Consider the following 57,671-nt stretch of genomic DNA (forward strand, 5'->3'; position numbering starts at 1 on the left):
CGTAGAGGAACTGCGAACCGGAAAGCTCGATATTGTTCTGGGTCGTGGTCATGCGAGTGGTCCTTCGCTTGGGGTGTCTTCAGGGATGTTGAGGTTGAGAAATCCGCCTTGATCGTGGGTGCGATCAGAAGCTGATGGTGGCGCGGGCCTGGACGCGGGCATTGCCCGACCTGGTGCGCTGGCCATCGGTCAGGGCCAGCCCGGCATTCACTCCGGCCGAGAAGTGGCTGCCGATCCGATAATCGGTGCCGGCACCAGCCGAGACGACCGTCTCGTCGCTGTGCAGCGCGCGGTCGCGGCCATAGCCGGCGTCGACGAACAGATAGGGGGACAGCTGGTCGCGGTTGTGGCCGAGCAGTTGGAGCGGCGGCATTCGCACTTCGTTGCGGATCACCGCGCCCGCGTCGAAGCTGCCGTCGTCGGACGTATAGCCGCGCACCAGCCCGTCGCCGCCCAGGCCGATCTGCGCCGACAGCGGCACGGCCTTGGCCGCATATTGCACCGACAGGCTGCTGGTCAGCGCGAAATTGTGCGGCAGCCGCGTCTGACCGGTCAGGTCCAGCGTGGCATAGGCATATTTGGCGGACGCGCTGCGACCGTTGGTGATGTCGGACAGGCGCGCGCTGCTGCTGCGGTCGGTCAGGCCGCCCGGGCTGACGTGGAGGTTGAGCGCCGCCGATGCCTGCCGGCCATTGCCCAGCCAGCCCTTGGACCAGCCGATCAGGCCCTGCCAGATGTCCGCCGACACATCGAGCGCGGTCTGGCTGCCGAAGAATACCGTGCGGTGCTGGCGCTTGCCCTCCACGCCGATCAGCAGGTCGCCATAGCCGGTCGGCAGGCCCAGGTTGGACAGGGCCGTGCGATAGGCGGCGGTCGCTTCCGTGGTGCGCTGGCGCACGGTGAAGTCGGCATTGACGACCTGGTTGGTCAGTGCGTCGCTGATCGTGATCTCGATATTCTGCCGCGGCGCAGTCGGAATGTAGATGCGACCGCCTTGCGCGACATAGCGCGGATCGCGCGGAAAGATGTCGCCGCCACGCACCCAGAAGTCGCGGCTGCCCGTCAGCTGGTAGGAAGCATAGGCCCCGGTCAGCACCGGCAGCTTGACCAGGCCGCCGACAAAGAAGCGGTCGATCCCGGTCGATTGCGACCCGGTGTTGGACCAGCCGCCATAAAGGCGAAACGGCCGGGTCCGCTCCGCCGCCAGCGTCAGGTCGGTATTGCCGGCCTGGGTGGCGGGGGCGAATTGCGCGCCCACGGTCTGGAACGGGTTGCGGTTGATCCAGTCGAGATCCTCTGCCAGCACGCGGCTGTCCACCGGCTGGCCGGGCACAACCCGCACCTGCCGCTTCAGCGCGGCGGCATCGCGGCCGTCCGTGCCTTGTACGCTGACGCTACCAACACGAAACTCGGTCACCCGCAGCTGGAGCACGCCGCTGGTAATCTCCTGCTCCGGGGTGGAGAGGGAGACGAACGGGCGGCCGGCGGTACGGGCGGCGCGCGCCACCTCCGCCTGGATCTGAGCGATCAGCCTGCGGCTGAGCGGCTGCCCCAGAAAGCGGCCGAGGCGACGGCGCAGGCGGCCGCCATCCAGCTGGCCGAGTCGCGCGGCATGCACGCCCGGCGCGATCGCAGCCGCGTCCACCGCTGCCTCCTGCGCGTCCAGCAGCACGATCGCCTTCAGGTTGGCACCCAGCGGAGTCGCATCCTCCGACGCCGGCGTGGCATCGCGCACCTCGACCGGGGCCACGCCGGTCTGCGGCGCCGGCGGCAGGTTACGCTCGACGGCGGTCTGCGCCAAGGCCGAGGAATCGGCCAGCGCCAGCAAACCGGTCGACAGAAGAAAAACGATCTTGCGCGGCATTGTCTCAATTACCCTGATCTGCGAAGAACATCTGACCGGACCTGCCGATCAAGTTGCTGTTCATTTCGTGCAATCCGGTAAATGACCGCTTAATTTTTGTATTTTCTAAGTATTGGTTGCCCTTTGTTGCAGATGGTAACAATGCGACACTGCTGTTGTCGGCCCACATACTTTGCACGGCGGCACCGTCCTGGCGACATATGCAGCGATCCGGCAAGGGCAAGCAGCCGGCTGACGACTTCCCGTCCCGTCAGGCGCGATGACGCAGGTTCGGATCTGCGCTTCGGACCGGCACGGCGGCAATAAGGCGCGCTTGCCCGCGCGCGGGTCTCAGTTGGTCGAGCCCACCCGATCGGCCAAGCGCAGCAACCGCCGGGCGGAGGTGCGGCCGACTAGCGCATAGGCCATGTCGCCGTCTTCCCAATAGGCGATGCGGTCGTCCTGCCGGTGCGCCAGCAGCGGCTTGCGTCCCGCCGGGGTTTCGATTCGCATGCCGACAAGCGCGACGCGCTCCCCCTCCGGCGTCAGGATCAGCGTCTGCACGCTGGTGCCCAGGTGTGACGGGAACAGCTGCATATCCAGCACGCGCCACCCGGCCGGCAGCTTCGGTAGGCGGATGGCGGTGGTGCGCAGCACCTCGTCGATATCGTAGTCGGTCGCCTCAGCCTGAGACCGCATCTCGCCCCGGATCAGCAGCACGTCCAGCGACCGGGCGGCCTCGTCCACGAAGGTGAGCGGCGCGGCGATGGTCGGCGTGGGCTCCGTCGCCTCGTGCATCAGCCACCCTGTCAGCACGGCCGGCAGGATCACCGCCGCGCGCCGGGCAGCCCGCGCCACATGCCGGCGCGGGGCGGCGATCCAGTCGGCGGGACGGCGGTGCGGCCGTGGCCGCACCCGCTGCCGCGCGGACAGATGCATCGCGATCGCTTCCGCCGCGCGCTCCGATCCGGACGAATCGCGCGCATCGAACGTGGCGGCAAACCCCGCCTCCTGCGGCGCGGCAAAGGTCGCATGGTTCGCCCCCGCGGCATCGATCGCCGCGATCAGCCCGGCGCAGTCGCGCAACACCGGCCCGAAGTGCCAGTGGCCGTAATTCTCGTCCGCGCGCCAATCGACCCCGTTGGCATCCAGGAACAGGCAGGGGCGCGGCCGCCGCAGGAACTCGTAGACCTGGCTGCTGACGTCCCCCAGATAGATGTCCGCCAGATCGGTGTAGGTCATGTCGATTGACCGGTCGCTGCCGGGATCGATGAAGATGCGCGGATGGTCGGCATAGGGCGCCAAAGTCGCCTGCCACCGCGCCTTGGCCCGGTCGCTGTCCAGCAGGCGGACGTGCGGCGCCAAGACCAGATTGTAGCGATCCTGCCCGGCAAAGGCGCGCAGCACCGCCGCGCCGCACCGTTCCCACGATCCCAATGTCGAGAAATGCGGATTGTACAGCACGATCGGCCGACGGTCGCCGGGAAAGGGGGTCCAGCCCGGCTCGCGCGCGGCATCGGCTGCCTCGAACTTGGGATAGCCGACCACGGCATAGCGCCCCTCCCGGATCAGCCCTTCCCGCTGCAGGCGGCGGCGGTGCTTCTCGCCCGCCATCAGCACGAAATCGAACTTGCGGATGCGCGGGTCGAACCCGATCGCGCGATCGCCCGCGCCATGGTCCAGGTGGATGAAGCACGGGCCGCGCAGCCCCGCCGTACGCAGGATGATCGACGTCCGCTCCGGCAAAGCGATCGCATCGAAGCGGCTGAGCTCGGGCGCCAGCACCGCCAGCGTCAGCAGCTTGGGCGGCACGCAGCTGCCCGTCACCCGCCGCGCGACGTTCAGCATCGCGGCTTCGGCGGACACGAACGCGATCGGCGCACCGCCCAACCGCGCGACCAGCATCCGGGCGTAGTCGATATGCCCGCAAGACGGCGACATCACCGTGACCGCAAACCCCTCCCGCCGGGCCAGCGCCACCGCCGTCGAGATGCCGTGCAGCAATTGGTGGCGTTGCGCGTTGAAGAAGAAGCAGACCCGCAGCGCGCGCGCCGCCCCCTGCCCGACCTCCAGCCCCGTCATCGACCCCTATCCCAGCTCATCCGGCCAGCCCTTCCAGACCCTGCCCGACCGATGCGCACGGCCGGGCTGAACCCAGGCTGCACGCCGGGACGAGCATCCCGTTCTGCCCGATGACACACATATAAGATAATGAACCAAAAGGTAAGAAGCCGCTCACCACCGGCTCGTCAGCCGATTGGCGGCACCACAGACATGCGGAACGGCCTCAAAGAGAATCGTCGTCCCGCCGCACCAAGGTCCAGCAGCCTTGCCGGTGAAAGGTATAGCGGACCTGCATGTCCGTATCCTCCCTGCTGACGGTCACCTCGCGGCTGTGGGATGACAAACGCCGTGTCAGGACGACATACCCGTTCGGCACGACCGCGACGGGAAAGGCAAGCCGTTCCCTGCGCACCATCGTTCGCGCCAGGGTGGGCTCGCCGCCCCCCGCGTCGACCACGCGCGTGTCGACAAGCACCGGGGCGGTGTGCGCGGCCTGATATCGCGCGGAGCGGATGAACATGGTCCAGAACTGCGGAAAGGACAAAGGGCAGGTGCTCGTAGCGCCCGGCGACACGGCCGCACTTGCACCGATGATCAAGGCAAGGATGGGACCGGCCATGCCGCAACATCGCTACCTTCTGTGAAAAGCCGGTTAAATCCTGACAAGGCGGCTAAGCTGCAAAGATGCGGTGGTCGGAGAGGAACTAGGCGATAGGCGGGGCGGCCGGATTCGTGCACCACCAGATCGTCGAACCCCGCATCGCGCAACCCTTCGGAGATGATCGCCCCCCGCGTCTTGCTGGCGTCGAGGATCGTGATCCTCACGCAAGGCGGATCGCCTGGGACGGAGGTTTTGCATCATCTCGGCGTCGGCGTCCGACAGGTTCAGGCGCTGTTTGGAAAGCGGCAGATAGGCCCTGTGTGCGGAGGTCGGTGCCGTCAGCACCTGATTGGCGAACACATCCTTCCAGCGCTTTGCGAAGCGACCTGATCCGCGCAGGGACTGGCGGCTCCAGCCGTACCAACATGATGAACCGATGCGCTAGCCAGGAACAGATGCGGGTATGTCCGGTCGCTTGCCACCCGATCGAAGCGATGGCTGGCTGTCGGCTGCGGCTGCGGTATCGCGCTTTCCGACACTTCCGTTCTCGCGGCCTCGCTCTGCGGCAGTCACCGCCGAGGAGCGATCCAGATGGGATTGGTGTTGGCGCGTTTGCCGGCGGTGTCCTCAACAGTCAGGGCGTACCAGCCGGCGGACGGCGTGATCACAGGAATGGAGAGCAAGGCGGTGGCCTGGCCGGCATAGTCGACGACCCGCTCGACCTTGCCGTCATGGACGATGCTGGCGCGCTTCAGCCCGGTGGTGGACTGCAGCTTGAACCCGATGGTGACGCTTTCACGCGGCGCGACGGCCACCGTGGTGCCGAAGTCATGATCAGGCGTGATCAACGGCCCGCGCGTGACATAGGACTGGCCGCGCCGGACGGCGTCCACGAACCGCCCGGCGGTCAGCGGCCCGTCAACATGCGCATAGACCCTGACGCTGCCCGATACGCTGTTCCAGACGTCGTGCACGTCCGACCCGGCGCTGAGGAAGTAAGGCCGGTTCGTGCTCCATGACGCCCAGGCGCGGTCGACCACCTTCCCGTCGCCCTCTCCGCTCGATCCGTTGATCTCCAGCAGGTCGAACGCCGGATCGAACCCGCCATGCGCCACGCCGCGATCCACGCTCGACAGATAGCCCTCGCCGTCGACATAGGGGTGGTTGACCTGGATGGCGGTGGCGCCGAGCCGGTGGGCTTCGGCAAAGACGTCGGCGGCGCTGGCAGTCGCCATTTCCAGCCGGACGGGTTCGTCCAGCTTCACCGGATAGACGTTGAAATGCCCCCAGGAGGGCGACAGCTCGGCAGACGGGATAAAGGGCACCCCGCGCCGCGCGGCGATGGCGGCAAGCGCACGATGGCTGGTGGTAAGGTCGTGGTCGCTGACGAAGAGGAGGTCGAGCCCCGCCGCAAGTTCGGAGCGCGCCACGTCAGCCGGGGGCGTCGACCCGTCGGCCTGATCCGAATGGTGGTGCATGTCGGCCGCATACCAGCCGTCCGCCTCGGGCCGGAACAGGCGGGGGATGCGCACCTCGCTGGTCCAGGTCTGGCCGGGCGCGACCATGGCGGTGACGGTTGCCGGCTTGGTGGTGAAGCCTGCACCGGAACCGACCGACAATCGATATTCGCCTGGCGCCAGCGCGAACTCCGCGTCGCCGACATGGTCCAGGGCAGTGAAAAAGGTGCTGCGGCCGAGATACTCGACCAAAGGCTGCTGCCCCTGGACGATGCCGATGCGGGCGTCGAGCGGCGCGGCGCTTCCTTCCTCCCGCACGGTCAGCCGCACGCGGCCGGGCGGCTGGAGGCCGCTGAAGTCCTGGGACCTGGTCGCGCGGGCGGCCAGGGTCGCCTCTACCCGCTTACTCTCATTGTAACCCTGCCCGGTCGCGTAGAAACGGTAACGGCCGGGCGGCAGGGACAAAGCGTAGCGGCCATCCTGGCCCAAGGTCCATGCGAACGGAGTGCCATCCTTCTCCGCGACCACCACCGGCGCGGCGACGCGGGTGCCGTCGGCCTGCGTCACCTGACCCGAAATGTGCGCCGCCCCTTGGCTGGACCCGGCAAGTTCGGCCGCGACGATCGGGGCAAGGTCGCCACGCGGCACTACCTGCAACGTCCCCTGAAAGGTACGGCTCTCGCCCGGTTGCAGCGTCGTCCGGCGATAAAGGTCGCGCCCGCCGAACCCGAACCGGTCGAAATCGGCCATGTGCATGGCGATCGCCCAGTCGCGATCATAGCCGACGATCCTGTCGGCCATTGCGCCCGTGGTAGGCCCGTCCGACCCTCGGGCGATGCCGGGCACGCCGAAGAAGTGCCCGCCCAGCGTCCACAGGACGAAGCCTGACAGCGCCTGCTCGACCGGCTTGGTGCCGCGATTGGTCATCTCCACGCTGAGATGGACCGCATCCTCGCCCTCGCGCAGGGTGTAGCAGGTGCGGATCTCGACATCCGCCCAGTTGCGCACGGCCTCCACGATCGCTTCGCCGGCGTGCTGCTTGACGATGCGGACATCTTGCCGACTGCTCGGCCAGGCAATCCAACTGTTGGGCAGAAAGTCGCCAAAGGTCAGCCGGTCCTTGCCGATCACCCCGCCAACTACCGGCGCCGCATCGATCAGCGCACCGCGCGGGATCGCCCAGGGCGGCGCGGTTTCGACCGCCAGGCCCACCGCCAGTCGATCGTTCATCAGGGTGATGTCGCCAGGCGCGCTGGCCTGTCCGCTGACGATCGGCGTCGGTCCCCGGATGATCCGGACCGCGGCGGGTGCCGGCAGGGCGACGGCCATGGCGAGAGCGACGCCGAACGTGCGGAGGGACATGACGGGCTTTCCGAAAGGGCAAGAAGAGGGCTGTCGCGCGCCCGCGGCCCGGATGCGCGACACCAGAGATCAGAAACGCTTGCGAACGGTGACGAACACCTGCCGCGGCGCGCCGATCATCAGCCCCTGATAGGTACCGGCCGCGTCGCTGTTGGTGCTGCCGCCGGTGGCGATATACTTCTTGTCGAACAGGTTGGTGACGTTACCCTGAATCTCCAGCCCGCCCAGCGGACCCGATGACGGCGTACGGAAGCCGAGCGTCAGGTCGGTCAGGAAACGCCCCTTCAGCGACCCGTCGTTGAGGTAGGTGTAGTAACGCTTGCTCTGATAGCTGCCGTTGATGCGGCCGAAGATCAGGCCATTGTCATAGGCGATCTCGCTATTGGCGATGTGCTTGGGCACGCCGGTGACGTAATTGTCGTCGGTCGCCAACACGACCTCGCCTGCACCGTTCAGCGTGTCGTCCGCATATTTGGCGTGGGTGAAGGAATATGACCCGAACAGCGACACGTAGCGCAGCGGACGATAGGTGCCCGCGACCTCCACGCCATTGGTGTGCACGCTGCCGACGTTGGAGGTGATGCTGGTGCAGGTCTCGATCAGCGAACAGGGGCTGAAGCCGGCGAGGCGGTTCTTGAACGTCACGTGATAGGCCGACAGCAGGCCTTCGAAGCGCGGCAGGTGAACGCGCACGCCGCCTTCCACCGTCCGCGAGCTTTCCGGCTTGAGGTCGTCCTTGTTGGCGTCGAACGCGGCCTGGGTGGTGCCGAACGGACCCGACCCGAAGGCGGACATGTTCTCGGCATAGCCGGCGAACAGTTCGAACTTGGGATCGATCATGTAGTTGGCGCCGATCTGCGGCAGGAACAGGTCCTTGGCCGTGATCTTGCCGGCCGCCTGCGAGATGGTGGTGTAGCGGATGTCGTTGGTGACGCCCACGTCCTGCGCCTTGAAGCCGCCGGTCACCTTCAGCGCGTCCGTCACCTGCCAGGTATCCTGCAGGAAGCCCTGATAGGTGTTCACCGTGTAGCGATAGTCATAATAACGGTCGAACCTGTCGGACTGCTTGGGCCACTGGCGATGGTCCCAATTGCCACCGTCCGCATCGATGCCGTACTTGAAGCGGCGGTACATGAAGCGGTTATGTTCGTACCAGCCGCCGAACTCGATATCGTGGTTGGCGATGTTCAGCGTCATCGACGCCGTGGTGCCTTCACGCTGGATGCGGTAGCCCGAACTGCGGACGAACAAGGGCGCGCCGCCGGGCGTGCCGGAATAGGGATACCACCACGTGCCCTCGCCCCGGTTGCGGTGAATATAGGGCTGGATCCGGATCTTGACGTTGTCGGCCAGTTGGCTGTCCAGGCGGACATAGCCGAGATAGTCACGCCGCAGCGTGGTGCCGTCGAAATAGGCATCGTCGACGCAGCGTATGCCGTTGGGATAGACGTTGGTGGTGCAATCGCCGGCCGGATTGGCCTGATACGCCTTGGCCAGGTCGACCGCGGTCTGCCAATCGTAGCGGAGGTAATCCCACTTCCAGCCGTAACGCTCGATCAGCGCCTTGGACATGTCCATATAATCGTCGGTCGCCAGATCCGAATAGGCGCCGTAGGCGGTGACGGTGGTGTCGGGGCCGAGCGGCAGGATCAGCTTGGCATTGGCCTGCCACGACGTGGTCTTGCCCTTGCCCTTCCAGTGCGGCTGGTCGAGCCGCGCACCGCTCAAGTAACCGCGCGCGGCATTACCGAGGTCGCCGCTGTCGAGCCTCGCGAACAGGCGATAGGTATTCTCGCTGCCATAGCCCGCCTCGGCCAGCACGCCGGGTTCCAGCGTCGGATCGACGGTCGAGAATTTGATGGTGCCGCCCAGGTTCGACGACGACGCGGTGTCGAGCGCGCCCGCGCCCTGCGCCAGTTCCACCGCGCCGATATTCTCGGAAATGGTGGCGCGGCTGATGTGCAGGCCGTTGAAATTGGCGTAGGACATGTCGCCCAGCGGTAGGCCGTCGAGCGTGTAGCCGAGCTGCGTCTGCCCGAAGCTGCGGACCGAGATGCTGGTGGAATATTCATTGATGCCGAGCGGGTCGCCGCTCTGGAAATTGACGCTCGGCAGCTTGGCCAGGACCTTGATCGGGCTGGTCGCGGGGGGCGCCACGTCGATGTCCGCCTTGGTCAGCGTCTGCACCTGGCGCGTCTCGCCGCGGCCCAGGATGACGATCTCCTCCGGCCCTTCCGCCGTCGCCTGTTCGGCATCCGTGTTCGCTTGCGCCATGGCCTGGCCGCTCCAGGCGGTTTGCAGCGCGAGCGCGGTGCAGGACAGAAGGATCGTGCGCAGCAACATGAATGCCCCTTGTTTTGGTTCCACGTCCCGGTGGACGCGAGGGGGAGCTAGAGCCGGTGGTGGACACTTTTATTACGGACGTGAGTGAAACCCGTTCGCTGTGGCTGGCTTGCGTCAGTCAAAGACCGTGAACGGGCGTGGCGCGGGTCCAGTTGAACGAAAAAGGCCGCCCGGGGGACGATCCCGTGCGGCCTTTCCATCATCAATATGGCGTGGCGAACTCTCAGGCCGCTTCGGCGACCTCAGCCTCGGTCGGGAGCCGGATGAGATAGTCGAAGGCGGACAGCGACGCCTTGGAGCCTTCGCCCATGGCGATCACGATCTGCTTGTAGGGTACCGTGGTGCAATCCCCGGCGGCGAAGATGCCGGGCTGCGAGGTTTCGGCGCGATGATCGATCTCGATCTCGCCACGGTTGGACAAGGCCACCGCATCCTTCAGCCATTCGGTGTTCGGAACCAGGCCGATCTGGACGAAGATACCCTCCAGCTCGATCTCGTGCAGCGTGTCGTGGTTGCGATCCTTGTAGGTCAGCGCCGTGACCTTCTCGCCATCGCCCTTGACCTCGGTGGAAAGGGCGGAGGTGATGATTTTCACGTTGGGCAGGCTGGCGAGCTTGCGCTGGAGCACCGCATCGGCGCGCAGGTCAGCCGCGAACTCGACCAGGGTAACGTGCGCGACAATGCCAGCTAGGTCGATCGCCGCCTCGACACCGGAATTGCCGCCGCCGATCACCGCCACGCGCTTGCCCTTGAACAAGGGGCCGTCGCAGTGCGGGCAATAGGTCACGCCCTTGTTGCGATAAGCATCCTCGCCCGGCACGTTCATCTGCCGCCAGCGCGCGCCGGTGGACAGGATCACGGTACGCGCCTTCAGCGTGGCGCCGCTTTCCAGGGTAACTTCGTGCAAACCGCCCTGCGCCTGCGCCGGCACCAGCTTTGCCGCTTTCTGCAGGTTCATCACGTCGACCTCATAATCGGCGACATGCTGTTCCAGCGCGGTGGCGAGTTGCGGACCTTCGGTATGCCTGATCGAAATGAAGTTCTCAATCGCCATCGTGTCGAGCACCTGGCCGCCGAACCGTTCGGCCGCGATGCCGGTGCGGATGCCCTTGCGCGCGGCATAGATCGCCGCCGCCGCGCCAGCCGGTCCGCCGCCGACCACCAGCACCTCGAACGGCTCCTTGGCGGAAATCTTCTCGGCGGCGCGGGCGGACGCGCCCGTATCCAGCTTGGCGAGGATCTGCTCGACGTTCATGCGGCCCTGGCCGAACGGCTCGCCGTTCAGGAAGATGGCTGGCACCGACATGATCTGCCGTGCCTCGACCTCGTCCTGGAAGGCGCCGCCCTCGATCGCGACGTGGCGGATGCGGGGGTTGAGCACGCTCATCAGGTTCAGCGCCTGCACCACGTCCGGGCAGTTCTGACAGGTGAGCGAGAAATAGCTTTCAAAGGCAAAGTCACCGTCCAGCGCCTGGACCTGCTCGATCACCTCCTGCGTCAGCTTGGAGGGGTGGCCGCCGACCTGCAGCAGCGCCAGCACCAGCGACGTGAATTCGTGGCCCATCGGAATGCCGGCAAAGCGCACGCCGATGTCGGTGCCCTTGCGGCGGATCATGAAGGACGGACGACGCGCATCGTCATCCCTGCGGACGACATCGACGTCGGGGGAAAGCGCGGCGATTTCGTCCAGCAAGGTCAGCATCTCGCGCGACTTCGCGCCCTCGTCCGCCGAGGCGACGAGTTCGATCGGCTGCTTGATGTTGGCCAGATAGGCCTTCAGCTGAGTCTTCAGATTGGCGTCGAGCACCGCGCTCTCCTGTTACGCTTACACAAACGGGGCGGGAGCCGGCCGGTGCCCGCCCCCGATAGTGAGTCAGATCTTGCCGACGAGGTCGAGCGACGGCGCCAGCGTGGTTTCGCCCTCTTCCCACTTGGCCGGGCAGACTTCGCCCGGGTGCGCGGCGATGTACTGCGCCGCCTTGATCTTGCGGAGCAGCTCGACCGCGTTGCGGCCGACGCCCTCGCTGGTGATTTCCATCAGCTGGATCACGCCGTCGGGATCGACCACGAACGTGCCGCGGTCGGCCAGGCCCTGGCCAGCGCGCAGGATGTCGAAATTGTTGCTGATGACGTGGTTCTGGTCACCCAGCATGGTGTACTTGATCTTGCCGATCGCCGGCGAGGTGTCGTGCCATGCCTTGTGGCTGAAATGCGTGTCGGTCGAAACCGAGTAGATTTCCACGCCAAGCTGCTGGAACGTATCGTAATTATCGGCAAGATCCTCCAGCTCCGTCGGGCAGACGAAGGTGAAGTCGGCCGGATAGAAGAAGAAGACCGCCCACTTGCCGCGGGTGTCGGCGTCCGTGACCGTGATGAACTTGCCGTCCTTGTAGGCCTGGGTTGCGAACGGCTTGATCGTGGTGCCGATGAGCGACATGGAACATCTCCTTGGGGGCTGATTGCAACGACGACATAGTGCGCCGCAGCAAGGGTCCAAAATGGCGATTTTGACATTATCTGATCGGTTGCGTCGATCAGTCGAGCAGCTTCACCTGCCCACGACAACGAATATGTCCCGATTGTGCTGCGCCTGTGACAATGAATCCCGTCAAAGCAGTCCAGCGGGTCACGCCGAAGCGGACGATGACGCACCTTGTCGCCTATTGCTTGATCCTTGCGGCCGATCCCGCATGAAGGGCGCCATGCAACCCCGCACCCGCCTGGATCGCCTGTGGCAGAGCGCCGCCTCCTTGGCCCTGCTGCTCGCCCCGGCAACGCTTTCGCCGTCGCACGCGGCGGACACTGCCCCGTTCGACCTGCCCGGCCCCGGCATGCGGATAACGGTGACGCGCGGTGCCAGGACCCTGCCGATCGGGGAGGTGCCGGGCCTCGCCACCGGCGACCTGCTGCACATGGGTGCCGACCTGCCCGACGATCAGCGCGCGCGCTTCCTGTTGGTATCCGCTTTCCTGCAGGGTGCGACCAACCCGCCGGCCAAGTCGTGGATCAGGGTGGCGGAAACCTGGAAACGGAAGGACAAGGACCGGCTGCTCGCCGTAACCGTGCCCAAGGGGGCGCGGCAGCTGGTGCTGTTTCTGGTGCCCGATACGGGCGGCGCGTCCGATACCATCATCGACAATGTGCGCGGCCGGCCCGGCGAGTTCGTGCGGGCTACGCAGGACCTGAACCAGGCATCGCTCGACCGATCGCGGCTGGACGCCTTCATGGCGGCGATCCAGGCGCAGGAGAATAGCTATCCGGAATATCTGAAGACGGTCGCCCCCGTACTGGCGCGCAGCCTGTCCATGAAGCTGAACGAAGACTGCCTGGCAAAGGTAATCGAGTTGCAGGCGGCCTGCCTGCTCGAAAACCGGGAATCCCTGGTGCTGGGCGACGTGCACGGCAGTTCGCTGGCCGAAACGCTGACCGGGGCGACCACGGATCTAGCGCTGCAACTCAGCGCCACGCCGGAGGCGGGCTTCGGTTATTATACGCCCTATATCGGGGTGGTGCGCGACATTGCGCGCGTGTTCGGCGCGTTCAGCAATCCGCAGTTCAACTACCTCCCCACGCTCAGCCTGCGGCAGGGCGCGGGCGTTTCGCTGCTGCTGAATGCGGCGCCATCGTTCAAGACGCCCAAATCGGTGCTGGTGGCGGCCATGCCGGCGATCGATGCCAGCAGCCCGCCGCGCCTGCGCAACACGGCCGAGCAGCCGATCTGCGCGATGCGGCCCGGCATTGTGCTGCCCGTCGATGGCGCACCGCTGATCTACTCGACCGCCTATGCCCACACCATGGCGGTGCGCCTGACCACCGCCGATGGACGGACCATGGAGTTGCCGGTGCAGGCGCGCGCCGATCGTGGCGGCTATGTGCCGAAGCAGGCACTGCCCACCTGGCTCAGCGGCACCATCAAGGCGCACCTGCATGGCGCGTGGGGCTTTGATCCGTTCGACGGGCCGGACTTCACGCTCCAGGCTCCGGACAACAAGGGATGGAGCAGCCAGGCAGCAACCACTCTGGTGACGGGACGGGACAATGTGGTCACGTTGACCGGCGCGGCCCCGGCCTGCGTTCACGGCGTGACGATGCGCCGCGGCGCCTCGGCCGAGCCTGTCGCCTGGACGATGCGGGGCGACGGCGCGATCGACGTCACCCTGCCGCTCAAGGCCGCCAAGCCGGGCGAGTTGACGCTGGAGGTGCGCCAGTTTGGCGCGACCGGACCATCGACGCTGACGCTGCGCGCCTATGAACAGGCAAGCCGGCTCGACCGGCTCGACATCCATGCCGGCGATCGCTGGGGCATCCTGTCCGGCCAAAGGCTGGACCAGGTGGCCGCCGTGGAGTTTGGCGACATGCGCCTCAAGCCGGATGGCCTGTCGCGCGATGGCGAGGTGGACCGGTTGCGGATCGCCGCCGAGGGCATGGGTAGCGGCGCGGCGGCGAGCAGCGGGACCGCGCGTATCCTGCTGACCCAGGGCCGCACCGCATCCCTGCCGGTAACGATCGCCCCACCCCGTCCCAACGCATCCCTGCTCAACATGAGCGTGACGCCGAAGCAGGCGCCAGCGGCCATCCTGCTGGAGGTGCAGGGCAAGGATGTGCTGCCGGACACAGCGCGACTGGTCTTTTCAATGAAGGCAGCGCCCGGCACCCAGCTGTTGCCCAGCGACGGGATCGAGATTGCGACCGGCGATGGCCTTGCCACCACCAGGCTGGCTGCTGGGCCTGACCTGCGGCTGCAAGGTCCGGAGATCATGGTCGGCAGCTTCGATCCCGCCAGCCTCGGCCCCTCCGCCTTCGGCCCGTTGCGGTTCCGCATCGTGCGGGGCGCGGAGACGGGCGACTGGCAGCCGCTGGTCACGCTGGCGCGGTTGCCCCGGCTGGAGGCTTTGGACTGCCCGGCCGATGCCGCCGATGCCGGCTGCAACCTACGCGGCCAGGGGCTGTTCCTGATCGCGGCGGTGGCGCCCACCCCCGCTTTGGAGCGCAGCATCGCCGTACCGGCGGGCTTCACCGGTGCGACGCTGGGCGTTCCCAAGCCCGAGGACGGCAGGCTCTATCTGCGCCTGCGGGATGCGCCGGACGCGGTGGCGGTCGCGTCCGTGGCGCGCCCCCGATCGTGAGCACGGGCGGATGTAAACCGAACCTTCACCGCGCTGGCGCAAGGCTGCGCGGCACCGCCGGCTTGTTCAATGCCGACGGCCAGGTCGATGGGCGATGTTTGGCGCATATCTGAACCGGTTGGACTTGGCCGGCCATTATCCCGGCGTGTTCGGCATCGGCTATGCAGAGGCGTTTGCCGCGCCGGATCACCGGGCCGTCGTCGCCGGCGTGGACGCCAGGAACCTGATCGCGATTTCTACTTCTGGCCTGACTCGCGCACGCCGGCCGGGTCAGCCATCCTGTTCCTGGAGCCGCTCGGCCGGCGCAACCGGGCTGCGACCGGCTATGACATGCTGTCCGAACCGGTCCGGCGGGCCGCGATGCTGCGGGCGCGCCGGCTCGGCCGCACGTCGGGTCGTCCCGAGGACATCGGTCTGGTGGTCGAAGATGACCATCATGTGCGCACCATGACGGTCCAGCTGCTGCACAATTTGGGTTACACCGCGCTGGCCCGGGAAGTGCGGCGGCGTTGGCCCGACACGCGGATCATGTTCACCACCGGCTATGCTCCGGAGCATCTGTTCGACCGGGAAGGGCCGGACGAAACGGCCTTGCTGCGCAAGCCCGTCACCCAGGCGCAACTCGGCCGCGCGATGGCGGACGCTTTGAAGGGCTAGCCGGCAGTGCGGGGTGCGGCGGCGGAAACCCGGCCGGTCCGCTCCAGCTTGCCCCAGCCCACGACGATCCCGCCGATCGCCGACGCCAAGGCCCGGATCACCACCCAATACATGATCTGCCGATAGAGAAGCCGCTGCGCCACCAGCAGGTGAGCGGGATAGCGCGCACGGCCGCCGTCCAGGCGGTAGGCGAGCCAGCCGCACGCCACGTCGATGGCGGTGAAGGCCAGCCAGTACAGGCCCATGGTATCGACATCGCCGCTGGTCTGCGCCCAGCCATGCTGGCCGACCCGCACCCATGTGGACGCCAGCGACACGACCAGCGCCAGGTCGATCAGGGGGGAGATCGCGGCAAAGGCGATCTGGAACAGCCACGCCTGTGGCAATCCCACCCATGCCAGGCCGGACGGACGGCGCGTCCGCAACACGTCGCGATGCTTCCACAGGCATTGCAGCGTACCGAACGCCCAGCGATACCGTTGCCTGGCGAGAGCGCGGAAGCTTTCGGGTGCCTCCGTCCAGGCCACCGCGCGCGGATCGTAGGTCACCCGCCAACCCGCCCGCTGGAGCGCGATGGTAAGATCCTGGTCCTCGGCCAGCGTATCCTCCGGATAGCCGCCGACCGATGCCAAGGCGGTGCGCCGCCACGCGCCGACCGCGCCGGGCACCACCGTCATCGCGTCGAAGCCGGCGAGCGCGCGCCGTTCCAGATTCTGGGCTGTGATATATTCCACCGCCTGCCAGCGCGTGACCAGGTTGACGCGGTTGCCGACCCGCGCGTCGCCGGCCACCGCGCCGATGCGGGGGTCGACGAACCAGCGCGCCAGGCGACGGATCGTCTCCGGCTCGAACTGCGTGTCCGCGTCCAGCGCGATCACCACGTCGCCCGTGACATCGCGCAGCGCCCGGTTGAGCGCGGCCGCCTTGCCGCCATTCTGAAGCGTCAGCAACGTCACGCGGGGATCGCCAGCAAACGCCCCCGCCACGATCGCGCTGGTCTGGTCTAGCGACCCGTCGTCGGCGACGATCACCTGCAAGCCGGGATAGTCGCTTGCCAGCACGCGTGCGATCGAACCGGCAATCACCCGTTCCTCGTTATAGGCAGGGATGATGACCGACACGGACGGCTCGAACTGCGGCGGTTCGGGCCGGCGGCGGCGGCTCTGCGCCCAGGCCAGCCCCGCCATCAGCAGCGCACGCGCGATGCCGAGCGAAATGGCAAGGTAGAACAGCCAGCCGAGCGTCGCCGCCGCCGCCGCGATCACCAGAAACACCGCCACATCCGTCCGCACCGCCAGCAGGTCGCTGCCGCGCACCCGTGGCATGGCCTGCGCCTGCGACAGGCCGACCAGTTGCGACACGGTGACGAAGCGATAACCCTGCGCCTGCAAGGTGGCGATGATTCGGGGCAAGGCCGCCACCGTCTGCGCCCGATCGCCGCCGCCATCGTGCAGCAGGATGACATTGCGGGCGTTGGCGGGCGTTGCCGCGTGCACCCCGGCGGTCACCTGATCGATGATGGCCTGCGTGCCGGGGCGCTGCCAGTCATTGGGATCGACGTGCAGCCCGACCACCGTATAGCCGGCCTGCTGCGCGGCCAAAGCCGGCTCCAGTTCGTCCGTCGTGGTCGGCTCCGCATCGCCGAAATAGGGCGCACGGAACAGGGTCATGCTGCGCCGTGTATAGGCCTGCACCAGCCGCTGGGTGGCGTTGAGTTCGATCCGGGTCTGCCGGGCTGATGCCGTCGCCAGATTGGGGTGGGTGTAGGTGTGGTTGCCGATCTCGCCCCCGTCGGCAATGATCCTGTTGAGCAAGGCGGGATGCTGCAATGCATTCTCCCCCACCACGAAGAAGGTGGCGGGCACATGCGCCGCCTCCAGTTCGGCCAGGATCTGCGGCGTCCATGTGCCGTCGGGTCCGTCGTCGAAGGTCAGCGCCAGCAGCTTGGGACTCTGACCGCCGGTGCGCTGCACCACATAGGGCGTCGGCAGCGCGTCGTAACGCTCGCCCACGATCATGCCCTGCGCATTGCGGGTGATGATGCGGCGGCCGGCGGTCGGCGTGGCGGTGATCCGCAGGATCTCGCCCGATCCTTCCACGTCCGTGTTGAGCAGCGATCGCGGCGTCGACAGATCGGGAAAGCGGCCGGTGCGGAAGCCCGGGAGGTCCGCCCAGAAGCCGGGATCCTCGCTGCCCAGGCGCCACAAGGCCACCGCGCCGACACCCAGCTGCTTGAGCGCGTTCAGCTCGTTCCAGCTGGCGGCGGCATCCAGCATCCAGATCGTGTGACGCACCCCGTTTTCGTCATAGGCGAAGCCGGCATTGCCGCGCGAGGTGAAGGCGATCGCCGCATCGCTGTCATGTGCGGCAAGCCACGCATCCTCGATCGACAGGGCGCTGGTCTCGTCGCCATGCCAGTCATAGGCATAGTTGCCGAGCGCCACGACCAGCTTGTCGCGCCCCACGACCCGCACCGCCTGCTGCACCTGATCCACGAACCAGGACTGCTCCGCGATCGGCCCGGCGTTGCCGCCCTCCCAATGCTGGTCATAGGCCATGAAGATCAGGCGGTCCGCGCGCGCCGCAATGGCGGCGAGCGGCCAGGTCTCGTCCGCTGCCGGGGCAGTCACGGCGATCAGTGCGCCCTTGGGCAAGGCGCGGCGCAGGTCGGTGAGGAAGCGGATGTAATCGCGCATTGCATTGGCGGGCAGCGATTCGAAATCCATCACCAATCCGGCCTGATGCCGTTCGGCCACCATCGCGCCGAGCCGCCCGGCCAGGCGCCGCCGCGCGGCGGGATCGTGCAGCAGCCCCGCCGCGCCCGCGCCGTCCCACGTCTCGCCGGCAAAGTTCTGCACCATCGGCAGCACCTTGGGCGCATGCGGCAGGGCCGCCATCATGTGATCGAACACGGGAGCCTGCGCGATCTGGAGCCGGTGCTGCGGCCCCTGCACGGACACCAGCGCGGGCACCACCCAATCGAGCGCACCGGCATGCTGACGCAGCGAGGTCAGGCTGGCATCGTCGTCGGGCACGAAGAAGCCGATGCTGAGCGGCTTGTGCGGATCGGGCGCGCTGTGACGCGGCAACCAACCCGCCAGCCCCTTCCCCCCACCGATCCCGCCCAGCACGGAGGCGCGACGATGCGGGAACGGCAAGGCCAAATCACGCCCGCGCGGCACCGCCAGCAAGGTGCTGGCAAAGGCAAGCGCGGCAAGCAGGATCGCCACCAGCAACAGGCCGACGATCCGCTTGGACCAGCGGCTGCGTCGTCCGGTCGGGTCGAAAAAGACCGGAATGGTGTGAAGGCTCATGGCAGACGGGCTCCCCGCCGGGCAGCCCGGCACGGATGGCCGTTTATGCCGGGTGACATGAGACAAGGCTGAGCGGCACCTTAAATCCCTGTCATGTTCACCGCGCCGCACCCTTACCCATCCGTAAGGTGCCGGTCAGCGCGCGGAGATGTGCCGCCCGGCAGATGCGCAACGATGGCGCCGGGCGTTCCGGCGGCCAGGCAGAACGGGAACGGACGTCACCATGTGCGGAATTGTCGGCATCGTCGGGCAGGAACCCGTATCCGAACGGCTGTTGCAGGCGCTGAAGCGACTGGAATATCGCGGCTATGACTCGGCCGGCATCGCTACCCTGAGCGGCGGGGCCGTGTGCCGCCGGCGGGCTGAGGGCAAGCTGGCCCATCTGGAAGCCGTGCTGCGCGACGATCCGCTGCCGGGTGCGGTCGGTATCGCCCACACCCGCTGGGCCACCCATGGCGCGCCCACCACGTCCAACGCGCACCCCCATGCGACCGCGCATGTCGCCGTCGTCCACAACGGCATCATCGAGAACTTCAAGCCGCTGCGCGACATGCTGGAAGCGCGCGGTCGCGTCTTCGAAAGCGAGACCGATACGGAGGTGGTGGCGCACCTGCTGAGCGAGCGGGTCGAGGCCGGCGACGATCCGGTCACGGCGGTGCGCGCCGTGCTGCCGCAGCTGACCGGAGCCTTTGCCCTTGCGATCCTGTTCCGCGACGCGCCCGATCTGCTGATCGGCGCCCGGCGCGGATCGCCCCTGGTGATCGGTTATGGCGAGGAGGAATCCTATCTCGGCTCCGACGCGCTGGCGCTGGCGCCGCTGACCCGGCGCATCGCCTATCTGGAGGAAGGCGACTGGGTCGTGCTCGGCCGCGACGGGACGCAGGTCTATGACGAAAGCGGCACGGCCGTGGAGCGCGCGATCGTGGATTCGGGCGTGGCCGAACAGACGATCGACAAAGGCAGCTTCGCCCATTTCATGCTGAAGGAGATCCACGAGCAGCCGGTGGCGGTCGCCCAGACGCTGAAAAGCTATCTGCGCCGCCTTGAAGAGCAGGTGTCCCTGCCCGTACCGGACTTCGACCTCGGCAGCATCCGCCGCGTCACCATCGTGGCATGCGGCACCAGCTTCTACGCGGGCATGGTCGCGCGTTACTGGTTTGAGCAATTCGCCCATGTGCCCGTCGACCTGGATGTCGCCAGCGAGTTTCGCTACCGCGCACCCATCATGGAGCCGGGCGGGCTGGCGCTGTTCATCAGCCAGTCGGGCGAAACCGCCGACACGCTCGCCGCGCTCCGCCATGCGCAGGGCGAAGGGCAGCGTATCGCGGCGGTGGTGAACGTGCCCACCAGCACCATGGCACGCGAGGCGGATCTGCTGCTGCCGACCAATGCCGGACCGGAAATCGGGGTGGCATCGACCAAGGCCTTCACCTGCCAGCTGGCCGTGCTGGCGGCGTTCGCCGTTAACCTCGCCCGTGCATGCGGCCGTTTGAGCGCGGTCGCCGAACGCGACATCGTCCGTCACCTGAGCGAGGCGCCGGCCGCAATCAACGCCGCTCTGGCCTATGAAGGCAGCGTGCGGGCGGTGGCGGAGACCATCGCGGACGCCCGCGACGTGCTGTATCTCGGCCGCGGCACCGACTATCCCCTGGCGCTGGAAGGCGCGCTGAAGCTGAAGGAGATCAGCTACATCCATGCCGAGGGCTATGCCGCCGGCGAGATGAAGCATGGTCCGATCGCGCTGATCGACCCGGCCGTGCCGGTGATCGTGATCGCGCCGTCCGGCCCCCTGTTCGACAAGACCATCAGCAACATGCAGGAGGTGCGCGCACGCGGCGGGCGGGTGGTACTGATCAGCGACTATGACGGCATCGCCCAGGCCGGCGAAGGCTGCGCGGCGACCATCACCATGCCCAAGGTGCACCCGCTGATCGCGCCGTTGGTCTATGCGGTGCCGATCCAGTTGCTGGCATACCATGTCGCGCTGGCCAAGGGCACGGACGTCGATCAGCCGCGCAACCTAGCCAAGTCGGTCACGGTGGAATGAGCGAAGGCGGATGGGCTGGCGGTGCGCCGCGTCAGCCCATCAGGCCCGATCGGTACCAGCGACGCAGCGTCGGCAGGCGGCGCAGTTCGCATCCGCAGCGGCGGCAACGGGATTGCTGCACGCCCGCATTGTCCACGGTGATCCGGTGTGAGGGAAGGTGACGATCGGCCGCGCACGGGGGCTGTTCCTCCGGGCGTGGGGCGGTGGTGGCGGATGGTGCAAGCATGTTGGTCTCCCGGTGATCGGGACCATGCCCGCCGCCACGCTGCCGCACGCTGGCCAATTCATGAACAAGCCGACACACTTCGCCCAAGCCGAAACATGAGCAAACCTTCATCTTGCGCTCACCCTGCCAACAGGCGGCGATGGGTAACTTGGGCCTCCATGATCGAGCGCAAACGGAGCCGGTGACGTCGTGAGCCAGATGCGGGTCATCCGCCACATTGCAGTGGTCATCATCCTTCTTGCCGGGATCTGCACCATCCTGTCGCTGCGTCTCGTACGGAGCGGCCGGGACGGGTCGCCCCACCCGGCCGAAAGCATGGGCGCGGTACTGGCGCCTTCGGTTCAGCCGCCGATGCTGGTGGTGGACAGTTTGCGCGTCGGGGGCGCCGCCGAGCAGGCAGGCCTGCGCGTGGGCGACCTGATCGAAACGGTGGATGGCGACAGCGTGCCCTCGCTTGCCGCGGCCGATCAGGCGCTGGCCGGTCGCGGCCCGCTCGACATTCACGTCCGGCGCGGCAAGGATGAGGTGGACATCAGCATCGTCACGGACAAGGACAGGCCACGTGAGTAACCGCATCCTGCTGATCGAGGACGACGCCGCCACCGCCGACTTCATCGCCAAGGGGCTGGGCGAGGAAGGCTTCACCGTCGATCGTGTCGACAATGGCCGCGACGGCCTGTTCCACGCGACGGACGGCGGCTATGACTGCATCATTCTCGACCGCATGTTGCCCGGCATCGACGGCATGGGCGTGTTGGGCGGAATGCGCGCGGCGGGCGTCGCGACGCCGGTGATCGTGCTGTCGGCGCTCGGCTCGGTCGAGGACCGGATCAAGGGGCTGACCAGCGGCTCCGACGATTACCTGACCAAGCCTTTCGCCTTTGCCGAACTGCTCGCCCGCATACGGCTGCTGATCAAGCGCGGGTCCGCCGCCACGGCCGCGCCGGAAACGGTGCTGCGCTGCCAGGATTTGGAAATAGACCTGCTTGCCCGCCGGGTGAAGCGGGCCGGGCGCGCCATCGAGTTGCAGCCGCGCGAGTTCCGGCTGCTGGAATATCTGCTGCGCCATGCCGAACAGGTGGTGACGCGAACCATGCTGCTGGAAGGCGTATGGGATTACCATTTCGATCCTGGCACCAACGTAATCGACGTGCATATCAGCCGGCTGCGCAAGAAGGTGGACGAAGGGTTCGGATCCCCCCTGCTGCATACGGTGCGCGGGGTCGGCTATCGGCTGGGCAAGGCGGGCTGATGTGGCGGTCGACGACGTTCCGGTTCGCGGCACTCGTCTTTCTGCTGCAGGTGGCGGCGGCGGCGGTCCTGCTGATCGCGCTCGGCGCCATTCTGCGCGGGCAGGTCACGGCCGATGCGTCAAGGACGGCGCAGGTCCTGCGCGACGACCTTGTCGCCGCATACCGGCAGGCGGGCGCCCCGGCGCTGCGCCAGGCGGTGGAGGAACGGTCGTCGCGGCTGATCACGCCCGACACCATCCTGCTGCTGGTGGATGCACAAGGCCGCCGGATTGCCGGCAACCTCGCCACATGGCCGCCCAGCCTTCGCCCCGGCGGACGGGCGGTCAATGTCGAACTCTATCGCAAGGGCCATGTCTCGGCGGAGGCGATGCGGGTGCTTGCCACGCAACTGCCGAACGGGCAATGGCTGCTGACCGGCGTTGCCGTCGAGGGTGAGCGCCACATGCTGCGGCTGTTTGAAAACGCCGCCTTGCTGGCCTTGTCGCTCGGCCTGATCTTCGCGGCCTTTGCCGCATGGGCGGCGACCCGCCTGATCGTGACGCGGCTGGACGCCACCCTCGCCACCCTGCGCGGGGCGGCGGCCGGCGATCTCGCCCGGCGGGTCGCGGACGACCGATCGGGCGATGCGTTCGCGGCGCTGGCGCTGGCGGTCAACCACACGCTGGAACGGGTGGAGACTCTGGTCACCGAACTGAAGATCGCGACCGACGGGCTGGCGCATGATCTGAAATCGCCGCTGACCCGGTTGCGCGCGGCGCTGGAGCGGAGCGTCACCGTCGCGACCGAGCCTGTGTCGCAGGACGCGCTCGACCGCGCGCTGGCGGAAAGCGACCGGCTGCTGGCGGTGGTGCAGACCGCCCTGAGCATCAGCCGCGCCGAGGGCGGCATCGGCCGCGACAGTTTCAGGGCCGTAATCCTGGCGGATGAGTTGCGGGAGATTGCGGAGATATATGGCCCGCTGGTGGAGGATCAGGGACGCGGCATCCGGCTTCGGGTCGACACTCCGGTCAAGGCGGCGGTGCATCGCGAATTGCTGGCGCAGGCGTTGGGCAACCTGATCGACAATTCGCTGAAATATGGCGGCGGCACGATCACCCTGTCCCTGAAGGCCGACGACCGCTGCATCAGCATCGCGGTGGCCGACCAGGGCCCGGGTATCCCGGCCGAACGGCGGGACGAGGCGCTGCGCCGGTTCGGACGGCTGGACCAGGCGCGTCGCGGATCGGGCGCGGGCCTGGGCCTGGCGCTGGTCGCCGCCGTGGCGCGGCTGCACGACGGAGCCCTGGAGCTTGGCGATGCGCGGCCGGGGCTGATCGCCACCCTCAGGTTCCAGCGCCGCGAGGTGACGGCCGAGCCGGCGGCCTGATCGGTCACTCCCCGCCGAACAGGTCGCGAAAGCGGCGCGGCTGCGAGCGGAGATATTGCGGCGGCGCCTTCACCTGTGCGCCGAAATGCGCGGCCGCGTGCCACGGCCAACGCGGATCGTAGAGGATGGTGCGGGCCAGCGCGATCATGTCCGCATCGCCCGTGCCGACGATCGCCTCCGCCTGGTCGAAGTCGGTGATCAACCCTACCGCGACCACCGGCATCCCGCACGCCTGCTTCACCGCGCGGGCGAGCGGCACCTGGTAGCTGGGCCCGACCGGTATGTCCTGCCGGGGATCGAGGCCGCCGCTGGACACGTGGATTGCGGCACATCCCCGCGCTTCCAAGGCCTGGGCGAAGGCGATGGTGCCGCCCACGTCCCAGCCGCTTTCGACCCAGTCGGTGCCAGATACGCGCATGGTGACGCCGCGTTCCGCCGGAAAGGCCGCGCGCACGGCATCGAACACCTCCAGCGGGAAGCGCATCCGGTTTTCGAGGCTGCCGCCATATTCGTCGTCGCGCTGATTGGACAGCGGCGACAGGAATTGGTGCAGCAGGTAGCCGTGCGCGCCATGCAGCTGGATCACGTCGATGCCGAGCCGCGCCGACCGCCGCGCCGCATCGGCAAAGGCGTCGCGAATGCGGAGGAGGCTGTCGCGGTCGAGTGCGGTAGGCGGCACGCTGCCCGTCTCGAACGCAACGGGCGACGGTGCCACGGTCTGCCAGCCATGGGCGTGATCGGGCGGCAGTTGCTTGCCGCCATGCCACGGCTTGTCGGTCGAGGCCTTGCGCCCGGCATGGGCGAGCTGGATGGCGATCGGCATGTCCGACCAGCGGCGGATGCTGTCCAGCACGCGGCCCATCGCGGCCTCCGTCCTGTCGTCCCACAGGCCGACATCGGCATAGGTGATGCGCCCTTCCGGCACCACGGCGGTGGCCTCGATCGTCAGCAGCGCCGCGCCGGACAGCGCCAATTGGCCGAGGTGGATCAGGTGCCAGTCGGTCATGCAGCCGTCTTCGGCCGAATATTGGCACATGGGCGCGATCACGATGCGGTTATCCAGCCGCCGCCCGCCAAGCTCCAGCGGGCTGAACAGAGCCGGGCCGCTCATGGCTGCACCTGCCGGACCGGGCGGACCAGGATTTCCTCCACCAGCACGCGCGGCGGCTGGGCGAAGCTATAGACCAACGCCTGGGCAATATCCTCGGCGTGGAGGGCATCCAGGCTCTCGCGGCGCTGACGCATGGTGTCATCGGGTACGTTGTGGCCCCATTCGGTCCACACCGCGCCCGGTTCGATCACGGACACGCGAATACCGTCGGGGCCCAGTTCCTTGCGCAGCGCATCGTGGAAGCCGACCACCGCGAACTTGGTGGCGTTGTAGACCGACCAGCCCTCGATCCCGTAGCGTCCGCCCACGCTGGACACGGACGAGATCATGGCCCCTTCGCGGCCGCGCATCAGCGGGATGGCGGCATGGGTGCAGTTGAGGACGCCGTAGAGATTGGCGTCGATCTGCGTTCGCCAGTCCTCCGGCCTGCTGTCCGCGAACGGGCCGTTGATGCCCAGCCCGGCATTGTTGAACAGCAGATCGAGCCCGCCGAAACGACCGCGCACCTGATCGAACAGGGCGGTCACCTGGCCCATGTCGCCAACGTCGCAGGCGATTGCGAACGCGCTTTCCGTACCTAATTCCCGCGCCATCGCCTCGATCCGGTCCAGCCGCCGCGCGGCCAGCACCACCCGCACGCCCTCTTCCACCAGCAGGCGGGCGGACGCCTCACCGATGCCGCTGGATGCGCCGGTGACGACCGCCACCTTGCCTGCCAGGTCCTGCATCTTCATGCCCATGTCTCCCGGAGAATGCCGTCGCGTGCCGCGCATGCGTCTGGTATCCCTCCGTAAACGCGTGCCGCGCCATCGGGTTCGATCGTTTTTGCCGGATCGGGCAACTGGTTCATCGCCGGGAGGCGGAACGAGCCGCCTTTCGCTTATTCCTTGACCACACGCGGCGACGCGCCGGCCGACGCCTGGGCATAAAGGCCGATCATGGTTCCCACGAAGCCGCCGGCCTTGCTGGTGGACAGGTTGGTGCCGTCCACGTCGCGCACCAGCGTTTGCCACTGCCCGGGCTTCACCGCAAAAGCGAAGTCGTACCGGCCGCCACGTGCATGGATGCGGAGTTCGATCGGCACCCCGGCGGGGACGCGCGCGCTGGCGATCGTGCGGCCGTCGACCGGCGCGTCCGTGCCGGCGCGACGCGCCACCCGCACCAGCGTCAGCCCACCCTTGCGGCCAAGCGCGACGGAGAGAAAGGCGTTGTCGTTCTGGATGGCGGCGATGCCGGCGGACTCGCCCTCCGCCGGAGCGAAGCGGACCATGGTGGAGATGGTCGCGTCGGCATGCTGCTGACGCCGCGCCCAGAGACTAGGCTGACCACCATCGCCGATCCGCGTGGGCCGCGCGTCCAGCACCAGCGCCCCGTGATCCATCCGCCACCAGTCGTTCGATCTGGGCGTGCGCATCGTCATCCACTGCAGCGGCAGGCGGGGACCGTCGAACTCCTCGCGTACGGTGAAGCTGCCGGTGAAAGGAACGGGCGATGCCGGGCCGGCGGGCAGGCGCGGGGCGGCGGCGATGGCAGGAATGGCGCGACCCTGGGGCAGGATGGTGGGCCAGCCGTCGCGCCACGTCACCGGCAGCAGGAAGGTTTCCCGTCCGGTATTGTAGAGGTCGCCTTCGTAAGGCCGGGTCGCCAGGAACACCGCCCACCAGTTGCCATCGTCCAGCCTGACCAGATCGGCATGTCCCGCCGAGGTGATCGGGAATGGCCGCGCCGGATCGAGGCTCCGCTGGGTCAGGATCGGGTTCACGCCCGCCGGTGCCGGCATGTAGGGGCCGGTCACCGTTTCCGCCCGGAAGATGACCTGGCTGTGGTTGACGCTGGTGCCGCCCTCCGCCGCCGTCAGGTAGTAAAAGCCGTCCTTCTTGAAGATGTGCGGCCCTTCGATCCACACCGGCTTGGCGGCAAGGTCCACGCCGCCATTCACGATCTGGATCGGCTCACCCGCCGTCTTCAGCGCGTTGGCGTCAAACCGCTGCATCCAGATGGCGCGATGACCGGGATAGGTGTCCCCGCCCGCCGGCCCGCGATTGTTGACCAGCCAAGCCGTGCCGTCATCGTCGAAGAACAAGGATGGGTCGATGCCCTCCACATCCTTGATCCACACGGGATCGGACCATGGGCCTTTTGGATCGCGCGCGGTGACGACGAAATTGCCGCCACAATCCACGCAGGTATTCACCACGTAGAAGGTGCCGTCATGATGCGCGATGGCGGGTGCGAACACGCCACGCGACATGCCGAGCCGTGCGAAATCGAGCTGGCGCGGCCGATCGATGACATTCCCGATCTGCCGCCAGTTCACCAGGTCGCGACTGCGCCAGATCGGGATACCGGGAAACCAGGAGAAGGTCGAATTGACCAGGTAGAAGTCCGAACCCACCTTGGTCACGCTGGGATCGGGATAGAAACCCGCCAGGATGGGGTTGCGATAGTGCCCGCCCGTGGCCTGAACGCCGGACTGCACGCCCTGATATTCGAACCAGTCGAAGCGCGCCTGATTGGCCGCCTCGACGGAGACGGCGAGGCACGATGCTGTCGCCGCCGCGCCCAGCATTACAAAAGATGAAATGCGTCCTCTCCGCATCGCGTCATTGGCCTTCCAGGTAGCGTTCGGGCAGGTGAATGCTATGAGGATGCCGCCCACGTAACAAGCGGGCGGGGATCGGAGAGAGAAAGCATGAAGCGGATGGTGAAGCAGGCCCTGTTGTGCGGCGTCGCGGCGATGCTGGCAATTGGGCCGGTCATGGCGCAGGCCGGCGGCGGCGAGCGCGGGGTCGCCCATTCGCAGCTGTGGCCCACCGCCAAGAGCCAGGGCCTGGTCGATCCGCAGACCGAAGCGTTCGTTACCAAGCTGATGGCGAAGATGACGCTGGAGGAAAAGGTCGGCCAGATGGTGCAGGCGGATATCGCGTCGATCACGCCGGAGGACCTGCGCAAATACCCGCTGGGCAGCATCCTGGCGGGCGGCAGCTCCCCGCCGCTGGGCAGCCCCGACCGGGCGCCCGCATCGGCATGGCTCGCCACCACACGCGCCTTTGCCAAGGTCGCGCAGGAGAAGCAGCCCGGCCGTACCTATGTGCCGCTGATCTTCGGCATCGATGCGGTGCATGGCAACAGCAACATCGTCGGTGCTACCATCTTCCCGCACAATGTCGGCCTGGGTGCGATGCATGATCCTGCCCTGATGCAGAAGATCGGCCGCGCCACTGCCGTGGAGACGGCGGCGGCGGGCTGGGACTGGGCGTTCGGCCCGACCCTGACGGTGCCGCAGGACGAACGCTGGGGCCGCGCGTTCGAGGGCTATTCGGAAGATCCCAAGGTCGTCGCCTCCTATGCCGGGCCGATGGTGCAGGGCTTGCAGGGCGCGCCCGGCAAGGGCAGGATCCAGCAGGGTTATGTCGCGGCCAGCGCCAAGCACTTCCTGGGCGACGGCGGCACGATCGGCGGCGTGGACCAGGGCGACGCGGACATTCCCGAGCAGGACCTGATCGCCATTCACAATGCCGGCTACCCGCCTGCGATTGCGGCCGGCACGATGACCGTCATGGCGTCCTTCAGCAGCTGGCAGGGCGCCAAGATGCACGGCAACCGATCGCTGCTCACGGACGTGCTGAAGGGCCGCATGGGCTTTGACGGCTTCATCGTCGGCGACTGGAACGCACATGCGCAGCTCGCCGGCTGCACCAACGCCAACTGCCCGGTCACCTTCAATGCGGGCCTGGATATGGCGATGGCCCCCGATGGCTGGCGCGGCCTGTTCGACAATACGGTGGCGCAGGTGAAGGCGGGCCAGATTCCCATGGCGCGGGTGGACGACGCCGTCCGCCGCATCCTGCGCGTCAAGGCGAAGCTGGGCCTGTTCGACCCGGTGCGGCCTTATGCCGGCAAGCTGGAGCTGGTCGGCGCACCCGATCACCGCGCGGTCGCCCGAGAGGCGGTCGCCAACAGCCTGGTGCTGCTGAAGAACCAAGGCGTGCTGCCGGTGAAGGCGAGCGCCAACATCCTGGTGACCGGCCCGGCGGCCGACGATATCGGCCTGCAATCCGGTGGCTGGACCCTGTCATGGCAGGGCGACGGCAACACAAACGCCGATTTCCCCGGCGCGACCTCCATCTATGCCGGCATCGCGGCCGCGATGAAGGCCGGCGGCGGTACCGCGACGCTGAGCCCGGACGGGCGCTTCACCAAGAAGCCCGACCTGGCGATCGTGGTGTTCGGGGAGCAGCCTTATGCCGAAATGCGGGGCGACATCCGGTCGCTGGAATTCCAGCCCGGCGACAAGGTGGCGCTGGAACAGCTGAAGGCGCTCAAGGCGCAGGGCATTCCGGTCGTGTCGGTGTTCCTGTCGGGCCGCCCGTTGTGGGTCAATCCGGAGATGAACCAGTCCGATGCGTTCGTCGCCGCCTGGCTGCCGGGCAGCGAAGGCGCGGGCGTCGCCGACGTGCTGATCGGGGATGCCGCCGGCAAGCCGCGCCGCGACTTTACCGGCACCCTCTCCTTCAGCTGGCCCAAGACGGCGGGGCAGTTCACGCTCAACCCGAACGAGAAGGATTACGACCCGCTGTTCCGGCTGGGCTACGGCCTGACCTATGCCCGTGGCGGCAGCGTCCCCAAGCTGAGCGAAGTGTCCGGCGTGGACGCGAGCCTGGCCAATACCAGCACCTTCTTCGCCAAGGGCAAGGTGCCGGCCCCCTTCTCCTTCGCCACCGACAGCCGGGTGCAGCGCGCGCCCGTCGACAGCGCCACCCTGCAGGAAGGGGCCGTGCGCCTGACATGGCCGGCGGGGCAGCAGGCCACGATCCTGATCGGCGGCAAGGAGATGGACTATAGCCGCGAGACCAACGCGGATATCCAGTTGCAGATGACCTACCGGGTCGATCAGGCGCCCGCCGCGCCGGTGCAGCTGCGGTTCGGAACCGGCAGCGTCAATGCCGGCCAGCTCTTCACGACCACCGGTCAGTGGCGGACGGTGAAGATCCCGCTGTCCTGCTTCAAGGCGGCGGGCGCGGACATGAGCAAGGTCAACACCCTGTTCGCCGCGACCACGACCGGACCGTTCGCCATGTCGCTGTCCGACCTGCGGCTGGCCGCCGATCCCGCCGGATCGGTCTGCCCGAAGTAAGCGGGGGATGCTGGCCCGAACCGATCGGGCCGGCGCCATCCGCCAGGGATAAGGCGGAGACAAGATATTATGCCAAGGGGGAGATGGATCGTGAAATCCGGACTGCGCAACCTGTCGTTGCTTCTGATCGCCTGCTCAAGCGCCCGCGCGCTGGCGGCCGACCCGGCGATCACCTCTCCCGATGGCAAGGTCAGCATCGCCGCGTCGCTGAATGCGCAGGGTGCCCTCACCTACCGCGTCGATTATGCCGGTGCGGCCGTGATCGCCCCCTCGCCGGTCGGTCTCCGCATGACCGACCCGGCCAATCCCGGCGATACCTATTCGGGTCGGCTGATGACCGGGATGTCCATCCTCTCTTCCGAACGGCGAAGCGGGCAGGATCGGTATGCGCCGGCGCATGGCACCGCGTCGCAGGTGGCGGATCGTTATGCAGAGTTGGTGGTCCACGCCCAGGAAACGGCAGGTGCCCGGCGCAGGCTCGACCTGATCCTGCGCGCCTATGACCAGGGCGCCGCCTTCCGCATGGTCGTGCCGCAACAGCCCGGCGTGCAGCAGGTCAACATCATCGAGGAAGAGACCAGCTTCGCCTTTCCGCGCGATTATACCTGTCTCGGGCTCAACATCGGCCGGATCGAGAACAGCCATGAAGGCGAGTTCGACTGGACCGCCGCGCACCTCATCCGCAACCACAACCGCTACGATTTGCCCCTCGTATGCCGGACGGGTCCGACCGGCGCCGCCTTCGCCCTGACCGAGAGCGACCTGAAGAATTATTCGGGAGCCTATCTTTCTGGGCTGGAGAATGGGACACTCGGCGTCGCGGTGCGGCTGACGCCCCGCCACGATGACTCCGCGCTGTCCGTTTCGACCCCGATGGGCGCCGATGGCGTACGGACCCCATGGCGCGTGGTCATGCTGGCGGACCGCCCCGAAACGCTGATCGAATCGCGCCTGGTGGAGAACCTGGCGGCACCGAGCGTCATCGCCGACACACGCTGGATCAAGCCGGGCAAGGCGTCGTGGGACTGGTGGTCGGGCCCGCTGATCCCGGGTGTGGACAATCCGCCACATGACGACGCCACCTACAAATTGTTCATCGACTTCGCGGCCCGCTTCGGCCTGCCCTATACGTTGATCGACGAGGGATGGGCCAAGGGCGCGGGCGGCGGCGGCACGGTTCGCCCCGGCAGCGACATCACCCAGACCGCACCGGGCGTCGATATGCCGGGCCTGATCGCTTATGCGAAGAAGAAGGGCGTCGACCTCTGGCTGTGGGCCAATTGGAAGGAGATCGACCGTCAGATGGACGAGGCCCTGCCCCTCTACGAAAAATGGGGCATCAAGGGCATCAAGGTCGACTTCATGGACCGCCAGGATCAACAGATGGTGGACTTCTACCATCGCCTGCTGGGGAAAGCCGCGCAGCACCACCTGATGGTCAATCTGCATGGCGCCTATGTACCGCGCGGGCTGGATCGCACCTTTCCCAATTTCATGACGCAGGAAGGCGTGCTGGGCGCGGAGTATAACAAGTGGACCTATCGGATCACCGCCAGCCACAATGTCCACCTGGCCTATTCCCGCGCGCTGCTGGGGCCGATGGATTATACGCCGGGTGGCTTCCGCAACGTCACACCGCAAGCGTTCAGCCCGCACGTCGTCGGTCCGCAGGTGATGACCACGCGCGCGCACCAGCTGGCGATGTACGTCGTCTATCCCAGCCCGGTAGCGACGCTGGCCGATGCACCAACGGCCTATGAGGGGGCGGACGGCAAGCCGGTGCCCGGCACCGACTTCCTGAAAGTCGTGCCGACCACCTGGGATGAAACCCGCGCGCTGGGTGGCGAATTCGGCAAATATATCGTGGTGGCGCGCCGCTCCGGCAAACGCTGGTTCATCGGCGCGTTGAACGATGAAGACGCGCGGACGGTGCCGGTGCCGCTGGCGGCGCTCGGCTCCGGCAGCTGGAAGGCTAGGCGTTGGACCGATGGCAACGGTCCGGCGGATGTCTCTGTCGGCACGAGCGACGTCGACGGCACCCTGAACCTGCCGCTGACCGCAAGTGGTGGAGCCACACTGATCCTCGAACGACGCTGATCGGTCAGGCGTTACGCCCGGCCGCAACGACCGGGCGCATGTCGATCATTGTGCCGGCGCGGCCTTCAGCTGCGCGGCATAGCTCTTGCGGAACTTGGCGAGCTTCGGCGCGACCACGGCCTGGCAGTAGGGATTGGAGGCGCCCTCCCGCGCGAAATATTCCTGATGGTAGTCCTCGGCAGGGTACCAGGGCGCATCGGGCTCGATCGTGGTGACGATCGGCCTGTCGCTCTCGGCCTGTGCTCGCGCGATCGCCGCTTGCGCTTCCGCCTCCTGCTCGGGCGAGTTCGGGAAGATCGCCGAACGATATTGCGGCCCGACATCGTTGCCCTGGCGGTTGAGCTGGGTCGCGTCGTGCACCGCAAAGAATATGTCCAGCAGGTCGCCATAGCCGATCACGTCGGCATCGAAGCGGATCCGGATGGCCTCGGCGTGGCCGGTGTCGCCACCGCAGACCTGGCGATAGGTGGGGTTCACCACCTGCCCCCCGATATAGCCGCTCTCCACGGACGACACGCCGACCAGATCGTCGAACACCGCTTCCACGCACCAAAAGCATCCGCCCGCAAGCGTCGCGACCTGTTCCGCCATTCTCGATCTCCTTGGATGGCGGAAACATGGGTTGGGTCGACGTTGCCGACAAGGGTTGCAATCTGGTAACGATTTCGCTCTTGCACAAAGATCATCCCTTGGAGACTGGACTACCCATGCGCATCACCGTGATCGGCACCGGTTATGTCGGCCTCGTATCGGGGGCATGCTTTGCCGAGATCGGACATGAGGTCCGGTGCGTCGACAAGGTCGAAGCCAAGATCGAGGCGCTGCTCCGGGGCGAAATGCCGATCTACGAGCCCGGCCTGGACGCGCTGGTGGCGCGCAACGTCGAAGCCGGCCGGCTGTCCTTCTCCACCGACCTTGTCCCGGCGCTGGAGGGCGCGGAAGCGGTGTTCATTGCGGTCGGCACCCCGTCTCGCAAGACCGACGGCCATGCCGACCTGAGCTATGTCTACGGCGCGGCACGCGAGATTGCGGCGGCGGCGACGCAGCGGCTGGTCATTGTCACCAAGTCCACCGTGCCGGTGGGCACCGGCGACGAGATCGAGCGGATCATCGCGGAGGTCGCTCCAGACGCGCAGATCGATGTCGCATCCAATCCCGAATTCCTGCGCGAAGGTGCCGCGATCGGTGACTTCATGCAGCCCGATCGCGTCGTGATCGGCACCCAGACGGACCATGCCCACCAGGTGCTGCACGACATCTACCTGCCGATCGAGCAGCAGGGCGCGCCCTTGCTGTTCACCGCCCGCCGCACCAGCGAGTTGATCAAATATGCGGCCAATGCGTTCCTTTCGATCAAGATCACCTTCATCAACGAGATTGCCGATCTGTGCGAAGCAGTCGGCGCGGACGTGCGCGACGTGTCGCGCGGCATCGGCCTGGACAACCGCATCGGCACCAAGTTCCTGAATGCAGGCCCGGGCTATGGCGGCTCTTGCTTCCCCAAGGACACGCTGGCGCTGCTGAAGACGGCCGAGGACTTCCAATCGCCGATCCGCGTGGTCGACGCGGTCGTTCATGTGAACGAGACGCGCAAGCGCGCCATGGGCCGCAAGGTGATCCGCGCCATGGGCGGCAACGTCCGTGGCAAGATCGCAACGGTGCTGGGCCTGACCTTCAAGCCCGACACGGACGACATGCGGGAGGCCCCATCCCTTTCCATCATCCAGGCGCTGCAAGATGCGGGCGTGCACGTCCGCGCGCATGATCCAGAAGGTGTGGAGCAAGCCCGGACCATGCTGAAGGGCGTGGAATTCGTCGACGATCCCTATGGCGCGGCGGATGGCGCGCATGCTGTGGTGATCGTGACCGAATGGGATGTCTACAAGTCGCTGGACCTCTCCGTCATTGCGGAATCGATGGCGCAGAAGGTGCTGGTGGACCTCCGCAACATCTATTCGGAGGCAGACGCTCAGGCGGCCGGGCTCGCCTACACCGCGGTAGGACGCGTGGCCAATGGCGCGGCTCCGTCCATGGACGCTACGGCGGCCAACGATCAGCCGGCACAGACCCGAGCAATCGCGTAACGTCGCGTCATTTTGCCGATCCGCCGCCGGGTTCGCCGCATCATGGCTGGCGGCACGGCGGCGTTGTGGCTGACCAAGCGCACGTACCGGGAATCGGGCGACAGCTTCAACATGCCGGGCAAACCTGTCGCGGGGATCTGCCGGCGGGCAGCACCACTTTCCGCATCAAAGACGTGGCTTGCGGCGATGGCAGAGCCCTGAACAGGCGACGGTCAATTAAGGAATCCTATAGACTTGTAGTTTGCTCATTAACCATGCCCCTAAGGGGAGTAGAGCGAAGTCACATGTAGAGCCTGCACCAACAGATCCTTTTGCTGGAAGGTGCAGCATGACATCCATCGGAATGAACTTGACCGGCGTCAGCTACTATTCGACGCAGGAGCCGTTTATCGATCGCGCCAAGACGGCTGACGTCTGGCGCACGACAAACAGCAGCATCAGCGTCGATGTGAACGATGCCGGCAATCCGGTGAGCATTCCGTCGGGCGCCAACTACATCTACAAGATGGTTGGGGTCGATCCGGTCGCGGAGGCGCCGATCGACACCTATGTGATGACGTGGCAGGGCAGCGGCACGTTCAGCCTGGCCGGTGCCAAGATCTTGAGCCGGAACGGCAACCAGATCACCTTTGAGGTGACGAACCCCGACGCGGTGAGCGTCCAGCTGAAGCTCAGCAACATGAACCCGGGCGATCCGCTGCATGACCTGCACGTGGTGCGGACGGACCAGGTGGACCTGTTCAAGGCCGGGGAAATCTTCAACCCTACCTTTGTCGAGAAGGCGAGCACCTGGGACGTGCTGCGCTTCAAGGATTGGGGCAATATCGATCCGGGCATGGCCGTGTCGTGGGACGATCGGTCGCAAGTGTCGGACTCGACCTGGGCCAAGGCTCAGCATGCCGACGGCGTGCCGCTGGAAGTGATGGTGCGGCTGGCCAACGAAACCGGTACCGCCATGTGGTGGAACGTGCCCGGTCGCGCCGACGACACCTATGTCAAGAATGCGCTGACCTATATTCGCGACAACCTCGATCCGAAGATCAAGGTGCATGTCGAATATTCCAACGAGGTCTGGAACTGGGACTACAAGGTCGCAGGCTATGCCCAGGATCAGGCGGCAGCCTTGTGGGGCAAGGACGCCAACGGCGACGGCAAGATCAATCCCAAGGACGGGGCCGAACTGTCCAACGGCGCCTGGATGACCTATTATGGCTACCGCTCGGCACAGGTTGCCCAGATGGTGGACGAGGTGTTCGGCAGTTCCGCCGACGCCAGGACCGACAAAGTGCTGGCCGGCCAGTTGGGCAATGACGGACTGTTCGGTTACATGCAGAAGGGCATTGCTGCAGCTGGCGGCACGGCGTCCGACCTGTTCGACAGCTATGCGGTGACCACCTACTTCGGCAACCAGCTATCGGTTTCCGACAAGAATGCCACCAATCAGGCGAAGGTGCTGGAGTGGGCTCGTGCCGGCCAGGCCGGCATGGATGCCGCGTTCAACGAACTGGAACAGGGCGGGCCGCTCCGCGCCGATGGCGGCATGTCCCAGTTGGCCAGCCGTCTCGCGTCGGCCGCCGCGGTCGCCAAGGCCAACGGGCTTGACTTGCAGGCCTATGAAGGCGGCGCGCACCTGACGGCCGCGCTCTTCCCGTCCAGCATGCAGGGCGAAGTAACGGACTTCTTCGCACGGCTGATGAACGACCCGCGCATGGGCGATCTGTATTCCAAGATGGCCCACAGCTTCGAAGCCGCCGGCGGATCGACGCTGGTCAGCTACTTCGACGTCGGCGACTCCGACAAATATGGCTATTGGGGCGTCCTGGACAACATCTACAAGGATGGCAGCCCGCGCTACGACGCTTTGTTGGCGGAGCAGATGTTCGGCAACAAGCAGCAGGATGAATCGACGGCGGGCCGTCCCACTCAGGCCCTGGTGGGTACCAAGGCTGCTGAAGCGATCCGCATATCGGGCACCAGCCAGGAACTGCGCGGCATGGCGGGCGACGACACGCTCAATGGCGGCAGCGGCAACGATACGTTGAACGGTGGCACGGGTGCCGACAAGATGATCGGCGCGGCCGGCGACGACACGTACATCGTCGACAACATCAACGATGTCGTGACCGAATATGGCAGTGCGGGTCTGGACACCGTCATCACCAACCTTGCAAGCTATACCCTTGGCAAGAACCTGGAAGCTCTGCGGATCGTGGCGCCGGGTGACGTGACAGGCACCGGCAATGAGCTGGACAATGTCGTAAGCGCAATCTCCAGCGGTTCGGCCAAGCTTTACGGCATGGCCGGCAATGATACGCTGAACGGCGGCAACGGCGACGACTTCCTTGATGGTGGCGTGGGTGCCGACATGATGGCAGGGGGTGCCGGAAACGACGTCTACATCGTCAACGATGCCAAGGATGTCGTCACCGAAGCGGTCAACAATGGCCGTGACGAGGTTCGGACCACGCTGGCATCCATGACGCTGGCGGACAATGTCGAGGTGCTGAACTACACCGGCAATTTCAGCTTCAGCGGCACCGGCAATGCGCTCGACAACCTCATCACGGGCGGTCCCAAGTCCGCCAAGCTTTATGGCCTGGCCGGCAACGATACGCTGGTCGGCGGCGCGATGGCCGACACGCTGGACGGCGGCGAGGGCGTCGACCGCATGGCCGGCGGCAATGGCAGCGACACTTATTATGTCGGCGACGCCAATGACGTGATCGTGGAAGCTGCCAATGAGGGCAATGACACGGCCTATGTCTCGGCTTCCAACTACACCCTGGCCGACAATGTCGAAAAACTGATCGGCTTGGTCGGCGGCAGCTTCCATGGCAACGGCTCCGGCAATGCCATGACCGCCAGCGACGCGGCCACTGCGCTGTTCGGCGAAAGCGGCAACGATACGCTGACCGGCGGCGCCGGCAACGACACGCTCGACGGCGGAACGGGCAGTGACGCGATGAACGGTGGGGCCGGCAACGATGTCTACCTTGTCGACTCAACCAGCGATCGGGTGACCGAGCTTGCCGGGGGAGGAACGGACGAGGTCCGCACCACGCTCGCCAAATATACGCTCGGCGCCAATGTGGAGGCGGCAAGCTTCATCGGGGACGGCAATTTCGCCGGCACCGGCAATACCGCCAACAACACCCTCACCGGCGGCGCGGGCGACGACACCCTGAACGGCGGCACCGGCGCCGATCGCATGGTCGGCGGCAAGGGCGACGATACCTACTATGTCGACGATCTCGGCGACGTGGTGGTCGAAGGGAATGATGGCGGGATGGACAGCATCTATGCCACCATCAACTACGCCCTGCCGGTCAATGTCGAGGCGCTGATCCTCAGCGGCACCGCCATGCTGGGCCTGGGCCATGAGGGCGCCAACGCGATCCAGGGCAATGCGTCCGCCAACACCCTGTTCGGCATGGGTGGCGACGACACGCTGAAGGGCATGGACGGCAACGACAAGCTCGACGGCGGTGCCGGCAACGACATCCTGCAGGGCGGCAACGGCAACGACACGCTGATGGGCAGCCTGGGCGACGACCAGCTGTTCGGCGATGCCGGCAGCGACGTCCTCCAGGGCGGCAGCGGGCGTGACCAGCTGACGGGCGGCGCGGGCGCGGACATGTTCGCCTTTGGCCCGCGCGAGCTGACCGCCAGCGTGTCGACCACGGCGTCGATCCTAGACTTCTCTCGCAAGGAGCGGGACCAGATCGACCTGTCCAAGCTGGACGCCATGGTTGCCTCCTCCGCCGACGATGCATTCAAGTTCATCGGCGGCGCCTCGTTCAACCACAAGGCCGGCGAGCTGCGCGTGCAGGACATGGGCAATGCGACCTACCACGTCATGGGTGACACTAACGGCGATGGCGTGGCCGACTTCCTGCTGCAGGTCACCAGCAAGTCCGGCACGCTGGCTGCGGGCGATTTCGTCCTCTAGCAGCCATGTTGGCAGGCTCGGCGGAACAGGCTATCTCCGCCGAGCCGGCAAGCAGGCGCGAACCGCATTCGAATGGCTCGCGTGATGCTGTCCCTGCACGAATAGGCCGGCGTGTTTGGGGAAGTTTCCAGAGATGTCCCACGGCGAGTTTGTGGAAAGCGGCAGCGCGCCGATGATCGGGGTTGCGCCGTGGTGGCGCCTGCTGGCGCAACATTGGCCGGTTCTGCTGGGCGCGGCGCTGATCGCCATCCCCACCATGATCGAAGTGGCGCGGGAATCCTGGTCCACCGAACAAGGTGCGCATGGCCCGATCGTTTTGGCGACGGGCATCTGGCTGGTGGGCCTGTTGCGCAAGCAGGTCGCCCCCTTGATCCGGCCGGGCAGCCTTGCGTTGACGCTGGCCCTGCTGCTTCCGTTTCTGGCGCTCTACACCATCGCGCGGATCACCACCACGCTGGAGCTGGAAGGGTTTGCGCTGTATTGCAGCCTGGTGGTGCTGTTCTACGGCATATGCGGCGCACGGGCGTTGCGCCTGCTGTGGTTCCCGATCTTCTATTTCGCGTTCCTCTTCCCGCCGCCCGACAACATGGTCGCGATCCTGACACAGCCGTTGAAGCTGATGATCTCGCAAAGCGCCGTGGGATTGCTGGACTGGGTAGGACTGCCGATCGCGCGGCGCGGCGTGATGATCCAGATCGACCAATATGACATTCTGGTCGCTGCCGCTTGTGCCGGGCTCAACTCGATCATCAGCCTTTCGGCGATCGGGCTGTTTTACATCTACGTCCGCCACAATGCGAACTGGCGCTATGCGCTGGTGCTGATGCTGGCGATCATCCCGGTGGCGATCCTGGCCAACTTCATCCGCGTCCTGCTGCTGATCCTGATTACCTATTATGCGGGCGATGCCTATGCGCAGGGCTTTCTTCATGGTTTCGCCGGCATGGTGATGTTCGCGGTCGCACTGCTCGGCATCTTCGGGATCGACAAATTGGCACAACCCATCCGCCGCCGCATCCTGGGGCATGCAGAGTGAGCGACACGGCGTCATCCTCGCTCCCTGGCGGCACCAGCCGGCGCGAACTGCTGTTCGGCGGCGCCGCCGCCGCCGCAGCCGCTACCGCCTATGCGCGGATGCCGGACAAGCCGCTCAAGTCCGTGCCTGACGATGCGTTGGCCAAGATCGTCCCCCAGACGGTGGGCGACTGGACCTACGAGACGACCAGCGGGCTCGTCCTGCCGCCCCCCGACCAGCTGGCACGCTTGCTCTATAGTCAGCAACTGACGCGGACATATGTGTCGCCGGATCGTCCGTCCGTCATGCTGTTGCTGGCCTATGGATCGAGCCAGGGCGGCATGATGCAGATTCACCGGCCGGAAATCTGCTACCCCGCAAGCGGCTTCACCCTGTCCGACGTGACCGTGTCCCCGCTGGACCTGGGAAGCGGACGTGAAATGCCGATGCGGCGCTTCACCGCACGCAGCGACACGCGGGTGGAACAGGTCCTGTATTGGACCCGCATCGCCGATTTTCTGCCCGCCAGCTGGGCGCAGCAGCGTCTGGCGGTGGTGCGCTCCAACCTGGCCGGATACATCCCCGATGGCCTGCTTGGCCGACTTTCCATCCAGACGGACGATGCCGCCGCCGCACAGGCCGTTTTGGCGGAGTTCATGCGCACAATGCTGACGGAAATGGCGCCGGCGCGGCAGCGCATGCTGATCGGAAACGCGGTGTGAGATTGACCGTAACACAGACACAGGGCGCGTCGGCACCGGCTGCGGTGATGCCGGCGGGTCGAACAAGGAGCAAGCACATGAAAAAGGGCGTGACAGCGACGTTGCTCGTCGGTGGAATGCTGGCGCTCGCCGGCTGCAACAGGGGCGGCAGTGCTCCCGAAGGGCAGGTCGCGGCGACGGTGAACGGACAGGAAGTCACCCTTCAGGAGGTGAATACCGAGATTCAGAGCGCCAACCTGCCGGCGGGATCCGACAAGAAGGCGGCCCAGCGGCTGGCGTTGCAGCGCGTGATCGATCGCAAGCTGCTGATCACGCAGGCCGAGGACAAGGGTGTCGACAAGACGCCTGACTATCTGGCGCAGAAGCGGCGGGCAGAGGAGATGATGCTGGCCCAGGCCTATGCCCGCCAGCAGCTGTCGGCGGTTCCGGTGCCGAGCGACACCGAGATCAACAAGTTCATGGCGAATCGCCCGTCGGCATTCGCCCAGCGTGAGCAGCTGTCGCTGGACCAGATCCGCTTCGCCCCGCCGCAGGACTTGAAGGCGTTGCAGGCGCTGGACAACGACCATTCGCTCGATGCGGTGGCCGCCCACCTGACGCAGCTCGGCATCCGCTTCCAGCGTGCGCCCACCGGCCTGGACACCGGCGCCGTTCCGCCGGAAATGATGACCGCGATCAGCAAACTGCCCGCCGGCGAGCCGTTCGTGGTGCCGAGCCAGGGTCTCATCACCGTGAACGTGATCACGGGCCGCAAGCCGGTCACGATCGATGCGTCGCAGAGCCGGTCGGCCGCGGTTCAGGCATGGCGCCAGCAGAAGTTCAGCGACCTGCTCCAGCAGCAGCTCACCTCGCTGCGCAGCTCCGCCAAGATCACCTACCAGGAAGGGCTTGCGCCCCCGGCCGGCGGCCCGAAGCCCGCAGGCCAGCAATAAGCATGCGAGCGGGCCCGCTTGGCGGGCCCGCTTCGCCAGTCAATAATAGCCGCCGTAGCCGTAGCTCATTCCATAGCCATATTCGTCGGTCAGCAGCTGACTGCGATAGCGGTTGAGCACGCTGCCGATCAGCGGGGTCGGTGACAGCATCCGCACGGTTTCGCGCACCTGCTTGGCCGTGGTCCGGCCATCTTCGGCAACCAGCACATAGCCATCCAGCCGCTGTCCGATGATGACAGCATCATCGTCCGCGAAGATCGGCGGCATGTCGACCACGACCATCACGTTCGGGCCCAGCGCGCGCAGGCCGGCGAACAACTGCTCACTGCGATCGCTGGTCAGCAATTCGCCGGTTGCCACGTCGCGGCGGAAGCCGGGTATGACCACCAGGCGTTCGTCGTTGATGCGGCGCGCCACCTGCTCGATCGGCGCCTCGCCCGACAGGAAATCATGCACGCCGGGGCTCTTGGGATCGAACGAGAACCGGCCCGCGACCGCCGGGCGATGCAGATCGAGGTCGAGCAGCACCACGTCCATGTCACCGATGCGCGACAAGGCTGCGGCAAGATTACTGGCTACAAAGGTCTTGCCGACATTGGGCGCGGCCGAGGTAACGCCGATCAGCTTCAGCCCCTCATCCTGCGACCGGCGCAGGATCTGGGAGCGGATCAGCTTGAACGGACGCGCGCGGGTGTCGGCATTGCGAAACCCAACGATGTTCTGCGCGTCGAGCTGTTCGGGGGCCACAGCAACCGAACGGATCGCGGTCGGGTCGGTGAAAAGCGGACGGGCCATTGCGGTGCCGTCGTCCACCATCGGATTGGCTTGCATCAGGTTTGAGACTCCGTGAACCGGTCAGGCGCGCGCGGTCTTGCGGCGGGTCCGCCGTTCAAGAAGGCGGACGATCCAGTTGGGCTTGCTGTCGAAATCGGGGATCACCGCAAGGGGCGGCTGCCCCAGCGCCTGGCGCATCGCCTGCGTGCCGCGGATCGGGCGCAGGATCAGCTCGATCAACAGTGCCAGGCCGAGGCCGAGAGCGAGGCCGCCCAGGATGCTGCCGAGGATGATCATGGGCCGGTTGGGGCGAACCGGCGAATCCGGCACGACCGGCGGATCGGCCAGCGTCAGGCGCTCACCCTTCTGTTCGGATTCCACCCGCGCCTGAATCTGGGCAGCCTGCAACTTAGCGCCGATCGTGCGATACTGCTCCCGCAGCGCGTCGGCCCGCTTTTCCAGCTGGTCCACCTGGCCCGCAAGGACCGGCGCACGCGACTGGGCCGAGACCACCGCCGACGATTGCGAGGCCAGCATGCCCTGCGCGCGTTGCAGGGACGCGATCTGCGCACGGTTTGAGGCGATCTGCGCCGCGACCGGATTGGCCGACGCAGGCAGGGCCGCCGCGGCACGCCGCGCGGCCTCCACCTGGGCACGCGCCGCGACTACGTCGGGATGAGTGTCCGAAAATTTGGCCTGGGCCACGCGCAGCTGCGCTTCCGCCGCCGCCACGCCGGTCTCCTGCGATGCGCCACCGCTGGCGTTCAGCCGCAGATTTTCCGCCTGCAGGCCCGCAATCTGGGCATCAATGCGAGACAGGTCGGCCGACTGGTTGCCGGTGGCCTGACCCAACGCCAGCACGGTGCCGTTCTCCGCCTTGATCTGCATCGACTTGGCTTCGATTTCGGCGATCTGCGACTGGACGGTGTTCGCCTGCTCGGTCAGGAAATTGACCGCGTCGGTCGCCTGCGTCGCCTGCGAAGTGGCATCCGCCTCCAGGAAGCGATCCACGAACTGCTGGGCGACGACCTGCGCCTTCTGCGGATCGTCATAGCGGAACGACACGTTGATCGCGATCGTGTTGGCCAGGCCGAGGTTGCGGCGGCTCTTGGCATTCACCAGCTCGTTGTTGAGCGCGGTGATGTTGGTGCTGGCCCGCATCTCGTCCACGATCTTGGACAGGGGCACGGTACGTTGCTCGTCCGGGTACAGATTGTAGGTCCGGATCAGGCGGATCAGGTCCATGCGGCTCAACACACGCTCGCGCGCACGCGCGACGCGCTGGCCGATGGCGTCACCCGCCTGCGAGCTGCCGAGGTCGCCCAGCAGCGCGTCCGGCAATTGCTGCGATTCGATCAGAACCGTTGCGCTCGATTCATAAACCGGGTGGATCAGGAATGCAGCGGTCGCGCCGCCTATCGTCGCCAGCACCGCCGGTGCCAGGATCAGCCAGCGCCGCTGCCAAAGGATCGACGGCACTGCCGCCAGGAAGCCGGAGCCGCCATCCTCTTCCGTTTCCGTTTCGATGCTCATGTCCGTCGTCCGATCTTGGCGCTGATATTGATGGTCCCGGCCAACGAGTCTGCCGACCTTTGTGTAAATTTTCGGTTCTGATACCGCCCGCCCACGCCAACGGTGATGCGTTCGGACAGATCACGGCCATAATCCACCCGGGTCTGCAGCACGCGTGCCTTGTTGACGCCGAAGTTGAGGAGTTGCTGCGCCTTGCTGTCCTGGTACGAAGCATAGGCCGAGATCCGGCTCCGCTCCGTCAGTTCATGGCGCAGCGTGGCACCGAATTCGAGCGAGGTCCGCAATCCGCCCAGGCCGCTGGCCGAGCTGGAGCGGTTGGCGGTCGCGCACACCGAGGTGCGCGGATAGGTGCCACACAGGGATGCGCCAAAGCCAAGCGACGTGCTGTTCCCGCCCCCGTCCACATGCTGCAGGATCACGCCGAGATTGCCGTTGAACGCCCAGATCGTGCTCAGCTGGCGTTGCAGGGTGACCGCCGGCTGGAGAGAGCTCGTATTCGGATAGATCGTGTTTTCCACCTGCGTCGCGGCAAGTTGCACGCCCACCCGCGTCCGCGCATCAACCGCACGGGAATAGCCCAGTTGGCCGCCATATTGGTCGAAATCGCGGGCGAGGGTGCTGCCCTTGTAACTGGAATGCGAGGCGTTCACGCCCACGTTGAAGCTGTCGAGGTCGCTGGGCTGCCATTGGAGCCCGGCATTGCCGCTCAGCCGCTTGCTACGGCGACCGATATTGAGCGGGTCCGACACATTGACGTCGTCCGGCAGATCGCGGTCCAGGTTGGCACCGATCAGCGGGTTCGTGCTGGTGGAATAACCTACATTGCCGTTCACGCTGAGGCGTTCGCTCAGCTGCTCGGTATGGCCAAGGTTCGCCTGCGCATTCTCGCTGGCGCCATAGCGGCGAAGATACTCCTCGCGGCTGTAGACGCCGCTCACGACCGTCCGGCCGCGTGGCGTCGTGCGGGTCAGGCGCGGCGCGACTGAGACGGAGACCAGGGCCGATCCCGCGTCCCCGCCATCGCCGTTGCCGCTGCGCAGGAACGGGTTGGTGGCATAGCCCACCCCGCCCGAGATCACGCCGCTGAACACGAACGGTTCGGCCACTGCCGGAACGGCCGCCATGCCGGCCATGGCGACCAAAGCGATCCGCCTCACGGAACAACGACCGTATCGCCGGCCATCAGCTGCGGCAGACCCGTGTCGGACAGGTCGCTGTTGCCGGGCTTGCCGCGCAGGATGTCGCCCACGCGCGAGCGGATGATGTTGGTGCGGCTGCCGTCGCGCCGCAGGATGATGATGTTGGACAGATCCGCGAATTCGGTCGGGCCACCCGCCAGGGTCAGCGCGCCGAGCAGGTTGACGTAGCGCGTGGGCGAGAAGGTGCCGGGTGCGCGCACCTTGCCGATCACCGAAAACTGCATGCCCGACGGGATCTTGACCGAAACCGTCACCTGCTGCGGCACGCCCTTATACTGCGGGGCCAGCAACTGCGCCAGATCGCCTTCCACTTCGGTCGTGGTCCGACCGGCGGCGCGGACGGTGCCGGCGAGCGGGAAGGAAAAGGTGCCATCCGGCAACACGTTCAAGCTGCGCTGCAGACGCTCGTCACCCCAAACGTAGATGTCGATCTGGTCGCCCGGATTGATCCGGTAGGTGGTGACCTGCGTATTCTTGACAGGTGCGGTCTGGGCCGTTGCAGCAACGCCATGCAGCGCGATGGCGAGCATCGCCGCCGGGATCAGCTTCATCTTATTCTACCCCTTCTACCGGTGGAACCGTATCGCACTTGCGAACAGGCTTTGCTAGGGCATAAGTGCCGCATGAGGTTCTCGGTTCAGCGTGCATCAGCTCTTTGGAGCTGGGTTATGGTTACTATCCGGAGCGCTTTGTTTCGCCGTCCTCCGGGCACACAGTCGCAGCCCAATCCCGTTCGCGCCGTAGGTACGGCGTCGGTCGCGGCGCTGGCAGCCTTGCTGCTGGTCGCGTGCGAATCAAATACGGCAAAGGCGGACAAGTGGGAGGCACTGTATGACCGCCTGTATTCCGTTCGCGCTTACCCTCCCGCGGCGCGCGCCATCCAGACCGCGGTGGGCTATGACGAAAGCAGCGCCCGGCGCTGGCTGAAGGTCGGACAGGTGCGCGAGGCGTTGGGCCAGTACAATGCCGCCGTCGCCGGCTACCAACATGCGCTCGACCTTCAGCCCGACAATATTCCAGCCCTGCAAAGCCTGGCGATCATGTCCATTCGCGGCGGCGACTTTGACGGCGCGCAACGCTTTTTCCAGCCGCTGCTGTTGCTGGATCCCGACAACCTGGCCGGCCTGCTGACAAAGGGCGCGGCGGCGCTCGGCAAGCGCGACTTCGCCACCACCGATCAGGTCACCGCCACCGTGACCCGCCTCTACCCGGCGCAGGCCGATGGCTATGTGCTGCGCGCACGCATGCTCGACATGCAAGGCAAGACCAGCAAGGCGGCGCGCCTGCTGGAACAACGGGCGAAACTGGACCCGCAAAATGCCGACCTGCTGACGCAGTTGATGGTGTTGTATCGCGCATCCGGCAACCGCACCGGCATGCAGGCAACCGCGATCCGCCTGCTGCCGCTGTTTCCCGACGATCCCAAATATGGCCTTGATGCCGCTCGTGCCTACCAGGCGCGGGGAAATACCAGGCAAGCGGAACGGATCGTCGACGGCATGCAGGCACGCTTTGGCAACAGCCCATCGGTGATGGCCGCGATCGCATCCTTCTGGCGCGGAGAAGCGCGGCCGGAAGTTGCGCGGGACCGGATCATCAAGGCCGCCAATGCGGCAAAGCCGACGGTACGAACCGCATTGGCCCGCACCCTGGTCGACATGGGCGAGGCGGCGAGCGCGGCCGCCCTGCTGACCCCACTGACGGCCGACGCCATCACCACTCAGACGCTGGATCGTCACGCCTTGATGGCGCGCGCCCTCCTGGCTAGCGGCCATGTGGAGCAGGCGGAAGGCAAGTTGAATGACGTGCTGGCCTTTGACAGCGCAAATCCCGAGGCGCTGATCGTGCGCGCCCGGCTCGAACTCGATCGCAAGCAGTTCGAGCAGGCTGCCAACACGATCCAGCAAGTGATCGCCGATGACGAAACCAACGAGGAAGCGGCCCTGCTGCTCGGCCGGATCTATGTTCAGCAGGGCAATCAGCTACGCGCGGCGAGCGCCTTTGGCACGGCGCGGCAGCATTTTCCCGACAGCCTGGCGGTAGCGAAGGCCGAGATCGATTGGCTGCTCCAGCAAAATCGCATTGCGGAGGCGGGCCAACGTGCGTCCGGCTTCCTGCAGGCGCATTCCGGCCGTTCGGACGCATGGCGCCTGAGCGCCGACACATGCCGCGCCACGGGCGACAAGAGTTGCGAACGCACAGCGCGTGCGGCGCTTGCCCGCAGCGGCCTGTAAACCATAGGCGCTTTGCTTGCAGGCGATCTTGCGGTAGCGCGTCTCTTATTGCGCAGCGCAACATCGTTAAGTCTTTGGGGGTTTTGGCATGGCAGTGAAACTGATCCGACCGCGCCGCTTCGGCGACGAGCGGGGCTGGTTCATGGAAACCTTCAATGCGCGACGCTATGCCGAACTCGGCATTACCTGCACCTTCGTGCAGGACAATCATTCCATGTCGCGCGACGTGGGCGTGCTGCGCGGGCTGCACTGGCAGGCCCTGCCGCATGGCCAGGACAAATTGGTGCGGTGCGTACGCGGGCGGATCTGGGACGTGGCGGTGGATGCCCGCGCGGGATCGCCGACCTTCGGCAGATGGGTCGCGGCCGAATTGAGCGCCGACAATGGCCACCAGCTGTTCATTCCGGTCGGCTTCGCGCACGGTTTCGTCACGCTCGATCCGAATAGCGAGGTCGAATACAAGGTCAGCGGTGATTACGCACCGGAGTGCGAGGGCGGCGTCGCCTGGGACGACCCCGGACTGGCCCTGCCCTGGCCGCTGCCGGCGATCGGCCCGACCCTGTCGGACAAGGACAAGGTGCTGCCGCCGCTCAGCGAAGACACAACACCCTTCACCTACCACGGCAATCCGCTGGAGCCCATCGACGCATGACCGACGCCACACCGCTCCGTATCCTGGTGACGGGTGGCGCCGGCTTCATCGGCTCCGCCTTGGTCCGCCACCTCATCCGCGAAACGCCGCACGAGGTGCTGAACCTCGACAAGCTGACCTATGCCGGCAACCTCGCCTCGCTCGATCCGATCGCCAACAGCCCGCGCTACCGCTTCCGCCAGGCGGACATCTGCGATGGTTCGGCTGTGTCGGCGATCATCAGTGAGTTCCGGCCGGACGTGATCACGCACTTGGCGGCCGAAAGCCATGTCGACCGTTCGATCGACGGCCCCGCGGACTTCATCCAGACCAATGTGGTCGGCACCTTCACCATGCTGAGCAGCGCGCTGGAATATTGGCGAGGGCTGGACGATGCGGGCAGGCAGGCGTTCCGCTTCCACCATATCTCCACCGACGAAGTGTTCGGCACGCTGGCGGATAACGGCTATTTCACGGAAGAAACCCCGTACGATCCCCATTCGCCTTATTCGGCATCCAAGGCATCGTCCGACCACCTCGTCCGCGCGTGGCACGACACTTACGGCTTGCCGGTGCTGATCACCAACTGCTCCAACAATTACGGACCCTACCACTTCCCCGAAAAGCTGATCCCGCTGATGATCATCAAGGCGCTCGCGGGGGAGCCGTTGCCGGTCTACGGCCAAGGCGCCAACGTGCGCGACTGGCTGTTCGTGGAGGATCATGCCCGCGCGCTGACCCGCGTTTTCGAGGCCGGCGAAGTCGGCCAGAGCTATATCATCGGCGGTCGCGCCGAGCGGAAGAATCTGCAGGTCGTCACCCGCATCTGCGAGACGCTGGACCGCATCCGTCCGCGCGAAGACGGTGGCTCCTACCGGGAGCAGATCAGCTACGTCGCCGATCGGCCCGGCCATGACCATCGCTATGCGATCGACCCGTCCAAGATCGAGCGCGACCTGGGCTGGACCGCGCGGGAGAGTTTCGACAGCGGGATCGAGCGTACGATCCTCTGGTATCTCGACAATGAAAGCTGGTGGCGTCCGCTGGTCGAGGACAAGGGAGCCGTGCAGCGCGTCGGCCTGAAGGGTTGATGGGCCCGATTCTCGTCACCGGCGGCTCGGGCCAGGTCGGCGGCGCCTTGCTGCGCCTTGCCGGGTCGAAGCGGGAGATGGTGGCACCGACGCGCGACCAGCTCGACCTGACCGACCCCACTGCCCTGGCCGCCTGCGTCGCATCGCGGCCGTGGGAGGCGGTGGTGAACTGCGCCGCCTACACCGCCGTGGATCGCGCCGAGAGCGATGTCGTGGCCGCGTGGCAGGTCAATGCGCTTGCTCCGGCGGCGCTGGCGGCGGCGACCGCGCAGGCCGCCATCCCGCTGATCCACCTGTCGACCGACTATGTCTTCGATGGCTCCAAGCCCGCAGCGTATGTGGAGAGCGATCCCGTCGCGCCGATCGGCGTCTATGGCGCGTCCAAGGAAGGTGGCGAGCAGGCGGTGCGTACCGCCAATCCGCGCCACATCATCCTGCGCACGGCATGGGTGGTCAGCGCGCACGGCGCCAACTTCATCAAGACCATGCTGCGCATCGGGCGCGAGCGCGATCATCTGCGCGTCGTTGCCGACCAGCACGGCTGCCCGACCGGCGCGGACGATATTGCGCGCACGATCCTGACCATTCTTGACCGGCGGGATGAGGATGCGTTCGGCACCTATCATGTCGTCAATGCTGGCGAGGCAAGCTGGCACGAACTGGCCGGCGCGGTTTTTGCCCGTGCGGCGCGTCACGGGTTCAAGGCCCCCATGGTCGAGGCGATCGCCACCAGCGATTATCCCACTCCCGCCAGACGCCCGGCGAACTCGCGCCTGTCCACGGCCAAGCTGACGGACAGGTTCGGCATCGCCCCGCGCGATTGGCGCATCATGGTCGACGAGATTGTCGACGAATTGACAGGAACAGCAGCATGAAGGGCATCATCCTGGCCGGGGGCAGCGGCACCCGGCTCCATCCGGCCACGCTTGCGATCAACAAGCAGCTGCTGCCGATCTACGACAAGCCGATGATCTATTATCCGATGTCGGTGCTGATGCTGGCCGGCATTCGTGACATCCTGATCATCTCGTCACCGGAATATCTCGACAATTACCGCAACCTGTTCGGCGATGGCAGCCAGTTCGGACTGGCCATCTCCTACGCGCTGCAGCCCAAGCCGGAGGGGCTGGCGCAAGCCTTCCTGATCGGGGAAGAGTTTCTGCAAGATGGCCCCGCCGCTCTGGTGCTGGGCGACAATGTCTTCTTCGGCGCGGACCTGAGCCAGCGCCTGCACCGCGCGGCGGCGCGCGAACATGGCGCCACCATCTTCTCCTACCGGGTCGATCATCCCGAAGCCTATGGCGTGGTCGAACTGGACGAAAGCGGCCGCGCGCTGTCGATCGAGGAAAAGCCCAAGGCGCCCAAGTCGCACCAGGCGGTGACCGGCCTTTATTTTTACGATTCGCGCGTGTGCGAATTCGCGCAGCAGGTCCGCCCATCGCCGCGTGGCGAGCTGGAGATCACCGACCTCAATCGCATGTACATGGAGCGCGGGGAGCTGTTCGTGGAGCAGCTGTCGCGCGGCCATGCCTGGCTCGACACCGGTACCCATGACAGTTTGCTGGAAGCGGCCGAGTTCGTCCGCACGGTGCAGCATCGCCAAGGCATGCAGATAGCCTGCCTGGAGGAAATCGCATTCGAACTGGGCTTCATCGACGCGGACCAGTTCCGCAAGCGCGGACAGGCGTTCGCCAAGACCAGCTATGGACAATATATCCTGCGCCGCGCGGATGAGCTCGCCTGACGGGATCGATGCCGCGATGCTGACCATGGATCATGCCTCCGCAACGGCCGCATGCCGTGCGTGCGGAGCGGTACGCGCCGGACTGCCGATGCGGGACATTGACAGGGCAGGCGCGCTGGTGTTGTCAGCGATTTTGGCGGGCGTGGCCGGGGAAGCATCCTCCTGGCCTTGGGAGATGCAGAGGTCATGACCAGCAGCGCCGGCGTGACAGGGTCCATGGGGGCTCCGTCCTACGTCCAGTATCTCGCACCCGCACGATGAACCAGTCTGACACCACCCACATGCCGACGTCCCCGGCACGGCTGCGGCCGTCCGACATCCAGGCGATGCGGGTCCGTATCGCCTTGTTCATCCTGATCAGCGACTGCGTGGCCGTGCTTATCGGGTGCGTGGCCGGCAACATGGTGCGGTTCGGTGATCCTCTGGCGTCGCCGGGTCTGAACCTGTTCGCTCTGGTGCTGCCCCTGTTCGTGGGGCTGGCGATCAACAGTGACGCTTATGCCGCCGACGTGCTGCGCGATGTGCGTGCGGGCCTGTCCCGCGCGATGCTGGCCTATGTGTTCGCCATCTTCGCGGTCTTTTTCCTCGCTTTCTACATGAAGGCGAGCGCGGACCTGTCGCGCATCAACTCGCTGGTTGCGATGGGTGTCACTGCGGCGGCGATGGGGACAGGCCGCTACGTCTGCCTGCTCTACACCCGCCGGATGACGGGCATGCAGTTGGTCTACGACCTGCTGATCACCGACGGCGTAGCGGTCAAGGCGCCGCCGCACGTGCATGTGCTGGATGCCGAACGCGACGATCTGCGTCCCAATCTGCAGGATCCGCACATGCTGAACCGGCTGGGCATGCACCTGAGGGGGGTGGACCGGGTGGTGATCGCCTGCCCGCCCGGACGGCGCCAGGTCTGGTCGATGCTGCTCAAGGGATCGAGCGTGAACGGCCACATCGTGGCGGAGGAGCTGGACGAGGTCGGCGCGATCGGCATCGGCCTGTTCGCCGGCAAGCATACGCTGGCAGTGGCCCATGCGCCGCTGGACCTCAGCCGCCGCGCGGCCAAGCGCGCGCTCGACCTGTCGCTGACCATTCCCGGCCTGATCTTCCTTGCGCCGCTGCTGATCGTGGTGGCGATCGCGATCAAGTTCGACAGCCGCGGACCGATCTTCTTCCTCCAGCCGCGGGTCGGACGCGGCAACCGGATCTTCCTGACCTACAAGTTCCGCAGTATGCGGGCGGAACTGAGCGACGCCGCCGGCAATCGCTCAACCGCGCGCGACGACAATCGTGTGACCCGCGTCGGCAGATTCATTCGTGCCACCAGCATCGACGAACTGCCGCAGCTGTTCAACGTGCTGCGCGGCGAGATGAGCCTGGTCGGCCCCCGCCCCCATGCGCTCGGCAGCCTGGCCGGCAACGAGCTGTTCTGGGAAGTGGACGAGCGTTACTGGCACCGCCACGCATCCAAGCCGGGCGTCACCGGCCTGGCCCAGGTGCGGGGCTATCGCGGCGCCACGCCCGAGCGCGAGGATCTTGCCAACCGGCTGCGCGCCGACCTGGAATATCTCAACGGCTGGACGATCTGGCGCGATATCTCGATCCTGATCAACACGTTGAGGGTGTTGGTCCACCGCAACGCCTATTGACCCCTACCGCTCATGGAGCGCGCCGTTGAATGCCTGCGTCAGCGGATCGAGCAGATAGTCGATGCCGGACCGCTTGCGCAGGGTGATCTCGACCTGAGCCGGCGTTCCGGGGCGCAAGGCGCCGCGCAGTCCAGCTGCCTTGCTCGCCCGGTCGAACTCTGCGGGCGCGACCCGCACGGTGGCGGTATAGAAGGCCCGGCCGGTCCGCTCCTCGGTGAAGCTGTCTGCCGAGATGCGGGTGACCGCGCCGTCCAGCGTAGGCACGTTGCGGCCGTGCAGCCCGGTCAGCCGCACCCGCGCGTCCTGCCCGACCACCAGATCGTTGACGTCGGCCGGGGCGACCTGCGCCTCCACCGACAATGAGCGGTCGGCCGGCACGATCTTCATCAGTGCCTGACCCGCCGTAGCCACACCGCCCGATGCCTTGAAGGCGAGGCCCATTACGGCACCCGACGTGGGCGCGCGCAGCTGGCGCCGGGCCAGCGCATCGCGCGCCGCCTGCCATTGCGGCAGCAGGCTTTGCAGGTCGGTCTGGTCCTGACGCAGCTGGGCGGAAAGCTGTTCCCCCTCCTGCGCGCGATTCTGGAGGAGCTGCATCCGCGCGGCCCCGCCTTCATTGTGCAGGCGCGCCATCTCGGCGGCCTGTGCCCCGCGCTGCCCCTCCAGATCGGCGGCATTGCGCTGGAGCGCCAGCACGCGATTCTGGGTGGCATAGCCCTTGGACGCCAGCATCGAGACGGTAGCAAGCTCCTTGCTGTTCAGCTTCTGCTGTTCGGCATTGGCACTCTGGCGCGCGGCATAGCCACCAAGCTGGTTGCCGACCTGCGCCATGCGCTCGCCCAGCAGCCGCTGTTCGGAGGAATGGGCATTTTGCCACGCCGCGAACTGGCCGCGCGCGACGGTCATGGCCCGGGCGGCCTCCGCCTGATCGCGCGCGTCCAGCGACGCAAACGCCGCTGGGGCCTCGATCCCCGCGCCGCCGGCTAGCTGCGCCTGGAGCCGCGCAATATCCGCCTGCAGCGATATCACCCTGGTGGCGAGCGACCGTTCCTGCGCCAGCGCCTCCGTGGTCGCGAACTCGATCACGACCTGGCCGGCGCGGACCTGCTGCCCTTCCACCACGTGCACGGCCGAAATCACGCCGCCATCGGGGGTTTGCACCGCCTGCGCATCGCCGGTGACCTTGACCGCGCCCGGCGCGTAGGCGGCCGCATCCAGTTGGGCGTAGGCACCCCAGCCGAGCAGGCCGACAAAGAAGGCCCCGCCGACGAGGAGGGCGGCCCTGATCTCCGAACGCGGGTTTTCGGGCAGCGCGACGGGCGCGCCAAGAACGGCTTGGGTCATGCCCTCTTCTCCTGCAAGGCGTGGACGTTGGTGGTGGGGACGTTGATGGGTCCAAAGCGGGCGACACGCCCATGGCCCAGCAACATGATCTTGTCGGCGGCGGCGAGCATGTCAGCCTGGTGCGCCGTCATCAGCACGGTGACGCCGTCCGTCCGCAGCTGCTGAATGCAGCCGAGCAGCGCGACCTGCCCTTCATTGTCCAGATGCGAATAAGGCTCGTCGAGCAGGACGATGCGGGGCGCGCCAAAGAGCGCACGCGCAAGGGCCACGCGTTGCGCCTGGCCCGCCGAAAGGCCGCTGCCACCGTCACCCAGAACCGTGTCATAGCCCTGCGGAAGGCGCTGGATCATGTCGTGCGCGCCGACCCGCTTGGCGGCGGCGATCACCTGCTCGTCAATCTGACCGGTATCGCCGTCGAGGGCGCCGGCAAACCGGGCAATATTGTCCTTCACGCTGCCGGCAAACAGCGTGAATCCCTGCGGCAGATAGCCGACATAGGGGGCCAGCCGCTCAGGATCCCACGCATCGAGCGCAGCACCATCGATCCGGACGATGCCCGCCGCCGGACGGATTGCGCCTGCGATCGTGCCGAGCAAGGTGGACTTGCCCGCGCCGGAGAGGCCGGCAATGCCGATCACCTCGCCGGGCTCGATCGTCAGCGTCGCGCCGGCAAGCACCGCTGTGGTCGCGCCGACCGGAGCGACCGCCAGCGACTCGAGCGCGATCCGGCCCCGCGGCGCGGGCAGGACGGTGTCGGGCTGATAGGTGCGATCGTCGGTGAGGAGGATGTTGAGGTGGCGGCGCGCCTCACGGGCGCGGGTGACGGTGCTCCACGACTGGGTCAGCTGCTCGATCGGCGCCAGCGCGCGCGAGATCAGCAGGGTTGAAGCAAAGATGGCGCCACCGGAAATCTTGCCCTCGATCGCCAGCCATGCGCCCAAAGCGAGGCCGAGGGACTGCATCATCAGGCGTACGATGCGCATGATGCTGGTGTGGCGCCCGCCCGCAAAGGCCGCTTCCAGCTGAAGGGTCGAGGCGCGCGCGCGATCGCTGAGGATAGTGGCGGTGAGCGCACGGCGCATGCCGAGCGCACGGACGTCGCCCGCATTGGCCGCAATGTGCCCCTGGCGGTTATAGGCGATGCTGGCGGCGGCAGCGGCGGCAGCGAGCGGTGCGTGGGTAGCGCGCTCGTTGCCGAGCACAAGGATCATCAGGACGGCACCCGCGAACAAGGTTACGAGCCCGATCCAGGGGCTGACCAGAAAGGCGGCGAGCACGTAGATCGGCATCCACGGCGCGTCGAACGCCACGGTCATTACCGGGCCGGACATGGCCTGCCGGAACGTATCCAAGTTACGAAGCGCCTCCGCGCGCTCCACACGATTGACGTGCGGACGGCCGAGCACCGCCGCCAGCACCGGCTCCGCCAGCACGCGATCGAGGCGGACGCCGGCCTTGAGCAGCAGCCGGCTACGCAGCCATTCGAACATGCCGAGCGTCGCGTAAGCCGACAGGGTGATCGCGGCCAACAGACCCAGGGTGGCCAGACCCCCGGTCGGGACCACCCGATCATAGACCTGAAGCATGAAGATGGTCGGCGTCAGGCAGAGCAGGTTGGCGCACCCGCTCAACACCGCTGCCGCCGTATAATGGCCGCGGCAGGCAATCAGCGCCTGCCGCACAGGATCGGGTCCACCCGAACGTCTCAACATGTCCAGCCTCGTCTGTGATCGAGGCTATTCTAGGCAGGACTCGGTTAAAGCGGCGTAAAGCCTAACAGACTAGCCGCGCCGTGCCTCGGCGATCGCCTCCGCTAGGGCATCGTGACCCACGGCGCCGCCCAGCAGCCGCGTTCCGATCACGAATGCGGGCGTGCCGGTCACCCCTAATCGGCCGGCAAGTGCAAGATTGTTCTCGATCTCCTGCGCGACATCCTGGCCACCACGATCAACCGCGAGACGCGCCTGGTCCACCCCGCTGACCTTTGCCGCGGCCTGAAGCCCCCGCGAGTCGGGCCGGCCGGCGAACAGCGCGCGATGGAAGGCGAAATAGCGACCGTCCTGCTTGGCGGCGGCGAGCGCGTCCCGCGCGGCGGCCTCGCTCTGCGGCCCGAGGACCGGCACCTCGCGCCAGACGACCTTCAGCTTCGGGTCTTCCTTCAACAGCCGCTCGATGTCGGGCATGCTCGCGCGGCAATATCCACAATTATAGTCGCTGAACATCACCAGCGTGACGTCCCCGTTCGGGTTGCCGGCCCATGCGCCGGCGAAAGGGGTTTCCAGCGCCTTGCGCTCGGCGGCGATGGTTTTGGAAGCGGCCTGGTTCTGGAGGCGCTCGATCGCCTCGGGAATGATTTCGGGATGCGCCAGGATGTAATCGTGTACGATCCGCTCGACCGCCGTCCGATTGAGCGGATCGGCCGCGGCCCGCGCGCCAGCCGCGCCGAGCACCAGCCCCAGCGCGCCCGTGATCACCATTCCCAATGTCGTTCGCCGCATGCGGCCCCTTTCCGTGTCAGCGCCGCCGCCGTCGATCGGCCGCATCGCGCGCGGTTAGCGCAATGTCCTGCGCCCTGATATAGTCCGGCGTGCCCACCGGAATGCTGCGCATCGCCAGTTCGGCATTGGCGAGCGCGGCCGGCGCGTTCCCCTCCATGGAGTATCGCTCCGCCGTAGCCAGCCGCGCCCGCGGTTCGTCGCCCAAGCGCGTATATATCAGACCCAGATTGTACCACGCCTGCGGATTGTCGGGATCGCGCTGCACCGCGACCTTGAGCACCTGCTCCGCTTCCTTGAGGTCGTCCTTGTTCTCGGTCGCGACCAGGGCGTTGCCCAGCAGGGATGCGATCAGCGGCGTGCTGCGCGACTGACGCGTTGCCTCCCGCAGCGCGGGCAGCGCGTCGGCGGGACGCCCCGCCTCCAGCAGGATCTGCCCCTTCAGCTCCAGGAAATAGGGGTCGTGCGGGTCCGAGGCGAGCAGCTTCGCCACCTCTTCATTGGCCTTGTCCGGATACCCACCGCGATGCCACGCATAGGCGCGGGCATAATGCGCCGGGATGCTCTGATCGCGTTCGGGATATTTGCGCATCACCACCGGCGGATCTTCCAGATAGCCGGTCAGCTTGGCCTTGATGCGCAGGAAGCGTTGCTGCTTCGTGGGGTCGATCGGCGTGTCCCACCATGGGGACTTTTGCAGGTCCGCCTCTAGCGCGGCCTGGCGATCGGCGGTCATCGGGTGGCTCTGTCCGAAGGGATCGACGGACGTATAGCTGGGCGTCAGGCGATATTCCTCCTGCCGCAGCTTGCCGAAGAAGCTGATCATGCCCTTGCCGGACAGCTTCGCATCGTTGAGGTGGCGGACGGCCGCGGCATCAGCGCCACCCTCTGCCGCGCGCGTAAAGGCCAGGAACTTGCCCTGCGCGGCGCTCTGGCCAGCCATCAGCGCCGCCATGCCCGCTTCGCCTGCGCCGGCGGCCATGGCGGCCGCGCCGAGCAGGAGCGAGAGCAGGCTGATGCGGGTGGCGCTTTCCATGCCCGCCTTCGCGGTCAGCTCGGCGCCCCCGGTCTCGATATGGCCGAGTTCGTGGGCGATCACGCCTTCCAGTTCAGCGGCATTATCGGCGCGCTGCAACGTGCCGGAATGAAAGTAGATGTTCTGTCCCGTCGCAACGAAAGCGTTGATCGAGGGATCGTTGATCACATAGATGTTGAGCGCGCCCGGACGCAACCCGGCCGATGCCGCCAAGGGTGCGGCAATGTCGTCCATGAACGCTTCGGTTTCCGCGTCCCGCAGGATCGACTGCGCAAGCACCGGCTGCGTGACGAGTGTCAGCGAGATGACGGCAGCGCAGGCGAGGCGAAACAAGCGGGACATCAAGGCGCGGAGAGATTTAGCGCGTATTGACTGAACCGGGGGTGAAAGCGGCGCCCCGCCGCAAACGGCGGGGCGCCAGCCATCATGCGCCGAACGTTCGCTGCCACCAGCCGCGACGCGGTGCACCGGCGGGTGTCTCGGCAGCAGCGTCGGTGGCCTCCGCCACGGGCTGGTCATCCGCCCGCGGCTGGGCGTCGCCGGTGGGTTCCACCACCGGTTCGGCCGGCTGGCCCGTCGCGTCGGGCTGTGCCTCGGCAGCGAGGTCCGTGACCGGCTCGGCCGCCGTCTTGCGCCGCCGGCGAGTCGGCTTCGGCGCCGGAGTCTCGCCTTCGGCAGGCGCGCGTTCGGCAGCTGTTTCCACTGCCGGCTCCGCATCGGCCTTCTTGCGGCTCTTGCGGACCCGCTTGGGAGCAGGTTCTTCCGCCGCCTCGGCAGCCGGAGCCTCGACCGGCGCCGCCGCTACCGCAGGCTCCGCATCCGCGGGCGCAGCGGCCGGCTCGGCGGTCTTGCGGGCACGGGTGCGGCGGCGCGGAGCCGGCTTCTCCGGCTCGGCAACTGCTTCGGCTTCCACCGATGCGGCAGGCGCGCTCTCGACCGGCAGTTCGGGCGGCAGGGCATCCTCGATCGCGACGGGCTGCGCTTCGACCTCATCGCCGAGATCGCCGTCGGTCACGGGATCAACCGCATCCTCGTCCGAAGCGAGCCCGACACCCTCCACGGAGTCCGCCGACTCGACGTCCTCGCCCGGTTCGGCCGAGGTCGAACCGTTACGGTTGCGGCGACGACCGCCGCGGCGACCGCGGCGACCACGCCGGCCGCGCTCTTCCTCTTCACCGGCCGGCTGCGCCAAAGCGAGTTCCTCGTCCTCAGCGGGTTCGGCCTCACCCTCCTCGGTGAGT

General features: G+C 66.6%; 41 protein-coding genes (1 of these 41 running past the window's edge). 19 read left to right on the forward strand and 22 right to left on the reverse strand.

What is annotated here, in order from left to right:
* Positions 1–124: 124 nt before the first annotated feature.
* From Q0D93_RS09170 to ahpC, 7 genes are all read right to left on the reverse strand, one after another.
* Entirely contained in the window at positions 125–1,864 is a 1,740-nt protein-coding gene (locus Q0D93_RS09170; protein WP_294393166.1) for a ShlB/FhaC/HecB family hemolysin secretion/activation protein, read from the reverse strand.
* A 330-nt stretch (positions 1,865–2,194) separates the two neighbouring features.
* Positions 2,195–3,925, reverse strand: a complete 1,731-nt coding sequence (locus Q0D93_RS09175; protein WP_294393168.1) for a hypothetical protein — start codon at positions 3,923–3,925, stop codon at positions 2,195–2,197.
* A gap of 205 nt (positions 3,926–4,130) precedes the next feature.
* Positions 4,131–4,526, reverse strand: coding sequence for a hypothetical protein (locus Q0D93_RS09180; RefSeq protein ID WP_294393170.1), 396 nt, complete (start codon positions 4,524–4,526; stop codon positions 4,131–4,133).
* A 551-nt stretch (positions 4,527–5,077) separates the two neighbouring features.
* A complete protein-coding gene (locus Q0D93_RS09185) occupies positions 5,078–7,327 on the reverse strand; it encodes a CehA/McbA family metallohydrolase (protein WP_294393173.1) in 2,250 nt (749 codons plus the stop codon).
* Between the two features lie 69 nt (positions 7,328–7,396).
* Positions 7,397–9,670 (reverse strand): TonB-dependent receptor, encoded by a 2,274-nt coding sequence (locus tag Q0D93_RS09190; RefSeq protein WP_294393174.1) that lies wholly within the window; start codon positions 9,668–9,670, stop codon positions 7,397–7,399.
* A gap of 223 nt (positions 9,671–9,893) precedes the next feature.
* Positions 9,894–11,477, reverse strand: coding sequence for an alkyl hydroperoxide reductase subunit F (gene ahpF / locus Q0D93_RS09195; RefSeq protein ID WP_294393176.1), 1,584 nt, complete (start codon positions 11,475–11,477; stop codon positions 9,894–9,896).
* A 66-nt stretch (positions 11,478–11,543) separates the two neighbouring features.
* Positions 11,544–12,107 carry an alkyl hydroperoxide reductase subunit C gene (gene ahpC / locus Q0D93_RS09200; RefSeq protein WP_294393178.1) on the reverse strand — a complete coding sequence of 188 codons (564 nt, stop codon included), beginning with the start codon at positions 12,105–12,107 and terminating at the stop codon, positions 11,544–11,546.
* 265 nt (positions 12,108–12,372) lie between these two features.
* On the opposite strand from ahpC, the gene Q0D93_RS09205 reads away from it, so the two are divergent.
* Entirely contained in the window at positions 12,373–14,796 is a 2,424-nt protein-coding gene (locus Q0D93_RS09205; RefSeq protein ID WP_294393179.1) for a hypothetical protein, read from the forward strand.
* Positions 14,797–14,883: 87 nt separating this feature from the next.
* Positions 14,884–15,453, forward strand: a complete 570-nt coding sequence (locus Q0D93_RS09210; protein WP_294393181.1) for a CHASE domain-containing protein — start codon at positions 14,884–14,886, stop codon at positions 15,451–15,453.
* Here the strand turns inward: Q0D93_RS09210 and Q0D93_RS09215 are convergent.
* Positions 15,450–18,767: a glycosyltransferase gene (locus Q0D93_RS09215; protein ID WP_294393183.1), complete on the reverse strand. Its 3,318-nt coding sequence runs from the start codon at positions 18,765–18,767 to the stop codon at positions 15,450–15,452. The two genes, Q0D93_RS09210 and Q0D93_RS09215, sit on opposite strands and share 4 nt — an antisense overlap.
* A gap of 223 nt (positions 18,768–18,990) precedes the next feature.
* Here Q0D93_RS09215 and glmS point away from each other — a divergent pair, with 223 nt between their 5' ends.
* Positions 18,991–20,814 carry a glutamine--fructose-6-phosphate transaminase (isomerizing) gene (gene glmS / locus Q0D93_RS09220; protein WP_294393184.1) on the forward strand — a complete coding sequence of 608 codons (1,824 nt, stop codon included), beginning with the start codon at positions 18,991–18,993 and terminating at the stop codon, positions 20,812–20,814.
* Positions 20,815–20,845: 31 nt separating this feature from the next.
* On the opposite strand, the gene Q0D93_RS09225 is transcribed toward glmS, so the two are convergent.
* Entirely contained in the window at positions 20,846–21,040 is a 195-nt protein-coding gene (locus Q0D93_RS09225; RefSeq protein ID WP_294393186.1) for a hypothetical protein, read from the reverse strand.
* A gap of 198 nt (positions 21,041–21,238) precedes the next feature.
* Here Q0D93_RS09225 and Q0D93_RS09230 point away from each other — a divergent pair, with 198 nt between their 5' ends.
* The 3 genes from Q0D93_RS09230 to Q0D93_RS09240 are packed head-to-tail and all read left to right on the forward strand — an operon-like array spanning position 21,239 to position 23,659.
* On the forward strand, positions 21,239–21,610 hold the full coding sequence (locus Q0D93_RS09230) for a PDZ domain-containing protein (RefSeq protein WP_294393261.1): 372 nt from the start codon (positions 21,239–21,241) through the stop codon (positions 21,608–21,610).
* On the forward strand, positions 21,603–22,292 hold the full coding sequence (locus Q0D93_RS09235) for a response regulator transcription factor (protein WP_294393188.1): 690 nt from the start codon (positions 21,603–21,605) through the stop codon (positions 22,290–22,292). The genes Q0D93_RS09230 and Q0D93_RS09235 overlap by 8 nt, the downstream gene beginning before the upstream one ends.
* The gene (locus Q0D93_RS09240) at positions 22,292–23,659 is read left to right on the forward strand and encodes a HAMP domain-containing sensor histidine kinase (protein WP_294393190.1); all 1,368 of its coding nucleotides are present in this window, start codon (positions 22,292–22,294) and stop codon (positions 23,657–23,659) included. The genes Q0D93_RS09235 and Q0D93_RS09240 overlap by 1 nt, the downstream gene beginning before the upstream one ends.
* 4 nt (positions 23,660–23,663) lie before the next feature.
* On the opposite strand, the gene Q0D93_RS09245 is transcribed toward Q0D93_RS09240, so the two are convergent.
* The 3 genes from Q0D93_RS09245 to Q0D93_RS09255 all read right to left on the reverse strand — a co-directional run bounded on the left by Q0D93_RS09245 (position 23,664) and on the right by Q0D93_RS09255 (position 27,339).
* Positions 23,664–24,770: an NADH:flavin oxidoreductase/NADH oxidase gene (locus Q0D93_RS09245; RefSeq protein WP_294393192.1), complete on the reverse strand. Its 1,107-nt coding sequence runs from the start codon at positions 24,768–24,770 to the stop codon at positions 23,664–23,666.
* Positions 24,767–25,504: an SDR family oxidoreductase gene (locus Q0D93_RS09250; RefSeq protein ID WP_294393194.1), complete on the reverse strand. Its 738-nt coding sequence runs from the start codon at positions 25,502–25,504 to the stop codon at positions 24,767–24,769. Before Q0D93_RS09250 ends, Q0D93_RS09245 begins: the two co-directional genes overlap by 4 nt.
* A gap of 146 nt (positions 25,505–25,650) precedes the next feature.
* Positions 25,651–27,339 carry a glycoside hydrolase family 43 protein gene (locus tag Q0D93_RS09255; protein ID WP_294393195.1) on the reverse strand — a complete coding sequence of 563 codons (1,689 nt, stop codon included), beginning with the start codon at positions 27,337–27,339 and terminating at the stop codon, positions 25,651–25,653.
* Positions 27,340–27,462: 123 nt separating this feature from the next.
* On the opposite strand from Q0D93_RS09255, the gene Q0D93_RS09260 reads away from it, so the two are divergent.
* Together Q0D93_RS09260 and Q0D93_RS09265 are read left to right on the forward strand one after the other, a co-directional pair.
* The gene (locus Q0D93_RS09260; protein WP_294393197.1) at positions 27,463–29,907 is read left to right on the forward strand and encodes a glycoside hydrolase family 3 protein; all 2,445 of its coding nucleotides are present in this window, start codon (positions 27,463–27,465) and stop codon (positions 29,905–29,907) included.
* 90 nt (positions 29,908–29,997) lie between these two features.
* Positions 29,998–32,004, forward strand: a complete 2,007-nt coding sequence (locus Q0D93_RS09265) for a glycoside hydrolase family 97 protein (protein ID WP_294393199.1) — start codon at positions 29,998–30,000, stop codon at positions 32,002–32,004.
* 45 nt (positions 32,005–32,049) lie between these two features.
* Here Q0D93_RS09265 and msrA read toward each other — a convergent pair whose 3' ends face one another.
* Positions 32,050–32,595 carry a peptide-methionine (S)-S-oxide reductase MsrA gene (gene msrA / locus Q0D93_RS09270; RefSeq protein WP_294393200.1) on the reverse strand — a complete coding sequence of 182 codons (546 nt, stop codon included), beginning with the start codon at positions 32,593–32,595 and terminating at the stop codon, positions 32,050–32,052.
* 116 nt (positions 32,596–32,711) lie between these two features.
* Between msrA and Q0D93_RS09275 the strand changes: the two genes are divergently transcribed.
* From Q0D93_RS09275 to Q0D93_RS09295, 5 genes are all read left to right on the forward strand, one after another.
* Entirely contained in the window at positions 32,712–34,088 is a 1,377-nt protein-coding gene (locus Q0D93_RS09275; protein WP_294393264.1) for a UDP-glucose/GDP-mannose dehydrogenase family protein, read from the forward strand.
* 328 nt (positions 34,089–34,416) lie between these two features.
* Positions 34,417–38,037, forward strand: a complete 3,621-nt coding sequence (locus tag Q0D93_RS09280) for a calcium-binding protein (protein ID WP_294393202.1) — start codon at positions 34,417–34,419, stop codon at positions 38,035–38,037.
* Positions 38,038–38,170: 133 nt separating this feature from the next.
* Positions 38,171–39,073 carry an exosortase V gene (xrtV, locus tag Q0D93_RS09285; protein ID WP_294393204.1) on the forward strand — a complete coding sequence of 301 codons (903 nt, stop codon included), beginning with the start codon at positions 38,171–38,173 and terminating at the stop codon, positions 39,071–39,073.
* Positions 39,070–39,774 carry an exosortase-associated protein EpsI, V-type gene (epsI, locus tag Q0D93_RS09290; protein WP_294393206.1) on the forward strand — a complete coding sequence of 235 codons (705 nt, stop codon included), beginning with the start codon at positions 39,070–39,072 and terminating at the stop codon, positions 39,772–39,774. The genes xrtV and epsI overlap by 4 nt, the downstream gene beginning before the upstream one ends.
* A 77-nt stretch (positions 39,775–39,851) precedes the next feature.
* A complete protein-coding gene (locus Q0D93_RS09295; protein ID WP_294393208.1) occupies positions 39,852–40,706 on the forward strand; it encodes a peptidyl-prolyl cis-trans isomerase in 855 nt (284 codons plus the stop codon).
* A gap of 39 nt (positions 40,707–40,745) precedes the next feature.
* On the opposite strand, the gene Q0D93_RS09300 is transcribed toward Q0D93_RS09295, so the two are convergent.
* From Q0D93_RS09300 to Q0D93_RS09315, 4 genes are read right to left on the reverse strand one after another with little or no spacing between them, the layout of a single operon-like run.
* Positions 40,746–41,537, reverse strand: coding sequence for a CpsD/CapB family tyrosine-protein kinase (locus Q0D93_RS09300; RefSeq protein ID WP_294393210.1), 792 nt, complete (start codon positions 41,535–41,537; stop codon positions 40,746–40,748).
* 24 nt (positions 41,538–41,561) lie between these two features.
* The gene (locus Q0D93_RS09305; protein WP_294393212.1) at positions 41,562–43,013 is read right to left on the reverse strand and encodes a Wzz/FepE/Etk N-terminal domain-containing protein; all 1,452 of its coding nucleotides are present in this window, start codon (positions 43,011–43,013) and stop codon (positions 41,562–41,564) included.
* Positions 43,010–44,170, reverse strand: a complete 1,161-nt coding sequence (locus Q0D93_RS09310) for a hypothetical protein (protein ID WP_294393214.1) — start codon at positions 44,168–44,170, stop codon at positions 43,010–43,012. Before Q0D93_RS09310 ends, Q0D93_RS09305 begins: the two co-directional genes overlap by 4 nt.
* On the reverse strand, positions 44,167–44,763 hold the full coding sequence (locus Q0D93_RS09315; protein WP_294393215.1) for a polysaccharide biosynthesis/export family protein: 597 nt from the start codon (positions 44,761–44,763) through the stop codon (positions 44,167–44,169). The genes Q0D93_RS09310 and Q0D93_RS09315 overlap by 4 nt, the downstream gene beginning before the upstream one ends.
* A 117-nt stretch (positions 44,764–44,880) precedes the next feature.
* Here Q0D93_RS09315 and Q0D93_RS09320 point away from each other — a divergent pair, with 117 nt between their 5' ends.
* The 6 genes from Q0D93_RS09320 (at position 44,881) to Q0D93_RS09345 (ending at position 51,555) form a co-directional block, all read left to right on the forward strand.
* Positions 44,881–46,446 (forward strand): tetratricopeptide repeat protein, encoded by a 1,566-nt coding sequence (locus tag Q0D93_RS09320; RefSeq protein ID WP_294393217.1) that lies wholly within the window; start codon positions 44,881–44,883, stop codon positions 46,444–46,446.
* A gap of 88 nt (positions 46,447–46,534) precedes the next feature.
* Positions 46,535–47,098: a dTDP-4-dehydrorhamnose 3,5-epimerase gene (gene rfbC / locus Q0D93_RS09325; RefSeq protein WP_294393219.1), complete on the forward strand. Its 564-nt coding sequence runs from the start codon at positions 46,535–46,537 to the stop codon at positions 47,096–47,098.
* Complete coding sequence (gene rfbB / locus Q0D93_RS09330) at positions 47,095–48,168, forward strand: dTDP-glucose 4,6-dehydratase (RefSeq protein ID WP_294393221.1); 1,074 nt, start codon at positions 47,095–47,097, stop codon at positions 48,166–48,168. Before rfbC ends, rfbB begins: the two co-directional genes overlap by 4 nt.
* Positions 48,168–49,043 carry a dTDP-4-dehydrorhamnose reductase gene (rfbD, locus tag Q0D93_RS09335; RefSeq protein ID WP_294393223.1) on the forward strand — a complete coding sequence of 292 codons (876 nt, stop codon included), beginning with the start codon at positions 48,168–48,170 and terminating at the stop codon, positions 49,041–49,043. The genes rfbB and rfbD overlap by 1 nt, the downstream gene beginning before the upstream one ends.
* The gene (gene rfbA, locus Q0D93_RS09340) at positions 49,040–49,912 is read left to right on the forward strand and encodes a glucose-1-phosphate thymidylyltransferase RfbA (protein WP_294393225.1); all 873 of its coding nucleotides are present in this window, start codon (positions 49,040–49,042) and stop codon (positions 49,910–49,912) included. The genes rfbD and rfbA overlap by 4 nt, the downstream gene beginning before the upstream one ends.
* A 257-nt stretch (positions 49,913–50,169) precedes the next feature.
* Entirely contained in the window at positions 50,170–51,555 is a 1,386-nt protein-coding gene (locus Q0D93_RS09345; RefSeq protein ID WP_294393226.1) for a sugar transferase, read from the forward strand.
* Between the two features lie 3 nt (positions 51,556–51,558).
* Here the strand turns inward: Q0D93_RS09345 and Q0D93_RS09350 are convergent, their stop codons facing one another.
* The 5 genes from Q0D93_RS09350 to Q0D93_RS09370 form a co-directional block, all read right to left on the reverse strand.
* Positions 51,559–52,899 (reverse strand): HlyD family type I secretion periplasmic adaptor subunit, encoded by a 1,341-nt coding sequence (locus tag Q0D93_RS09350; RefSeq protein WP_294393228.1) that lies wholly within the window; start codon positions 52,897–52,899, stop codon positions 51,559–51,561.
* Positions 52,896–54,611, reverse strand: a complete 1,716-nt coding sequence (locus tag Q0D93_RS09355; RefSeq protein ID WP_294393230.1) for a type I secretion system permease/ATPase — start codon at positions 54,609–54,611, stop codon at positions 52,896–52,898. The genes Q0D93_RS09350 and Q0D93_RS09355 overlap by 4 nt, the downstream gene beginning before the upstream one ends.
* A 69-nt stretch (positions 54,612–54,680) precedes the next feature.
* A complete protein-coding gene (locus Q0D93_RS09360; protein ID WP_294393232.1) occupies positions 54,681–55,397 on the reverse strand; it encodes a DsbA family protein in 717 nt (238 codons plus the stop codon).
* Between the two features lie 16 nt (positions 55,398–55,413).
* Positions 55,414–56,772 (reverse strand): M48 family metalloprotease, encoded by a 1,359-nt coding sequence (locus Q0D93_RS09365; RefSeq protein ID WP_294393234.1) that lies wholly within the window; start codon positions 56,770–56,772, stop codon positions 55,414–55,416.
* 82 nt (positions 56,773–56,854) lie between these two features.
* A protein-coding gene (locus Q0D93_RS09370; RefSeq protein WP_294393236.1) for a ribonuclease E/G crosses the window boundary here: on the reverse strand, positions 56,855–57,671 show its final stretch. It continues 1,973 nt past the right edge of the window; only the last 817 of its 2,790 coding nucleotides appear in the window; its start codon lies off the right edge, out of view; the stop codon is at positions 56,855–56,857.

Origin of the sequence: uncultured Sphingomonas sp., from assembly GCF_934560975.1 — a bacterium.
In the GTDB taxonomy this organism is placed as follows: domain Bacteria; phylum Pseudomonadota; class Alphaproteobacteria; order Sphingomonadales; family Sphingomonadaceae; genus Sphingomonas_I.

Bases quoted from the DNA above. Each gene is read 5' to 3' on its own strand.
- Q0D93_RS09170 (WP_294393166.1), bottom strand. From the start codon at position 1,864: ATGCCGCGCAAGATCGTTTTTCTTCTGTCGACCGGTTTGCTGGCGCTG.
- Q0D93_RS09175 (WP_294393168.1), bottom strand. From the start codon at position 3,925: ATGACGGGGCTGGAGGTCGGGCAGGGGGCGGCGCGCGCGCTGCGGGTC.
- Q0D93_RS09180 (WP_294393170.1), bottom strand. From the start codon at position 4,526: ATGGCCGGTCCCATCCTTGCCTTGATCATCGGTGCAAGTGCGGCCGTG.
- Q0D93_RS09185 (WP_294393173.1), bottom strand. From the start codon at position 7,327: ATGTCCCTCCGCACGTTCGGCGTCGCTCTCGCCATGGCCGTCGCCCTG.
- Q0D93_RS09190 (WP_294393174.1), bottom strand. From the start codon at position 9,670: ATGTTGCTGCGCACGATCCTTCTGTCCTGCACCGCGCTCGCGCTGCAA.
- ahpC (WP_294393178.1), bottom strand. From the start codon at position 12,107: ATGTCGCTCATCGGCACCACGATCAAGCCGTTCGCAACCCAGGCCTAC.
- Q0D93_RS09205 (WP_294393179.1), top strand. From the start codon at position 12,373: ATGCAACCCCGCACCCGCCTGGATCGCCTGTGGCAGAGCGCCGCCTCC.
- Q0D93_RS09210 (WP_294393181.1), top strand. From the start codon at position 14,884: ATGGGCGATGTTTGGCGCATATCTGAACCGGTTGGACTTGGCCGGCCA.
- Q0D93_RS09215 (WP_294393183.1), bottom strand. From the start codon at position 18,767: ATGAGCCTTCACACCATTCCGGTCTTTTTCGACCCGACCGGACGACGC.
- glmS (WP_294393184.1), top strand. From the start codon at position 18,991: ATGTGCGGAATTGTCGGCATCGTCGGGCAGGAACCCGTATCCGAACGG.
- Q0D93_RS09225 (WP_294393186.1), bottom strand. From the start codon at position 21,040: ATGCTTGCACCATCCGCCACCACCGCCCCACGCCCGGAGGAACAGCCC.
- Q0D93_RS09230 (WP_294393261.1), top strand. From the start codon at position 21,239: ATGCGGGTCATCCGCCACATTGCAGTGGTCATCATCCTTCTTGCCGGG.
- Q0D93_RS09240 (WP_294393190.1), top strand. From the start codon at position 22,292: ATGTGGCGGTCGACGACGTTCCGGTTCGCGGCACTCGTCTTTCTGCTG.
- Q0D93_RS09245 (WP_294393192.1), bottom strand. From the start codon at position 24,770: ATGAGCGGCCCGGCTCTGTTCAGCCCGCTGGAGCTTGGCGGGCGGCGG.
- Q0D93_RS09250 (WP_294393194.1), bottom strand. From the start codon at position 25,504: ATGAAGATGCAGGACCTGGCAGGCAAGGTGGCGGTCGTCACCGGCGCA.
- Q0D93_RS09255 (WP_294393195.1), bottom strand. From the start codon at position 27,339: ATGCTGGGCGCGGCGGCGACAGCATCGTGCCTCGCCGTCTCCGTCGAG.
- Q0D93_RS09260 (WP_294393197.1), top strand. From the start codon at position 27,463: ATGAAGCGGATGGTGAAGCAGGCCCTGTTGTGCGGCGTCGCGGCGATG.
- msrA (WP_294393200.1), bottom strand. From the start codon at position 32,595: ATGGCGGAACAGGTCGCGACGCTTGCGGGCGGATGCTTTTGGTGCGTG.
- Q0D93_RS09275 (WP_294393264.1), top strand. From the start codon at position 32,712: ATGCGCATCACCGTGATCGGCACCGGTTATGTCGGCCTCGTATCGGGG.
- Q0D93_RS09280 (WP_294393202.1), top strand. From the start codon at position 34,417: ATGACATCCATCGGAATGAACTTGACCGGCGTCAGCTACTATTCGACG.
- xrtV (WP_294393204.1), top strand. From the start codon at position 38,171: ATGTCCCACGGCGAGTTTGTGGAAAGCGGCAGCGCGCCGATGATCGGG.
- Q0D93_RS09295 (WP_294393208.1), top strand. From the start codon at position 39,852: ATGAAAAAGGGCGTGACAGCGACGTTGCTCGTCGGTGGAATGCTGGCG.
- Q0D93_RS09300 (WP_294393210.1), bottom strand. From the start codon at position 41,537: ATGCAAGCCAATCCGATGGTGGACGACGGCACCGCAATGGCCCGTCCG.
- Q0D93_RS09305 (WP_294393212.1), bottom strand. From the start codon at position 43,013: ATGAGCATCGAAACGGAAACGGAAGAGGATGGCGGCTCCGGCTTCCTG.
- Q0D93_RS09315 (WP_294393215.1), bottom strand. From the start codon at position 44,763: ATGAAGCTGATCCCGGCGGCGATGCTCGCCATCGCGCTGCATGGCGTT.
- Q0D93_RS09320 (WP_294393217.1), top strand. From the start codon at position 44,881: ATGGTTACTATCCGGAGCGCTTTGTTTCGCCGTCCTCCGGGCACACAG.
- rfbC (WP_294393219.1), top strand. From the start codon at position 46,535: ATGGCAGTGAAACTGATCCGACCGCGCCGCTTCGGCGACGAGCGGGGC.
- rfbB (WP_294393221.1), top strand. From the start codon at position 47,095: ATGACCGACGCCACACCGCTCCGTATCCTGGTGACGGGTGGCGCCGGC.
- rfbD (WP_294393223.1), top strand. From the start codon at position 48,168: ATGGGCCCGATTCTCGTCACCGGCGGCTCGGGCCAGGTCGGCGGCGCC.
- rfbA (WP_294393225.1), top strand. From the start codon at position 49,040: ATGAAGGGCATCATCCTGGCCGGGGGCAGCGGCACCCGGCTCCATCCG.
- Q0D93_RS09345 (WP_294393226.1), top strand. From the start codon at position 50,170: ATGAACCAGTCTGACACCACCCACATGCCGACGTCCCCGGCACGGCTG.
- Q0D93_RS09350 (WP_294393228.1), bottom strand. From the start codon at position 52,899: ATGACCCAAGCCGTTCTTGGCGCGCCCGTCGCGCTGCCCGAAAACCCG.
- Q0D93_RS09355 (WP_294393230.1), bottom strand. From the start codon at position 54,611: ATGTTGAGACGTTCGGGTGGACCCGATCCTGTGCGGCAGGCGCTGATT.
- Q0D93_RS09360 (WP_294393232.1), bottom strand. From the start codon at position 55,397: ATGCGGCGAACGACATTGGGAATGGTGATCACGGGCGCGCTGGGGCTG.
- Q0D93_RS09365 (WP_294393234.1), bottom strand. From the start codon at position 56,772: ATGTCCCGCTTGTTTCGCCTCGCCTGCGCTGCCGTCATCTCGCTGACA.